Below are 57671 nucleotides of genomic sequence, written 5' to 3'. Positions count from 1 at the left end.
GCACCGACACCGATCGTGATGCGGGAGCGATCGTCTTCGACACGCTCGTCGGCCTGTGCATGGGCATTCGATGCCGAGAGAGCGCACCCGCCTAGCGCGGCCAGGCCGATCAGCCGAATTACCGTGCCTTTTTCGCCAACCACTCGCCTACTTTCCAAACCAAGTTCGTGGCTGGAAATCAGCCCGACTACATCCTATGATACGGAACGGTTTACATATCGCAAGGGCGAAGAGTGGCAGATCGCAGGGATTTGGAAGCAGACGCACCTGAGCATGACGATGAAGGAGCCGGGCGCGGCGATCGGCCAAAGAGCGATGACGGAGATCCGGCGAGCAAACCCGGTCTTCTCAAGCGATATCCGGTCATCCGTTACGTCCTGATCGTAGCGCTCGTGGCCGGCATTGTCGCAGGCGCCGCTTGGTATCTGAATTATCGTGAACGCGGGCAGTATCATCAATCGACGAACAATGCCTATGTGCGGGCCGATTTCGTGACGGTTTCTCCCAAGCTGGGCGGGTATGTCGAGCGGGTTTTCGTGCGTGACAACCAGCCCGTGAGACGCGGGCAACTCCTGGCCGTACTGGATCCGCGGGACTATCGTGCAAGTGTTGCACAGGCGCAGGCGCAGGTCGCCTCGGCCGTTGCCGGCATCCGGACGGCACGCAGCACGCTCGACGAGCAGCGCGCGGCCATCGCGCAGTCGGCGGCGCAAGTTTCCGCCGCCGAAGTCGCCGCCGAGGCCGCAGCCGCGGAGGTCCGGCGCTACGAGCCGCTCGCTCGGTCCGGGGCGGAATCGGGCGAGCGGCTGGCGGCCCTGGTGCTCGAGCGCGATCGCGCGGTCGCCAACCTGCGCGCCCAACGGGCCACCTATCTGGCGGCAAGGCGCGGGCTGGACACGCAGAATGCCCGCATCGGTCAGGCTCTGGCTCAAAGGGAAACCGCGCAAGCGCAACTCGACCGCGCCTCGACCGACCTCGGCGCTGTCGAGCTCCGCAGCAGCGTTGACGGCGTGGTTGCCGATAAAGCAGTGCGGGTGGGGCAGTACGTTCAGCCCGCGACCCGGCTCATGTCGATCGTGCCGGCGAACCAGATCTATATCGAGGCGAACTTCAAGGAGACCCAGGTCGCCCTCATGCGCGTCGGCCAGCCGGCGACCATCAAGGTCGATGCGCTGGACGGAGCCGAACTGCGCGGCCAGATCGAGAGCTTCGCACCCGGCACCGGTGCGCAATTCTCGGTGTTGCCGCCCGAGAACGCGACCGGCAACTTCACCAAGATCGTCCAGCGTGTGCCGGTGAGGATCAGCATAGAGGCCGGACCCGAAGCGCGCAAGGTTCTGCGGCCTGGTCTCTCGGTAGAGGTGACGATCGACACCATCGGTGCGAAGGGTAGCCGCAAGCGGATCGAGGAGGAAAGCGAGCGTCTTAGGCGCGGCGAGGCGCAGGTCCAGCGACGATGACCCGTGAACGCGCAAGCGCGCGGGACTGGCTTGCGGTCGCCGCGGGCACGATCGGGTCCTTCATGGCGCTGCTCGACATCTCGATCGTCAACGCGGCGCTCCCGACGATCCAGGGTGAGATCGGCGCCAGCGGGACCGAGGGGACCTGGGTGGCGACGGCATATCTCGTCGCCGAAATCGTCATGATTCCGCTCAGCCCCTTTCTGGTGCGCCTGCTGGGCCTCCGAAATTTCCTGCTCGCCGCCGCCGTTTCGTTCACCGGCTTCTCGGTGATCTGCGGCCTCTCGACGACCCTGCCCATGATGATCGCCGGTCGCGTCGGTCAGGGATTCACCGGCGGCGCGCTCATTCCGACCGCCATGACGATCATCGCCACGCGGCTGCCGCCCTCACAACAGCCGATCGGGACAGCGGCCTTCGGCGGGACAGCCATCCTCGGACCCGTGCTCGGCCCGATCATCGGCGGCTGGCTGACCGACAATTACAGCTGGCACTATGCGTTCTTCCTGAACGTGCCCGTGTGCGCCGGCCTGGCGGTTTTGCTGCTCTTCGGTCTCAGCCACGAGCGGCTGCGCCTCGACCAACTGCGGAACGCCGATTGGCTGGGCATCGCGGGGCTGGCGATCGGGCTCGGCTCGCTCACCGTCATGCTGGAAGAGGGGCAGCGGGAGATGTGGTTCGAATCGGCGATGATCATCAAGCTCGCCATCGCCACGGTTTTCGGGTTCACGCTCATCGCTATCGGCCAGGTGAGAGCGTCGCAGCCGGTCCTGAAGCTGTCGCTGATCTTCAGTCGCGCCTTTGGCAGCGTGTTCGTGCTGAGCCTCGTGATCGGCGTCGTGCTCTACGGAGTGACCTTCCTGATTCCCCAGTTCCTGGCGATGATGGCGGACTACAGTGCGCTGCAGTCGGGGCAGGTCGTGTTCGTGTCGGGCGTCCCCGCGCTGCTGCTGATGCCGGTCCTCCCGCTCGCCTTCAAATATCTCGATGTCCGCGTCGCCGTCATCATCGGCATGGTCGCCATCGGGATCAGTTGCGCGATGGATTGGAGCATGACGGCGGACACCGCTGGTGGCGACCTAGTCGGATCGCAGCTGGTCCGGGGGTTCGGCCAGATCTTCGCGATGATGTTCGTCAATCAGGCGGCGATCAGCGCCGTCGCGCCCGAGGACGCGGGCGATGCGTCCGCCCTCTTCAATGCGGGCCGCAACCTGGGCGGGTCCATCGGTCTCGCGATGATGGCAACCCTTCAGGATCGTCAAACCTTCCTGCACTTCAATCGGCTCGCCGAATCAGCGTCCGCGAACGCGGCGGCGACGCAGGAATGGTTCGGTCGCGCGATGGCGGGGGCGGCCGGCGAAGCCGGGGCGTATCGTCAGCTGGCGGGCCAGATGCTCCAGCAGGCGACCGTGATGGCCTATAACGACCTCTATGTCGTCCTCGCGATTGCTATCGCCGTCACGACCCCGCTGGCGCTGTTCCTTCGCCCCATCCCCTCCGGCACCCAGATGGCCATGCATTGATGATCCGCTTCCTGATCCCTGTACCGCTCCTGCTTGCCGGCTGCACGGTCGGACCCGACTATGCGGGGCCACGCCCCGTCGCGAGTGCCGAAAGAGCGGGTGCGACGTTCCGCCGCGCCGACGCTGTCCAGACGGTTGCCGAGCCCCCGCTGGCGAGGTGGTGGGAGGCGATGGCCGACCCGCGCCTCAACGCGCTCGTCGAGCGCGGGCTCGCCGCCAGTCCCGATGTCGCGATCGCAGAGGCAAGAGTGCGCAAGGCTCGCGCCGCCGCGCGTGAGCAACGGGCCAACCGGTCGCCCTCGATATCAGCCACTGGGACCGCCATCATTGCGGACCTCCCCGCCGGATCTCTCGCTCTCCCATCGCAGGGAGAGCAGGACGACCGGATCAAGGCCGAGTTCTATAACGCGGGCCTCGACGCCTCCTGGGAGATCGACCTGTTCGGCGGGCGCCGCCGCGCCGCGGAAGCCGCCTCCGCGCAGGCGGACGCCGCGCGTGCCAACGTGGCGGATGCGCAGGTTCGCCTCTCCGCCGAGATCGCCGATAATTACGTGACGTTGCGGGAACTTCAGCAGCGCCTGGTGCTGTCGCGCCAATCCGCCGAGTTGCTCGCACGGTCGCTTGCGCTTCTTGAGCAGCGCGAGCGGCGCGGCGCGTCGTCGCGCGACGACGTCGTCCGCCTGCGCACCGAACTCAACCGGACGCAAGGCGGCCTGTTGCCGCTCGAAGGCCAGATCGCGGTGACGCTCGACCAGCTTGCGCTGCTCACGGGCGACGAGCCCGGTGCCCATGATGCCACCCTCTCCTCCCCCGGGGCCATCCCCTCCGTCCCGGCGAGCGTCGCGATCGGCGATCCTGAGGCGATGCTGCGGCGCCGGCCCGACGTCCGGGCCGCCGAACGGCGACTGGCCGCTGGCACCGCGCAGATCGGCGTCGACGTGGCGCGCCAGTTCCCCTCGGTCAGCATCATGGGAATCATCGGACTTGGCGGCCCGAATATCGGCGACGTCCTGGATACCGACAATGTGTCGAGCCTGTTGTTGCCGCGGATCAACTGGAGCTTTCTCGACTTCGGCCGCAATCGCGCCCGGGTGGAGCAGTCCCGCGCCGGACGGGACGAGGCGGAGGCCCAGTATCGCAAGTCCGTTCTTGCCGCCCTGTCCGATGCCGAGACGAGCCTGTCGCGCTTCGGCACTCTGCGCGCGACCCTCCTGTCGAGCTACCGGAGCGCCGAGGGCGCCCGGCAGTCTTCTCGCTTCGCAGCCCAGCGGTTCGAGCGCGGAGCCGCACCGCTGACGTCGTCCATAGACGCAGAACGCGCGGCGCTGACGGCGGACATCTCCGCGGTGGAAGCGCAGGGACAGTTCGTTCGGGCGTTTGTGGGCCTTCATAAGGCGCTCGGGCTCGGCTGGGAGGGGCCCGAAGACCGCTAGCCCATGCCAGCCGTCAGTGTCCGCAGAAGGAGACGACTAGCGTCGCTGCCAACGATAATGCCTTGCGCGCGATTAAATCGCCAGCAATAGGAATCGCAAATCTGGCAGGAGAACCTATGGGCCATCTCTACACTACCAAGGTCACGGCTATCGGAGGACGCAGCGGGACCGTTCGCAGCGAAGACGGTATCCTCGATCTGCAACTGGCGATGCCAAAGGAACTTGGCGGCAAAGGCGGTGCCACCAACCCCGAACAGCTCTTCGCGGCCGGCTATGCCGCGTGCTTCGAGAATGCGGTCATTCATGTGACCCGTGTGCAGGCCGACAGGGTTCGCGACGAGGACGTCGAGGTGACCGGCGAAGTGGGGCTGCTCCCCGACGACCGGGGTGGCTTCAGGCTCGCCGTAACGCTTGGCATTGCGATCACGGGCGTCGATCAGGCGGCAGCCGAGAAGATCGTTCAGGCTGCTCATGCCGTCTGTCCCTATTCGAACGCGGTGAAAGGCAATATCGACGTTCAACTCGACGTGACCACGCGGTGAGCGACGCGCGGCTGACCTTGGGGTTGGAGGAAGATCCGCTCCTGCTCGACCGCCAAATCTGCTTCCCGCTCTATGCAGCGACCAATCTGTTGGGCCGCCTCTATGGCCCGGTGTTGAGGAAGTTGAATCTCACCTATCCACAATATCTCGTCATGCTGGTGTTGTGGGAACAGCAGCCGCAGACGATAGGGGCTCTGGGTGCACGACTCTATCTCGACAGCGGCACGCTGACCCCGCTGCTTAAGCGGATGGAGGGTGCGGGTTTGCTTTCCCGCGCCCGCGACCCGAACGATGAGCGGCGCGTTTTGGTCACGCTGACGGAACGGGGCGAGACGCTTCGGAGCCAAGCCTTGCACGTTCCTGAGACTATGGCGAACGGCTACAACGCTGAGGGCGTCGATGCGCTGCGCGAGAGCGTGCGCGATCTGGTTTCCATCCTGGCGCAGCATAGCACGCGTTCCCGAGGGTCAAAGGCCGCTTGAAAAACTCCTCGTTCCTTGTTGGAGAAGTCAGATGCTACGTTCCTTCCTTATCGGTCTGGTGGCGGGTCAGCGCGGCATGACCCCGCTGGCCGTGATTGCCACGGCCACCCGCCGGCAGGAGATCGCGCCCCACCTTCCGCTCCAGGAATTGATGCTGAACCCGATCATCGCCGCCGGCACTGCTGTCATGGCGGCAGCCGAGATGGCGGGCGACAAGATGAAGACAGCGCCCGATCGTACGGTGCCCATCGGTCTGGCCGTTCGCAGTGTCACCGCAGCCTACGCGGGTGCTGCGCTGGCGCCGCGCGACAAGGGGACCGGTGAGAGGATGGTCGAAAACGTACGCTAAGCGTTCTGGCTTTGCTGGTGAAGGCGAAGCGGCCTGAAACGCTCACGGGGTTTGTCGATTTCGCCCCAGAGATAGTCGCCGGTGAGACCGACATGCTCCCAGCCCAGCGGGGCGACGTGGGCGAGCATTTGGTCGGGCACGTCGATACCGTTTCCACGTAAATGCCGGACGGCGCGATCAAGATAGACGGTATTCCACAGCGTGACGGCCGCGGTGACCAAGGTCAGGCCCGAAGCGCGATGGCGCTGGTTCTCGAAAGTGCGGTCGCGCAGTTCGCCGAGCCGGTTGAAGAAGATGGCGCGGGCAAGCGCGTTGCGGGCCTCGCCCTTGTTGAGGATGCTGCCGGTGCGGCGTCGTTGCTCGGGATCGTCGAACCAGTTGAGCATGAACAAGGTGCGTTCAACCCGCCCGATCTCGCGTAAACTCCGGGCGACGGGGTTCTGGCGCGGGAAGCCCGCCAGCTTGCGCAGCATGACCGAGGCGCTGACGGTGCCAGCGCGGATCGAGGCTGCGAGGCGCAGCGTCTCGTCCCAGTTCTCCTCGATCGCGCGTACGTTGACTGGCCCGGCGACGAGCGGGCGCAGCGTTGGCCAGGAATCGAGCGGCAACAGACCGTATAGCCGGCGTTCGTTGAGGTCGCGGATGCGCGGCGCAAAGCGGAAGCCGAGCAGGTGGCACAGGCCGAAGACGTGATCGACCGCGCCAGCAGTGTCGGTCGCATGCTCGCGGATGACCAGTTCGCTCTCATGGTCGAGCAGGCCGTCAAGGACGTGCGCGGCCTCACCGGCATTGGCGGCGATGACCTTGGTGTGGAACGGGGTGAAGCGATCGGTGACATGGGTGTAGAACAGCACGCCGGGTTCGGTGCCGTAGCGGGCGTTGCGATCGGCGCGAGCCTCGCCCTGACCGCCGGCGCGGAAGAACTGCCCGTCCGACGACGATGTGTCGCCCGGTCCCCAGACCGCCGCAAGCGGATGCGCGGTGTGGCAGTCGACGATCGCCGCCAGCGCCGACAAATAGGTTTCGTCCCGGACATGCCATTCGGCAGTCCAGCGCAGGCGGGCCAGCGTCAATCCGCGCGAGCTCTCCGCCATACGCCCGAGGCCCAGGTTGGTCGCATCGGCGAGGATCGCACCCATCAGCGCCGATGGGTCGGAGGCGGGTGCGCCGCTGCGCGCATGGACGAAGCGATCGGTGAAGCCCGACCATGCGGCCACCTCGACCAGCAGGTCAGTGATGCGGACGCGCGGCAGCATCGCGTAGAGCCGCGCCTTCAGCGCCTCGGCATCGTCGGACGGGGATCGCCGGATCGGTGATATGAGCAACTGCCCGCGCTCGATCGTCACGTCGACCAGTTCGCCAGCTGCGGCTCCGCGTTCCACCTCGGTCATGCGCCGCGCCAGCAGGGTGCGATGTTCCTCGTACCATTCGGGAAAGTCGGTCGGTACAGCCAGGCGCAGATCGCCACTGGCGCGCATGGCCTCGAAGGCGGGCACCGGCAGCTGATAGTCGTCGAGCGTGCGATAGGCGCGGCTGCCGTCCACCCAGATACTGCCCGAGCCGAGCCGTTCGCGCAGGTGGACGATCACCGCGATCTCATAGGCGCGCCGGTCGATCGCTCCTTCCGTCGGTTGCACCACCTTGCGCCAGCGCGGCTTGATGAAGCTGGTCGGCACCCGCTTCGGCAGGACCGAACGTCCGTCGCGGTACATCGTTCGCAATACCTCGATTGCGCCGAGCAGCGGATCGCCCGATCGTGCGGTGCGGAAGGTAAAGGCGGCGAGGAAGGTCGGGGAGAACCGTCGCACGGCGGGATAGCGCTCGACCACTTCCTCCAGGCCATCATCTGCCGCGCGCGTCAGATCCTCGGCGAAGCGGATGCTGCGTTCTAGCTTATCCCAGCCCACCTGGGCGTCAATCGTGCGGAAGACATCGCGCCCACTCGCACGGGCATCGACCAGCAGGCGACCGAGCCGGGCATGGAAGCGCGCGGTGTCCTTCAACATCCGTGCCTGGCCGAGCAGCCGGTCGGACCGGGTGCGGTCGGCGCGGCGGAACAGCCCACCGACCATCTTCTCGACCATGACCAGCGCGGCGTCGGTTAGCGCTGCCTCCATCTCTATCATGGAAGCGATGAGCATCGCGAGCCGGCGCGGGCGTTCGAGACGCCGCAGGTGCTGTGCGGTGGCGATGCCGGCGGTTCGCGCGATGACGGCATAGCGGGCGGCATGGATGCGCCGTGCCCGATCGGCCACGATCCCGATGTCGCGCACCATGTCGAGCCGTTCGACGATCCCCTTCAGGTTGGCGGCCGATGGTGCTTCCGGCCACTCGCGTATCCACCCGAGTCGGGTACGGCCGCGGTCGTCGGAGCCGATCAGATGGTCGAGCGCGGCTTCCTGCTCGGCCGAACAGTCGCGGATCAGATTGGCATGGGCTGCCTTGCGCGCCCGTGTCCGCACAATGAGCGCGAGCCGTTCCAGCGTCGATGCCGCCGGCAGCACGATACGATCCGTCCGAAGGCGATCGACCATCCCGGTGACTATCGCTTCGCCCCTATCGGTCGAGGCCGCGATCTCCGATCCCAGCGCCAGCATAGCTCGCACTTCCACCCGCGCGAAGGCACGCAGACCGAGCAGGGCTTCGATCTCGGCACGGTGTTCGCGCAGCGTCGTGAGGCGCATGGCATAGCCGGTGAAGTCGTTCGCCTCGCATCCGATCTGGTCGGCGAGCAGCGCCAGCATGGTGTCGGGCACGTTCTCGCCCATTAGCAGCCCGCGCCCAGGATGGCGCAGGTAGCAGAGCTGCACCGCATAGCCGATCCGGTTGGCCCCGCGACGACGTCGCGCCACCTGCACCAGATCGTCGGGACCGAGCGTGTAGAGCCGTTCGATCGTCGCACGATCGAGAGGCGGATCGAAGATCGCCGCACGCTGTGCTGGCGACAGGATAGTCTTGGTCGGCATTGGTGTCCTGTTCGTCACGAAACAGGAAAGCAGACCTGTTCACGGAGCATAGACCAGAAGACGGGTTATGTGACACAATGTAGATCGATGACGAAGCGATCCCGCTCCGTCACGCGAACGGACGTATATGTGACAACACAGATCGGCTATGCACGAGTGTCTAAGGCAGACGGCAGCCAGGTCCATGACCTCCAGCGTGACGCACTGGTCGCGGCCGGCGTCGATCCCGACCACATCTATGAGGACGCCGCATCGGGCCGGCGTGACACGCGCCCCGGTCTCGATGCCTGCCTCAAGGCGCTGCGGCGCGGCGATACGCTGGTCGTGTGGAAGCTCGACCGGTTAGGGCGCGACCTGCGCCATCTCGTCAACCTGGTTGGCGAGCTGACGAAGCGACAGATCGGCCTCAAGGTGCTGGCGGGCGAAGGCGCGTCGATCGACACCACTACCGCCAACGGCCGGCTGATCTTCGCGATCTTCGCCGGCCTCGCCGAGTTCGAGCGCGAGTTGATCGTCGAGCGCACCCGCGCCGGACTCGCCTCCGCCCGCGCACGGGGTCGGCACGGCGGACGGCCTTTCAAAATGACGCCTGCCAAGCTGCGTCTCGCCCAAGCAGCCATGGGAAAGCCGGAAACCAAGGTCGCCGAACTATGCGCCGAACTCGGTATCACGAGGCAAACGCTTTATCGTCACGTCACACCAAAAGGGGAGATCAGGGCAGATGGGGAAAAGCTTCTCGCCCGCAAGGCGCGGTCAGTCACATAACCTATGACATTCTCGAAAAATCTGGCTTTTGTCTTTATCGGTGGAGAGCATCAGGTCTTGCACCTGGCGCCCGTGGCCGCTGCGATCAGCCTGCGTCATCCCAATATAGCCGTTGAATGCATTTGCGCCGATGAACGCACGGCCACCGCTTTGCTCAAGGTTGCCGAGACCATGGGCGCAGGCACGATGAAGGTAACGCAAATTACGTGGCCCTGGGCAAGCAGGATGGCGGCCCGATTGACGGGCATTCAATCGTCGGCGAAAGGCCCCTTGCTGGCGAAGATCCGATGGTTGCTCCGGAATTCACATGCAATCATCGTTCCGGAGCGCACCTCCGCGGCTTTGCGGTGTTTGGGATGGCGCCGCCCGCTCATACATTTTCGTCACGGGGCTGGCGATCGCGCGCCGTCTTCGGAAGTGAGGCTGCGCGCCTTCGACTTCATCTTTGTCGCCGGGCAGAAGGATATCGAGCGAGCGGTAGCGCAAGGCATCGACAGGAAAAAGCTTTCAGCAGTCGGCTACATAAAGATGGATTATTTGCGAACCATGCCTGCCGGATCGCGATTGTTCGATAATGATCGACCGATCGTCGTCTACAATCCCCATTTTGATCGCTCCATCTCGTCAATCAGTCTGGCTCGGGACGTCATCGCCCGCTTTCGCGAGCAGGAGCGATTTAATCTGATCTTTGCGCCTCACATCCGCGCTTTCGAGAACCTGGATGCGGTCTCCCGGGCGAAATGGCAGAAGCTTTCAGAGCCAGGACACATCATTGTGGATCTCGATTCACCCAGGCTCTTCGACATGACCTACACGCGGGCCGCCAGTATTTATCTGGGTGACATGTCGAGCCAGCTATACGAATTCCTTACAACGCCCCGGCCGGTGGCGTTCCTCAATGCACATGGTGCAAACTGGAAGGACGATTCACGCTACGCTGGTTGGCATCTGGGGGAGGTCGGGTCCGGAACTGACGATGTTCTCGATGTGATCGACCGGGCGTTCGCACGACATCCTGAAAGGGTCCAAAAGCAGTCGGAGGCGGTGGCGTTGGCCTTCGGTGACTACGAAGGTGCGATCACACGTGCTGCAGGGCAATTGCGGCAAGCCTTCAATCGTCGCGATCCGCTTAGCGTACGTTTTTGACCATCCTCTCACCGCCCCCCTATCAGAACGGGTTCGTCGAGAGCTTCAATGCGCGCCTGCGCGACGAGTTCTTGAACGAGACGATCTTCACCAGCCTCGCCCATGCCCGCCAGGAACTGGAAGCCTGGCGGCACGACTACAACCACTTCCGGCCCCACTCGAGCCTCGGGAACAGAACCCCGGCCGAGATCGGGGCCGGATCAAACGGCAAACCGTATTGGGGGCATGCCCCCAATACGGTTGTTGCCATCACGCCCAGTGAAGGGCATCAAAACGGCCCAAGGCTCTACTCGTAAATGGTAGAAACTACGGGCTCAGACCAAGTGCCGAGCCGATGAAGCCGGCGCCGCCGGTGACGAAGATGGGCATGCGGGGATCCTTCAGGCGAGCGGGGCGAGCGGGCGCCCGTCATAGGGGAAAAGGCTGTCGAAGTCGGCAAGGCGCGGCTGCACCTTGTCCTTGGCGCTCAGCTCCAGGGTGGTGCCGGCGGGGATCGGCCAGGCGATGCCGATTTCGGGATCGTCCCAGGCGATGCCGCCGTCATGGTCGGGCGCATAGGTGTCCGAGCATTTGTAGACGACCTCGCAATCCGGTTTGAGCGTGACGAAACCGTGCGCGAACCCGATGGGGATAAAGAGCTGGTGCCCATTTTCCGCGGAAAGCTCTGCGCCGACCCACTGGCCATAGGTGGGCGAGCCGCTGCGCACATCGACCGCGACGTCGAAGATGCGGCCGCGGATGCAGCGCACCAGCTTGTCCTGCCCGCGCGGCGGTGTCTGGAAATGGAGCCCGCGCAACGTGAAGGCCGGCACCGACAGCGAATGATTGTCCTGCACGAAGGTACAACTGACGCCGAGCCCCGCGAAGGTGTCGCGATTATAGGTCTCGGTGAACCAGCCCCGGGCGTCGCCATGGCGTTTGGGGGTCACGAGGAGCACGGGATTGGACATCATGCCGACTTATTCGGCGAACGATGTTTTGACCATGTCTGATCCGCAGGATCACGAACGGCCATAGGCCCCCCTGTATTCATGTGTCCGCTTATGGACGAAAGCGCTTCATTCTCGCCGCTCGGTAGCTGCAAAAGGTCAAAATAATCTTTGCCGATCTGATCCCAGGTGTAGCGGCGGCGTGCGATTTCTCCCATCGCAGCCCCGATTTCCGCACCGGCCTCGGGCGTCAGAGCACGGACTTCGGCGGCAAGTTCCGAAGATGTTTCGAAATAGCGGGCTTTGCCTTCGGTCGAGTGACGGTTGAACGCACAGCCATGGGCCAGCACCGGGATGGCGAAATGCATCATTTCGACCAGGGCCGGGTTGGTGCCGCCCGCCGAGTGTCCATGGATGTAGAGCGTCGCGCGATCCCGAGCGGCGCGAAGGGCAGGGGGGGCATAGACGGGGTCATGGATGGTGATGGTCGGATGGTCGCGATAGCGCGCCTTGAGCGCCCTGCCATAGTCGCTGCGATCCCAGTTGCCGAAGAAGACTAGCGGCATGTCGAGCTCTGCAAAAGCTTCGAGGATCATCGCGACATTGTTTTCCGGCTCGATCCGGCACAGTGCGATGGCGTATCGTTCGGGCAGCGTGGCGGTGGCGGTGAAGTCGCCATCGACGGCAAGCGCATGATCGCCGCCATAGGGGATTACCGTGCATGGGCGATCATATCGCTCGCGGACATAATCTGCGATGGCCTGGTTGTCGGCGATCACCCGGTGGGAGAAGCGGACTGCCGCCCATTCCGACCAGCGCAGGACAGCCCGGGCTAACCGGTTCCACTTGCCGCGGCGCCATTCGATCCCGTCAATATTGGTGACGATCGTGACCGAGGGAAACAGCCGGATCAGGGGGAGCGCCAGCGCCCCCGAAACCCCCAGTAGCAGGATACGGTTGTGGCCTTGCAGGACGGCGTCGATCAGCGACCAGATGTCGTAGGCAATGCTCGATACGCCATTGGCATTCAGCGGCAGAAAGCGCCGCCGCGCCGTGCCGAAGCATTCGGAATGATCGGTGAAGGCCGGGGCCGAGCAATAGACGGTCAGCATCGATTGCTGTCCGGCGCGCGCGTGATAGGCGACCAGATTCTCGGCTAGCGTCTCGAACCCGCCATAATTGCCCGGAACGCCGACCGTGCCGAGGATGGCGATCCGGTCTTTTGCCTGCCTATCGGCGCGGGATGATTTAGGCATTGTCTCTTCCTATCCGTGCTGGCCTGGCAAAGGAGAGATGCGCGGTAGGCAACCTCAGCGCCCGGGAGCCGCAGGCTCGCATATGGTCGTGTTCGATACTGTCGAGGCCGAGAAGCGAAACTCTAGGCCAGCAGCTCCCAGTTGAGTGCCGTTCCCCGCGCGATCGCGGTGCGGGCGCGGCGACCGAGAACCTGATCGCGGTAATGGGGCGCCAGGCCATAGCCCGGTCGGATCGAGCGCGTATTGGTCGCGGTCAGTTCCTCGCCAGGGGCGATATCCGCGACGGCATAGAGCGAGCGGCGAAAGGCGCGATTGGCTTTTTCGGCCGGCGCGATCTGATAGCTGACGCGACCCAGGGCGGTGAAGCAGGCACGGGTTTCGTCACACAGGCGCCGAAACTCATCGGGTTCGAGGCTGAAGGCCGAATCCGGGCCGCCATCGGCACGTGCCAGCGTGAAATGTTTTTCGATCACGCGCGCGCCAAGCGCCACGGCAGCAACCGAAACCGCGGTTCCCATCGTATGGTCGGACAGGCCGACAACAGTGTCGAACGCCTGCGCCAGATGCGGAATGGTGCGCAGGTTCGACTGGTCGTCGGGTGCTGGATAGCTGGAGATGCAGTGGAGCAGGACCAGTTCCTCGCATCCATTGTCGCGTGCGGTCGCCACGGCGCGCTCGATGTCGCCCAGCCCGGACAGGCCGGTCGAGATGATCATCGGTTTTCCCTTGCGGGCCACGTGCGCGATCAGCGCCAGATCGACAGCCTCGAACGATGCGATCTTGTAAGCAGGAGCGCCCAGGTCGGCAAGAAGGTCGGCGCCATATTCGTCGAAGGGGGTCGAAAAGATTGTCACGCCCCGATCGCGCGCGCGTGTGAACAGCGCTTCGTGCCAGTCGAATGGCGTGTGCGCCTCTTCGTAGAGGTCGTACAGCGTGCGTCCGTCCCATAGCCCGCCGGAAATGCGGAAATCGGGCTTGTCGCTGGCGATGGTCAGGCTGTCTGGTGAATAGGTCTGCAGCTTGATCGCATCGCATCCGGTATCGGCGGCGGCGTCGATCATCGCCAGCGCACGATCGAGCGATCCGTTATGGTTCCCCGACAATTCGCAGATGATGTACGGCGGTTCGTCGGGACCAATCTTGCGGCCGTCGATCATGACTTCGGGGTTCACTTTGCGCGCTCCTCGGATTGAGGGAATGGGTTTTGCGGATGCTCGTTTCCGGTGGCTTGCCATTCGTGGCGGAGGAGACCGAAACAAAGCACCGAATGATGAACGCCATCGATCCGATGTTGCTCGCGCAATAGTCCTTCCTGTTGGAAGCCGAGGCGCGCGTGCAGCCGGATCGAGGCTGTATTGAAGGCAATGGCACGCCCGCAGATTTTGTGCAATTGCAATGCACCAAAGCCATGGTCGAGTGCAGTGCGGCCAAGTATCCGGCCGCTCCCGCGGGGGGCTCCGGGCCGCGCGTAGAACCCCCAGTCAGAGACGCCGCCTGGTTCGACGCCGTCGAACTGGACGAAGCCCAATGGTTCATCTTCCCACGCGACGATCAGCAGGGCCCGCCGCACCGCGAGACTTGTCTGCTCGAACCAGGATTGGTGCTGAGTCCGTTCGATAATGTCAGGATTGAACATCATTGACCGGACGGAAGGGGCGTTCCGCCAGGCGAGAACCATGTCGAGATCGTCCGCGCGCATTCTGCGGATCGAGGCTGGGTTGCGTTCGCCCGTCATTCAAACCTTCCACAGGTCTTGGAGAGCCCCGACGATCCGGACGGTGCCGCGCCCATCGCAAACCTCTAGGGCACGATAGCGCATCGCTGCTCGCCGGCCGGGGTCAAGCGCGGCATCCAGGGCCGCGTCGAACCGCGTTTTCCACCCAGGCGCGCGGACGTCGCCGACCATGTCGCCCGCTCCCGCTTGGACCAGCGCCCTTGCCGCTTTGACCTGGTTGTCGGCCAGGATGAGCAACAGCGTCGGTAATCCCACGCAACAGCGTTCCCACGACATGCCGCCGGTCGCGCCGATGCACAGATCGGCGGTTGCGAAGACTTGGCTCATGTCGCCTACGCCGACCAGCAACTGCGTGGGAGCCGGCATGCGCGCGGCGCGTGCTCGGACCGCTGCGACATGCGGCGCGCTGGCGCCCAGGATGACGGTTATTGCAGTATCCCGCGGCAGCGGTGCCGCGTCGAGCCGGTCGAGCAGGCGTTCGCTGACATTGTCGGGATCGGTTCCGCTGACCGCGACCAGGATCCGGCGGAGCGCCGTTTGGGCCGGCGCGCTCGCGATCCGGTCATGGGCGGCAGCGAATTCGGGGCGAAGCGGCGCGTAACGCGGCCCGATCAGCAGCCGGGCACCGGGACTTGCAAATGGCGCATAATCCGCCGCTTGCGTGCCCAGATTCTGATCGAGCAGCACATCGGCGACAAACGGCCGATCGGCCAGGTCGTCGATCACCATCCAGCGCGCCGTGCGGTTGGTGAGACGCGCCTGCCAGCGCCGATCGAGCGCATAATGATCGAGCACCAGCAGATCGACAGGGGCACCGGCCAGGGCGGCGGAAGTCTGGGCGGCATCGGTGCGCCAGTCGGTGCCTAGCCATGCCGAATGCGGCAGCGCATCGTCGTTTTTGCCCTCGCCCGGCGGCAGCAATAGTGCCGAATGGCCTCGGGCCTGGACCAGCTCTGCCAGGTGGCCCGGATGCTCGCGCATCACGAAGCGGCAACTCGCGCCGGCCTCGCGCAATCCGTCCGCCAAAGTCAGGCATCGCATGACATGGCCGGTCCCGATCCGCACCGAGGCGTCGGCGCGAAAGGCGATGTTGCGTCCCGACAGGCTCATCGGCGGCTGCGCAGGTGCGCGTCGATTTTGCGATGCAAGGTCTCGGCCGCGCGCGCCCAGGCATATTCCTCGAGCATTCGCGTGCGTGCTGCGGCGGCCTGCGCGCGCGCCTGCTGCGGCGCATCGAGCATCCGGGCGATGACCTGCCCCAGCGCATCGGGCTGGGCGGGGTCGAAGAAGAAGGGTTCGAGGAAATCGAAGTCAGCCATCGCGGTGACTTTGGCGCAGGCGCAGGGCACGCCTTGCGCAATCGCTTCCAGCGGGGGCAGGCCAAATCCCTCCGCCAGGCTTGGATAGACCGCTACCTCGGCTCCGGCGATCAGCGCTGCCAGGTCTTGCGAAGACAGGCCCGACAGGAAACGGACGGCTGCGCGCGCGGCTTCCGGAGCCTGGGCCCAGGCAGCATCGAAGGCCGGGCTTTGCAATGTTCGCGCGCCGACGAAGACGAGCGAAATTCCCCGTTCCCACAATTGTTGGGCAACGAACGCCTCGAGTACTGCGGCCTGGTTCTTGCGAGGCTCGAACCGGCTGACGCAGATGAGATAGCGGCCGTCCGGCCGGCCTGCCGCAACCGCTTGTCCGGCAGCGGTATCAGCGGGCTCGACCCCATTGGGCGTGATTGCGATGCGCGATGGATCGATACCGTACCAATGCGCGATCCGATCGCGAGAATATCGCGATACTGTCGTCAATATATCGGCGCGCCGGGCGGATAGCGGAAACAATATATTGCGCATCCTCCGATAATTCTTGGGGAAGAATTCCGGAAAATCGTTGAACAGCACATCGTGGATGGTGACGATCCATGCGCATTGCTTAACGATCGGCGTAAAATATTGAAAATGAGCAAAATCGATCCGTTCTTCGCGCATGATCCGGGGAATATCCACCGCAAGCCGTGCGATGCGATTGTCGGTGCGATAGGGCGCCGCTCGGGCCTGTTCCGGATTTCCCAGCGCCGCCAGCGCCCGCTCGGGATGCAGCCCTCCCACCACGAGTGCGTAGCGATCGGGATGCGCGGCAAGCAACGCGCGATAAAGGCCGGCGATGAAGCTTCCCGAGCCCTCGAACCCATGATCGAACATATGGGCTTCGATGAAGATGTTGGTCGGCGCGGTCATGTCGGCGTCACGCCGAGAATTGCGGGGCGGGACGAGACGAGTGACCGAAACCCTGGCCAACGTGTGCGGTCACGGGCTGGGCCCGCCCCTGATAGACAGGGGCATACCGGGCTAGCTGGCGCATGCGCGGCGCGATCAGAGGGGCCGACAAGAAGAAGCAACTCGCAATAAACCAGAAAAGATGGGTGTTAAAATTGCAATTGAATAGAGCAATGAGAACGAGCGTTCTCGCTTGAAAAGAGAACCTGCCTTTGCAAATCAGCATAAGATATGTCACGACTAATATGGATGAAACCAATCCGAAATCGTATATGAATGAGGGTAAAAATCCTAGGTTAAGAGATGTTATGGTCCCTCCAGCAGTATATCCAAAAATATTTCCAAAATAGAATTCAGATACCCCGGCGCCATGCCCTAACCAGAACGGCATGCTCATAATTGGATTGTTGGATATCATTTCGTAAAATGGGCCAATTCGCATAAATGCACTATTGTCGGTAGTCTGAAGATTGTAGAGACTCATCGACGGAATTTGGGCAATAAGAAGCCCAAGCCGTGTGTCGGGCGGAACGAATGCGGGCAAAAAGGGCAGGGCAAGAAGTCCCAGCGCGAGAAAGCCGATCCGCTGAACCCGGGTCGTAAAACCTCCCAGCATGGTAGAGACCACGAGAAGGGCGACCAGCAGGCCGTAGATTGACTGCAATGCGAGCAGTGACATGAATAGCGCGGCCAGCACTATCCGCCTTCGGGTCTTGGTCGTTCCATCCTCCCCGGCAGCGATTCTGCATATGCCGAGCCAGGCCGCGCCCAGGATAAGCGCGGCATAAGAGGGTTCGGTTGTGGGGCCATAGAAACGCGGCAGAAACCCCCCAGCTCCTTCCGTCCTGCCCATGAACTCTGGAAGTGGCAATTCGTATACGTTAAGAACGGTTAATAAAAAACTTGCCAAAATAAAAGCAAAATATATTAAAATAATCCATTCAAGCGTGCGACGTAACTGGTGGGCTGTGATAAGCCACCGTATTGATATGATCCATCCCCAATATATGACCCAAGCAAGCGAAAACACAGCAGTTGAAAGTTCGCTATTAGCTCTATTTGCTAAAAACGAGGCCACCATCGAAATGGTCGATAATACAAAAATCAAAGAATATGGTGGGAGTCTATATTGTGGATTATATCGTAGATTCGACAATATCGCGACCAATAAAACTGGCCAGAATAGCATAAGACGAGAATCCTCACCAATCATCATAACCGACACATTGGTTAGGCTGAGCGCAATGATTGCGAGATAGATGGTTCTTCGCTTGCCGGAGTTCATTTCGGTCACGCGTTTCCGATATTGGATGAGGTGAGATGGTCGATCAGGGCATGCATTCCTGCCGTGATGGCGCGCACATTGGGTTCTTCGAGCACGGTCGGATCGCTGACCACATCGGTGAAGCGCCCGGGAAAGGAATGGGCCGCGATCGCGCGCAGTGCTGCGGTCGCCGCGTCGCCGTCATGCGGGGGCAGGGCGTCGATCAGCGCGGCGACGTCGCGCGCCTCTCGCAGATCCTCGATCGTCACGCGGCGGCAGCGGGGAAAGCGGTTGAAGAACATCGGCGCAAAGGTGAAGGCCGCCGTTCCCTTCATCGCAGCTTCATAGGCAACGGTTCCCGACACGGTGAAGACCGCGCGGGCATGATCGAGCAACGGCGCCATCGGCGTGGTTTCCTCCACCAGCTTCAGTCCCGGCCAGTGGCCGAGCTGACGGTAAAATCGCCGCGGTCGGTCACCGATGGCGTTGGTGTGTTCCTTCACCAGAAGGTTCCAGCCCGGCGGCAGACTGCGCCAGATCGCCCGAATCAGCGCCGCCTGATCTTCGTAATAGCGACCCAGAACGTCAATCGAGGATTCGGGCTGTTTGTGAAGCGCATATACGACGAACGGCGTTGCGAGAAGTGCGGCATCGACCGATGTACGCGCTACCGAGCGATAGCGCATCCGGTTGAATTCCTCGCCGCCCTTCACGAGCAGCGTGTGCCAGCGCGACTGGATATGGGTCGGGTCTTGGGGATCGATCCGTTCGCGGGTGAGGAACCGCCGAATGCGATCCGCCCGCGACGAAAATTTTCGCGCGTTGCGCAGCAGCTGGTCGTTGCGGGTAAGATAGGCGGGCGGGCCTGCGTTCAGAATATTTTCCGGGGTCGCGGCATCCGGCGTACCGATGCCGGCAACAGGCAATAGCCCGGCCTGATCGTCGCCTTCGAAAAACCCCCAGCGCCCTGACGGGTAGCGGATGGTGAAAGGAACCAGGAATTTGCGCCCGGTTCCAGCGCAAAGCGCGGCCGCCAGACGTTCATGCGCCCAGGTCGGTTCCGAAAATACCACGTCGACGGCCCGGCGCTCGAAAAAAGCCTGCAGCGCGCGTGCGGCGCCGTACAGATAGGCCAAGCCCCGTTCCGGCAGATGTCGCAGCGCCCGATCGGCAAGGACCAGGTCGTTGAACGCCACGGGGATGTCGAGAAAGACCGGCGCGTCGGCCTCAGGCTCGAACGGCAGGTATAAGATGGCTTCATCGCCCCATCCTGCGGCGCGAATGTCGCGCACCAGGCCGGCGTTCACGGCGACGAAGCTGCAGCGCACCCCGTTGCGTTCGAGCCGCCGGGCGACGGCGAGCTGCAGCGGCGTGAGATGATAGTTGGCGATAAAGCAAAAGGACGTCACATCAGCCCTTTTGCACGAGTTGCGAGGAAACATACAGCCCGGGTTCGATAATCGGGCGGTGGACCACCGATCCCGCCCCGACCGTGACCTCGGAACAGATCGACACATTGGGCAGCACCATGCAGCCCGCCCCGATGAACACCGTGTCGGCGACCCGGATCGCCCCCCGGATGCGATTGCGGTAGCAATCAAAGCCGTGGGTCCAGAATTGCGTGCCGACACCGCCCGCCACGACATCGGCGCCGAACGACACGCTGTCGTTCAAGTCGACAAAGGCGCGGAGCGTGAGTTGCGAACGCGGGCCGAGATCGAGGACTTCGTCGCCGGTCTGCAATGGTCCGCCCCATGTGCCGCCAATGAAGTTGGAATTCAGGATGAAGGCGTCTTCCGCCAGTCGCAGCGTTCGGATGCCCTGCGCCCGGTTCAGCATGCGGATTCGGGAACCCGCAGCCATGTCCAGCTGGTCGAGCACCAGCATGTTGAACATGCCGATCCGGGCACCACGCATCGTTACCTTGCGTGCCACCAGGACCGTGAAGGGCGCGATCCGTGACTCAGCGTCGATGTCGTATTTCAGAAGCGTTCGATAGAGGAGCCGGCGGATCGCGAAAAATGGCAGCATGGCCACCAGGATCGCAACGAGAAGCCGCCCACGCTGTGTTCGATGCATAGGTTGAAATCCGAGCCTACATCGCCACGCCGAACTGAACCTGCAAGATGATGCGTGGTCGCTCGGTCGGGGCTGTGCCCTTGTGGTAGATGATGGTGTCTTCGAAAAAGCAGCTGCCCGCCGGGCCCGTGATAACGCACGGTTCGCCAAATTGCCGGGCCGACCGGTCATCGAGCTGGCGATTGAAGAACCGGTACATGTGCCGCGATCGGTGGCTGGCCGGCAAGATGGCATGCGGTCCGGTGGCGGCATCGACATCGTTGAGATAACAGAAAAGTTTCAGAAACTTGAAATCGTCGACGTCATAGTGCCATCCGAAATCCTTGTTCCGTGCCGTGGCCGTGCCGGGAAAGGTGATCCAGACCTGACTGTTGAGGAACTTGCAGCAGGCCCCGAGATAGGCCCTGGCGACCGGCTCGATAGCGCTCGCGATCAGCGCCTGCAGCGCTGGTGAACGGGAATGCATCTCGAAATTGCTGTAGATCGTGCCGGTGCCGGTGCCGTCGGCGTCGAGGCGATCGAGGTCGAAAAGGCGTTGGTCCGAACGGTCGTGACGATTGACGAAGGAAACGCCGTCCAGATCGGCGCGAATCGCGCGCAGTTGCGCGTCCGGAAGAATGAACGTGCCGCTATACCCTTCGGCCTCGATCCGTCGGACGATCGCATTGACCGTGTCGCCAAACGCATCTAGGTGGCGGTCGCTTGCCTCCCAGTCGGGACCGTAGTTCCGCCGCGGCAGCGGAGTACGGGCCATGAGGCGCATCTTCTTGTAGTGCCAGTCGGTGCCGGAATTCAGCAGTTCGGTAAAGGGCTCGAGCTGTCGCATGATGTCACCTCCTCTGGCGGAAATCGAAGCGGATGTGCCCGGCGAAGACGCGCGCTCGTACCGCGCGGAATGACGGGGTCATTCCGCGGAATGAGCACGGGTGCCGTGCAGTCCCTGATGCCGAAACACAAGCAGCAGTAGCAATTGGCCCAGCGATGCCGCTGCCATTGCGAATGCAACCGTCAGCATTGTCGGAGCATGGACAAAGATCAGAAACAGGGCAAATCCCAGAGCAGGCACTCCGCTTGCTACCATGATGAGATGTACGCGCCCCCCCCGCGAGAGATCGAGCTCGGTCAGCGCTGCGAAGCACCAGGCGGTGACTTGCAGGCCGATCATTGCCGTAACCGCGAACCGGAGGTGCGGAATGTGCAGGCCGGCCCATTGGTTCGCCCAGGGGGCTGCAAGTGCGGCGAAGAAGCCAAGCGCGACGGCGGGGATCAGCATCTGCAGATATGCGCGAAGGATACCAGGCGAGAGACCGGTGCCATCGGATACGAAGATCCCGCGGCTGACCATGACGATCGCGGCGCGATGGGAGAGCTGCACGATCGAGAAGATGCGCATCCAGAAGGCAAAGGATGTCGCTTCGTCGGTGTCGAAGGTCGACAAGCCATAGATACGCGCGATTTGCGCGACCGCGATGCTGCTGGCGGCGGCTACCAGGATCGGCCAGCCCCAGCTTAGCGCCTGCATCGCGAAGGCCACGCCGTCGCGGCCCGGACGCAGCCGGGTGGTGCGCCACAGCAGCACCGGCACCGCGAGAACCACCAGGAACGTCGAGCAGAAGAAGGCCAGAACGCGCAGGTCGATCGCGGTGCCTGCCGGCAACAGAAGCGCGGTGCCCCCGATCAGCCACGAGCAGAGTGAAATGAGAATCCCGGCAAGCGGCCGTTCGTGAATGACGAGGAGCTGTGTCGCCACGCCGATGATGGCGAGCGCGATCCCGCGCAGCACGCCGAGGGGCAGGTCATTGTGCCCCGATCCCGACAGCCAGGCGGTCTGCGTCAGCGCGAGCGTCGCGGCGAACAAGACAAGCTGTACCGCGAGCACGACGAGGGTGGCGCGGGCGGTCAGCAAAGTCGTGGTCGCCGCGTCGCGTTCGCGGCCGAAGCGGTAGAGGATATAGCTTCTCAGCCCGCCGTCCGCGAAGGTGGCGACAATCACGCTGACCGAAATGATGTATTCGACGCGCACGAACACGTCCGGACCACCGCCGAATTGCAGCATCAGGAATGGCATTCCGAAGGCCGCCAATCGGTCGGCATAGGAAATGGCCAGTGCGGTGAGCATCGAACGCGACTTCATCGCCGGACGTCCTTTTTGATCGATCGGCGCGTGGTCACTGCACCTCCAGATCACGACCGATATAGGCCATGGCGGTGATCCAGTAGATTCGCGTCAGAAACGCCTCCTCGTCGGGTGCGAACTCGGTCATTGCGAGGAAACGGCTGACGAATGGCTGCGCGTTCAGCTGACGGATCACGGATTGCGCACCGCGCTGCAGGTCGCGTTCCAAGATCGTCCGGATCTTGCGTCCGACGACACCCGAATAAAGCAGGTGCAGCGTGTTAGAGACCGCTTTCGCACGCAACATCAGGGCCTCGGGGAGTTCGGCACGGAACGCCTCGCGCAGCAGGACCTTGTTCACCGGAGTCTTCTTGCGGTCAAACGTGCCCTGACCTTCGATATAGCGTGTCGCCTGCGCCATGGGCAGGCCCGACGACATGCGTGCGAGCGCGATGTCGTAAAAGGGAAGCGCGACATTCGTCCCGTTCAATCGGCCAACATCCTGCAGATACCGCATGTCGTCGGTGTATTGCGTGCGCCATTTGGCCGCGACAATCAGATTGTAGAGGTGGCGCTTATTCTTTGCTGCGGCGCTTTCCACCTCGACGCTCGCTGCGAAGCGCTGGGCGCTGGCATCGTCGACGCCCAGCGCGCGCCAACGCGCCTGGTCGACATGGAACAGGAAGCGTTGAAGATAGCGGTCGAGGTCGGGCGCCATTGCCGCGCGGCTCAGGCCGCGGCGCCAGCGCGGTGCGGCGTTATAATTTTTGGGTTGCGGAACGATCGCACTGAAAGCGGTGGTCAATGCCCGCGCCGCGCTGCGGGTGGCGACATTGTGCTGAAGCGGGAGCAGTGCGAATGCAAGCCGGTCGGCATTGTTCAGGTCCGGTGTGTGCAATCGCGTATCCTGCCCGGCAAAATAGACGCTGTCGGGTGAATGGCCCAGATTGCCGTAGATATATCGTCCAAGATAGGGGACGTTCATTGCGAGGAGATCGTCCTCAAAGCTCGCGAAATTATCCTCGTCATCAGGGTCGACTTCGATGATTTCCATCGGGACGCTGGTAGCCTTGGCCAACTGTGCGGCATAGCTGGTTTCGTCCTGTGTTGTGCCCTTCACTCTGCAGGACACTGCGCGCAGCCGCGCCGGTTCGACCAGTTCGCGAAGCGCGCACAGCATGACCGATGAATCGATGCCACCCGAAAGGAGCACGATGTTGTCCGGACCGGCGCGCCGTGCGTGCGCGGCAAGAATGGCCTCGCGTAGCCGACGCACATTGGTCGGTTGATCGTCGTCATTCTCTTGGGTGGCGAGCGCCAGGTCAAATTGACGCAAGAGCGTCGGCGCCCGCGCCGACTCGAACTGGAGGGCAGTGCCGATCGCGATTTCCGAAATGTCCGCGCGCAACGTGTCGCCATCAAGGAAGTGATCGAGGACGAGGATGGTTTGCGCGGCGCGGCGCGACAGTGTCCCCGGCGCGGCGCGGCGCTGGGCGACTTCGTTCTGTACCGTGCCGACCAACACCTGCGTAGCGTCGACGGTAAGATACAGCGTCTTTGCGCCGGGTACGTCGCGTAGTGCGAACGCCCGACCGGTCGAGCTGTGCAGCGCAAGCACGGCGAAATGTCCGCCGAACAACGATTCGTACAGGGCCCGGTCGAGCCGCGGTGCCCCGGTCTCCGCGAGCGTGTCGATAAGCCGCGCCGCGTCGCGTTCGATCGTATCGCGGTGCTGATGGCTGACCGTTGCGTCAATGGCGACCTGCCAGCCATCCCGTACGATCAGAATGTCGGTCGAGGCGGTTGCGACCAGCGTAGGAGCTTGGCCGGGGCTATGCGGAAGGGAAAGCAGCATCGGGCTCTCTTGCGGATAAGGGGTCAGGGGGAAGCATCAGCGCGACGGTTCGTGCAGCGCCCGGAACATGGCCTCGGCCGTGGCCCAGTCCTCAGGCGTATCGATGTCTTGAACGCGGGCGCGCGGCAGTGTCACCGCCGAGGCGGATGGACCCAGCAGCGGATTGCCCGAAAACCAGGCGTTCCGCGTACCCCAGTAGAACTGCCCGGCGTCGTGCCAGGCCGGTTCCAGATCCTGCGACCGCACCAGCATATTTTCCGCGACGATCATCTCCAGCCTCCCGTCGCGGTTGACGCGTAGCGCACGCTGGATAGGGGCGGGATAGCTGGCGACCGAGACGGCGAAATCGCTGCCGCTTTCCCGCAGCAGCGTCAGTCCGCGTTCTAGATCCGTGGCGCGCACAAAGGGCGCGGTGGCGTACAGGCAGCAGATCGCCCCCAGCGAACGGGCTCCCCCCGCCTGCGCTTCGAGCTGTTCGATCGCATGGCAAACCACGGGCACCGTTGGGGTGAAGTCGTCTGCCAAGGCCGGTGGGCGCAGGAACGGTATCTCGGCACCGGCTTCGCGCGCGACATCGGCGATTTCGGCATCATCGGTCGAAACGATCACCCGGTCGAAACAGCCGCTTTCGATCGCGGCTGCGATCGACCAAACAATCATCGGCCGACCGCAAAAGTCGAGCAGGTTCTTGCGCGGGATGCGCTTGCTGCCGCCACGTGCAGGGATTACCGCAACGTTCACGCAGCCAGCGCCTCGGCGAGTTGGGCGACTACGTAATCCTGCTCTTCCTCGGTCAGGTCGGGATACATTGGCAGCGATATGGCGCGGGCGTAATAGTCCTCGGCGTTGGCGAACACGCTGTCAGCATGGCCATGGGCACGATACCAGGGCTGGGTATGCACCGGGATATAATGAACGTTCACGCCGATCCCGGCCGCGCGAAGCGCCGCGAACACCGCGCTTCGGCGCGATGCGTCGTCGAGCTGCACGATGTAGAGATGCAGTCCCGAATAGTGATGGGTTGCCTGTGTCTGCAACCGAACCGGAAGCGATGCCAGCAACGCGTCGTAGCGCTTGGCAAGCGCGTGCCGTCGCGCAATGAACGGCTCGAGCCGCGCCATCTGCGATATGCCGAGTGCTGCCTGCACTTCGGTCATACGATAATTATACCCCAGCGCGATCTGCTGATAATACCAGGGCCCGTCCGACAGGCCCTCCATCTCTGCGGGCTCGCGGGTGACGCCATGCGAACGGAACAGTTCCATCGCCCGTGCCAAGGCCCGGTCGTTGGTGGTGGCAAGCCCCCCCTCGGCAGTAGTCACGATCTTGACCGGGTGGAAGCTGAAGACCGTGACGTCACTGTATTGGCAACTGCCGATCGGCGTATCGCGAAAGCTGCCGCCAATGGCATGCGACGCATCTTCGATCACGCGAATGCCGTGCGTTCGAGCCAACCCGGCGATCACGTCCATTTCGCACGAAAGTCCGCCCATGTGCACGGGGATGATCACCTTCGGGAGCCGCCCCGCCGCCTTTGCCTGCACGAGCTTGCGCTCAAGCGCCAACGGGCACAGGTTCAAGGTCGTCGGATCGATGTCGACAAAGTCGATATCGGCGCCGCAATAGGCCCCCGCATTCGCCGAAGCGACAAACGTGATCGGTGACGTCCAGAGCAGGTCGCCAGGCTTGACGCCCAGGGCGAGGCAGGCGATGTGCAGCGCTGAGGTGGCCGAATTGACTGCGACGGCATGCGCTGCGCCGACGCGGTCAGCCACGCACGTTTCGAAGCGCGGTACCATCGGCCCTTGCGTGAGAAAATCCGAACGAAGCACGTCCACGACCGCATCGACATCGGCTGTGGAGATGTTCTGCCGGCCATACGGGATCATCAGATCGCCCCGATCTTGCTACGATGGGTTTCAATCCACTGGGCGAGCTGCTCGTCGGTCATCCACTCGCTGTTGCTGTCGCTGATGTAGACGAAGCTTTCGTCGACCTTGCGTCCGTTTTGAATGCGCTTCTCGTCCGATGACCAGTCATTGATCGCGGGGAGAATCTTGAAATGCGCGTCATATTCATAGGTGAACGGAGCATCCTCGACGCCGATCATCTGTTCGTGCAGCTTCTCCCCGGGACGGATGCCGACCACATGCTGCTCGGCTTCGGGTGCGACCACACGCGCGATGTCGGTGACCTTCATCGACGGGATTTTCTTAACGTAGATTTCGCCGCCGACCATGTCGTCGAACGCGTGCCAGACAAGTTCGACACCTTGTTCGAGGCTGATCATGAAGCGAGTCATGCGCGGATCGGTGATCGGCAGGCGACCGCTGTCGCGGATCGACATGAAGAACGGAATTACCGATCCGCGTGATCCCATAACGTTGCCGTAGCGTACGACCGCGAAGCAGGTGCCATGTTCGCCGGAATAGGCATTGCCGGCAACGAACAGCTTGTCCGACGCCAGTTTCGATGCACCGTACAGGTTAACGGGACTGGATGCCTTGTCGGTGGACAAGGCCACGACTTTTTTGACGCCCTTGTCGATTGCGGCGTCGATGACGTTCATCGCGCCGTTAACGTTGGTCTTGATGCATTCGAACGGGTTGTATTCAGCAGTCGGGACGATCTTGGTGGCGGCCGCATGCACGACGTAATCGACGCCGTCGAGCGCCCGATATAGCCGTTCGCGATCGCGGACGTCGCCGATGAAGAAGCGGACGCGTGGATCATTCTCGAAACGCTTCGCCATTTCCCACTGTTTCATTTCGTCGCGGGAGAAAATGATGACCTTGTGAGGGTTGTAGCGCTCGAGTGTCATCGGAACGAAAGTGTTTCCGAACGATCCGGTGCCGCCAGTTACAAGTATCGTCGAGTTGGAATCCATGAAGTTCTCCGGAATTCTGCTTTCAAGATTTATATGCGACAATTAAGCTCTATCTTTATAAAGGTCGGTTTATCTTGATCCGAACCCAGTCAGCATCGTGTGAATTGTTCGCCCGACGATAATCAAGTCGATCCAAGGTGAAAAATTCTTGATATAATAAAAGTCGAAGTTCAGCTTTTCGCGAACCTGCTCGATGTCTGCGACATGTCCTTGGTGGACCTGCGCCCAGCCCGTGATCCCCGGACGCACAATGTGGCGATATCGATAAAACGGAATTTCATTTTCATACCAGCGCGACAGTATCTCGGCTTCGGGGCGGGGGCCGATCCAACTCATTTCGCCCTTAAGCACATTGAAGAGTTGCGGAAGCTCGTCAATGCGCGAGCGTCGCAGGAAACGACCGAGGCGGGTGACCCGATGGTCGGCGTCCTTGGTCATGGCGGCATCGCGTTGCGCGAACACATCGGTATCCTTGTCGCGCGCAATCGTCATGGTGCGAAATTTGAAAACCTTGAAGGGGCACCCCTGATATCCAAGGCGTGTCTGCCGAAAAAACGCCGGGCCGGGCGAGTCCAGTTTGATGAGGATGGCGATCAGGCAAAAAGCCGGCGCCATCGTGATCACCGTCAGCAAGGCAAGAACCCAGTCAAGGACCTGCTTGATCCCCATATACGTTTGCAGCGGCGTCAGTGTCCCGAAATTATTCTCCGACAGATGCTTTATTTCTACCTTTCCGGTGAGGGACTCCCGGAGGTGAAGTTCATGATATACCGGTATCCCCCGCAGGGCATAATTGGCGAGCTGTCGCTCCCATTCATCCGAGATGTCATAGGAAAGATCGACGCTGATCGCGTCGAAATCGTCTACCGGCGCGTTCGGATGGTCGAGTATTTTCCACTCAACACTGGGAACCTCGACCAGCTTGTAGTCGCCCTGTGGGATCAGGCCGATTTTGAGACGCGTCTGACGACGGGCGGAAATATAGAGCCCAAAATAAACAAATATATTGATCACGAACGTGCCGACCAACATGAGTCGGCTATACGGCAGCCTCGTCATGATCAGGGCAATCATGATAAACGAATAAGATATTAAAAAACAAGGAGCTATATAGTAAAATCTGTCTACACCAGGATATTTTCCGAGTGTGCTGACAAGGTATACCGCAGCTAGCGATGCTAATATGCAAAGGCATATTGTTACCAAGAACTTGTCGTTGCTGATTGCTCCCGGCGAGGCGAGCAGCGAGAATGTGTAGCTGTATAGAACGGTTACTGTAGCCAGTATCATCGATACATAGCGATTGTAACTCAATGCGCCTCGCCGCTTTACTGAATAAACTGCCATGGCTTCCTGGCCGATTGTGAATTGCTGCGCGTTTAGGAGAAATCAGGCAAGGCTGCCCATGTCGGTGACGCTCCTATATGGTCGATAGCGATTGACGTAAACACCTTCGTAGCAAGAACAGGATTTCGGTTGCCCGTGGTCGCGTCCGTCAACGTGGTGTAATTTCGGCGGTGGCCATGGGTCATCGTCTGGCGGCCTTGGCGGTGATGTGCAGGGGCTGATTTTCCTCCTCGATCATTGATTGGTTGAGTTCGGCCATGCCCTCGATCTGCATGTAGCGGTGCTGGAGTTGCCATTCGTCGTTCTGCTCGAGCAGGACGAGGCGGACGATGCTGTCTTCGTTGGGGAAGATGCCGACGACATCGGCGCGGCGCTTAACCTCCTTGTTCAGCCGCCCGAGGGGATTGGTCGAGTGTAACTTCGTGCGGTGCTGGATGGCTACAAGCTTGACGTCGACAGCGTCCGCGACCTTCTTCCAGTTCTGATCACTCGTCCAAGCTGGCAGGCCATCCCGCCTCGTCAGTGCGAGACAGAACCGATCGCCCAGGCTCAAGCCCGCTTGTGCTGTCGTGCCACGAAGCCGACCAGCGATTTGAGCGAGCGCCTTGTCCGCGGGGACGATGGTCATCGGGAGCGGATCCAGCATGGCGTCAACCTCTCGCTCCGGCATACCGGCATGGATGAAGTGCGTAACGACTTCAGCGTAGTTCACACTGCTAACCCGGGCCTCGGCAATGGCGGCTGCTACCTTGGCAGCGCCACGCTTGCCTCGAAGCATGGCGATTATGGCACTTGCGTCCAGTACGATGCTCACTCCCCGCTCTCCTCCCGGCGTCGCGCCAGGAATGCTTCCACCGACGCATCGGGATTGTCGCCGGTATACTGCCTGGCCAAGGCTCGAGCCACAGCCTGCTTGGCTGTCCGCAACACGACGCCATCTTCGGTCTCGTCCAGATACACCGCTCTGCCGCCTGTGAGCACTACAGATCAACATAACCGCAAATGGGCGCATGAGCCTGCCAGCTGACATTCGCAAGCGCCTGGGCGCCGGCATATTCGGATGGTACGAAGGGTGCACGCCCACGCCATGACCCGGTGACGATGCTAAAGGTGCAGATGCTTGCGGCGTAGAAAAATGTCAGCGACGCGCGGACGGAGTATCTGATCCGGGACCGCCTGAGTTGGCTGCGCTTCCTCGATGGCGACCTTGGCGCCGCAAAGTCCAATGCCAACCCGATCCGCACTCGAAAGCTATTCGCCGATTTCAACCGTCAGTGGGAGAAATGAGGCTACCTGAATAAATTTAGACTTCAGCTGTTCAAATCCCGCAGGCATCCTATGGCTAGACGCACGCGTTCGGATGCCTCGACATGAGCGGTTTCGAGGTCTTTGCGCGCGCTGACAATTTGCTTTTGCGATCGACCCTCTGCAGCGCGCTGACGGTAAAATGCCTGCACTTTTTCAAAAGCACGCATCTGAACGTCCGATAATGCGCCACTTTGCCGCAACTTATCCGACATGGTTTGCAGCGCGATATCGCAAAGCAGCGCTTGGTCTTGGGGAACGCCCCCCGCCTTGGCGCTAGTCTCGCCGATCGACAGCAGCTGAGCAATCCGCTTATCTTGCTCTCCATAGACGCGCCGCTTGTCTTGGTTCGCATGGTTGCCAGCTAGATCACCTTGGCCGGAACAGGCCGTAATCATCAGGATTGCCGGCAAGCATAAACGGGATGCAGAGTTCATGGACATGACCCCTATAGCAGTTTGAAAAGCGCGCCAAGACAACACGCTGCGATTAACACGTCTGCCGAGACGATCAGCTTTGCCGCGTGATATTCAGGATGAGAAAGGGGCAAGGGCGATGCCATCAGGTCATCGAAAACCCGCATATTATAAAGGCTTCGCCGCCGTTCAGGATGAGGCCGATAGGACGTCCTTGATTGCCCAGCGGGCGTGGATTGCGCATGCAAAGCCATCAGCAAGAGCGATCAAAATACTCGGCGGCGGGTAAGCCGATAATCATGCCTTTGTCGACAAAAGCCGTGATGATGCTTATTCGGCAACGCCATGTCGAATATTTCACCTATCCAACTGATCCGCCCCAAGCGTTACGGGGATGGTTTACCGAGGTCCATTCGGTTCCCGCCTTTGCTATGATGGGAATAGCCTGTGTCTTCGTGCAGGATAACCACTCCTATTCGGCGCCTGCTTTCACCCTGCGGGGACTACATTTCCAAACGCCCGACCGAGGACAGGACAAACTGGTCCGCTGCATCCACGGGCGGATTTATGATGTTGCGGTGGACGTGCGGCGCGGATCACCGACCTATGGCCAGTGGGTGGGGGGGGCGCTATCGGTAGAAAATGGCCTTCAGCTGTTTATCCCGATCGGTTTCGCGCATGGCTTCGTCACGCTCGAACCCGATTGTGAAGTAACCTACAAATGTTCGGACACCTACGCACCACAGCATGACGGTGGCATCCGTTGGGACAGCGTCGGCATCGACTGGCCAACCCCGGAAGGCATTACGCCTGAATTGAGCGAAAAGGACAAGGTTCAGCCGACGCTAGCCGAGTTTGATAGCCCTTTCGGCTACGACGGCGTTCCGTTAACCCCGCTTTCCTAAGGAACTACAGATGCGCATTTTCGTGACCGGCGGCGCCGGGTTTATCGGTTCGGCGCTGGTCCGACATCTTATCGAGACCACCTACCATAGCGTCTGCAATTTCGACAAGCTGACCTATGCGGGCACGCTTTCCACCGTGGAATCGGTAGCGGACAGCGATCGCTATTCCTTCGTGAAGGGCGATATCTGCGACGCGGCAGCGGTGCGCGGCGCGCTGAACGAGTTCAATCCCGACGTCATCACGCACTTAGCCGCAGAAAGCCATGTCGACCGCTCGATCGACGGGCCGGGCGCATTTATCGAAACCAATCTGGTCGGCACCTATACGATGCTGGCCGAGGCACGCGCCTATTGGAGCCAGCTCGATGGCGAGGCGAAGGCGCGGTTCCGCTTCCACCATATCTCGACCGATGAAGTCTATGGCTCGCTCGGCGAAACCGGTCTCTTCACCGAAGAGACTGCCTATGATCCGCGTTCGCCTTATTCGGCGTCGAAGGCGGGGTCCGACCATCTGGTTTCGGCCTGGGGCCATACCTTCGGCCTGCCGGTACTGATCACCAATTGTTCGAACAATTACGGGCCGTATCATTTCCCCGAAAAGCTGATCCCGCTGATGATCGTTAAGGCGCTCGCGGGCGAGGATCTGCCGGTATATGGCAAGGGCGATCAGGTGCGCGACTGGTTGTTCGTCGAGGATCATGTCCGCGCGCTTCACACTGTTTTCGAGCGCGGTGAGCCGGGGCGCAGCTATAATATCGGCGGCAATAACGAAAAACAGAATATCGAGGTGGTGCACGCTGTCTGCGCGATCCTCGACCGGCTCTCCCCGCGCGCCGACGGCAAGCCCTATTCGAGCCAAATCGCTTATGTCGCCGACCGGCCGGGGCATGACAAACGCTATGCGATCGATGCGAGCCGTATCCGCGACGAGCTTGGCTGGGAGCCCGCAGAGACGTTCGAAACCGGGATCGAAAAGACGGTGCGCTGGTATCTCGATAACAAGCCTTGGTGGCAGGCAATCGTTGCCGAGCGTAAGGCCGATCAACGCCGCGGACTGGCAGCGGCCTGATGCCTGCGATCCTCGTCACCGGCGCGAACGGACAGCTCGGCACCGAGCTGCAGCGCCGCCAATGGCCCGACGATATCGAGATCGTCGCGGTCGATCTGGCAGAGCTCGACCTGACCGATACCGACGCGATCGCCGCAATGGTGGCGTCGCGCCCCTTTGCCGCCGTCATTAACGGCGCTGCCTACACGGCGGTCGACAAGGCGGAGAGCGATCTGGTCACCGCATGGGCGGTCAATGCGCTCGCCCCGGCTGCTTTCGGCAAGGCTTGTGCCGAGGCGGGCATCCCGCTCGTTCAGGTCTCGACCGATTATGTGTTCGACGGCAGCAAGACAGGCGCATGGGAGGTGAACGACCCGGTCGCGCCGCTCGGCGTCTATGGTGCTTCGAAGCTGGGCGGCGAGCTTGCCGTACGCACGTCTGGCGCGCGCCATGTCATCGTGCGCACCGCATGGGTGGTGAGCGCGCATGGCAATAATTTCGTGAAGACGATGCTTCGCGTCGGTGCCGATCGCGACACGCTGAACGTGGTTGCCGATCAGCACGGGAGCCCGACGAGCGCCGCCGATCTTGCCGAAACGCTGAAGACGATCGTGCTGCGGCTAATCAGGGATGATACGGCGCCGACCGGCACCTTTCATTTCAGCAATGCGGGCGCGACGAGCTGGGCCGAATTCGCCGCCGAAATCTTCCGCCAGTCGGAACAGCGCGGCGGTCCCTCGGCACGCGTTGAACCGATCCCGACCAGCGAGTATCCGACGCCTGCGCGGCGTCCGGCCAACTCGCTGCTCAGCCATGATGCGATCCGTGCTGCTTATGGCATCGAGCCGCGCGACTGGCGTGAAGCGCTTAGCGACATACTCGACGAATTGATGAAAGAGGACGCATGAAGGGCATCATTCTGGCGGGCGGATCGGGCACCCGGCTTCACCCCGCGACGCTTGCGGTGAACAAGCAGCTGCTGCCCGTCTATGACAAGCCGATGATCTATTACCCGCTATCGGTGCTGATGCTGGCCGGTATCCGGGATATCCTCATCATCTCCAGCCCCGAATATATCGACAATTATCGCCGCCTGTTCGGCGACGGATCGGCATTCGGTCTGACCATGACCTACGCCGAACAGCCGCGCCCGGAAGGGCTTGCGCAGGCTTTTACTATCGCGGCCGATTGCGGGTTCCTGAGCGAAGGCGAAGGTGCCGCATTGGTGCTGGGCGACAACATCTTTTTCGGCGCGCATCTGACCGATCTGCTCGCCAGCGCCGTAGCGCGAAAGGCCGGCGCGACCGTATTCAGTACGCGCGTGGAAGACCCCGAACGCTATGGCGTGGTGGAACTGGGCGAAGGCAACCGGGCGCTCAGCCTGGAAGAAAAGCCGGAAAAGCCCAAATCCAATCACGCGGTGACGGGCCTCTATTTCTACGACGGTCGCGTGGTCGAATATGCGCGCGGGTTGAATCCCTCCCCGCGCGGCGAGCTGGAGATCACCGATCTCAACCGGCTCTATATGGAGGCAGGCGATCTGTATGTCGAACAGATGGGCCGCGGTTACGCCTGGCTCGACACCGGAACCCATGACAGCCTGCTGGAAGCCAGCGAGTTTGTTCGCACGCTGCAGCACCGACAGGGAATTCAGATCGCCTGTCTGGAGGAGATCGCGCTGGAAATGGGCTTCATCAGCGTTGAGCAGGCTCGGCAGCGTGGCGAGATGTTCGCCAAGACCGCCTATGGGCGCGCTATCCTGAGAAGCGTTGAAGAGCGGATATAGGCTTTTCAGCGCGGTATCGTAAGCCCGCTGCCCCTCCTTGCGCGGCAGTGGCAGTCCGCCTCGCAGAGTAAAATCCCGTCGAGCCGAAGGTGAGTAAGGCAGGGTTGTGGGACCACAACACACATCTTGCTATCTGACTGCATGCGAAAATATGCGACGCATCTCCGAGCGCCCTTCATTTTGAATTTAAACGCACGTTTTCGCAGATAATCGCAGATAATCGCAGATAATCGCAGATAATCGCAGATAATCGCAGATAATCGCAGATAATCGCAGATAATCGCAGATAATCGCATGAATTATCAGATTTTCCATAATAAATTTTAGAACGACCCATCATTTCCGATACCACGAACCCGGTACCGCCCGCAGCAGGCGCAATTGTCAGTATGCTCATATCGGTCTGATAGAAGCTGGATCCACATCAATCATGAAGATTCGGACCGTAGCGCGTTGCGGAAATCCGTGACGACAACTTCAGGACCGCAACGAAAATTTCGTTCAGCTTGAGCAGCGCCTTTGCTTCTTGGAAGCAGATTTTGGAGGCGTTGACCGGTTTCTCAAGCTTCTTTCGCGCCCCTTTCCGAGAAGTCTGGCCTGAGCGCGAGGGTGCACTGCTCCAGCAGCACCCCCCATTACAGCCTGTAATAGGATCAAATGACGGCGCCCACTAAGCAACTAAGCTACTAAGCTACTAAGCTATCTTATCCGCTTATCACCATAGTCGCTTAGTGCTATAACCGCTTAGTCGCTTACTCGTTTAACAGGGGAATCGAAATGCAGGTCTGGGCAGTCATTGCGCAAAAGGGGGGCCAGTCGAAAACCACCCTTTCCACCGGTTTTGCGGTCGAGGCCGCACAGGAAGGTGCCGCCGTGGTCATCCTCGATGCCGATGATCGTCAGGGCTCGGCGCTTTATTGGGCCGAGCGGCGCGAGGACGAAGACGTCATGGTGAAGGACAGCAGCGTTGCCGGCCTTCCCCTGCATGTGTCGCGCGGGCGCAAGAGCGGCAAGCTCGACCTCATCATCATCGACACGCCGGCAAATTCGAAGGACATCGCCATGCTCGCCGCCGAGCAGGCCGATTTCGTCATCATTCCCGTCGCGCCGCGCGGGCTTGATGTGCATTCGGTGCTGCAGACGGTCAAACAGGTGCAGCAGGCAGGCACCCCCTTCGCTGTGCTCCTCACCCAGGTTCCGCATCAGGGCAGCGAGGGCAAGGAAGCGGTCGAGGGCTTTGTCGCCAAGGGAGTGCAGGTCTTCGAAAGCCGCCTCCACTACCGCAAGGATTTCTACAAAGCGGTGCCGCTGGGCAAAACCGCAGTCGAAACCGAGCCTGACAGCAAGGCAGCCGCGGAATTGCGCGCTGCGTTCGAAGAGGCTAAGCGACTAAGCGATTATACGAATAAGCGACTAAGCGAGGTGGCATGATGGCGAAGAAACTGTCCGCGCTGGCGGGCGTTTTCGACGATGAGCCTGAGGCAGAGATGGTGCCCGAGGCGCCGCGATCCGCTCCCGAGCCCGCCCCCTCCCCGCCCCGCAAACGCTCCGCCGGCGCCGCTGCCGCCGCCCGGCCCGGCAAGAGCAGCCATCCCGGCAAGAAGCCGGTGCTGATCCATATCCCCGAAGATATGCACCGCACGCTTCGCCAGCTGAGCGTGGAGGAGGGCGGGGAGCCGCTCACCGTCGTGACCGAACGGATGCTGCGCCGCTATCTGGTCGAACGCGGCCATACAAAGTTCGCGCCATGAGCAAGCGGCGCGACCCCAATCCCGAATTCGATCTGTTCATTCCGGCGATCGGCGACCTGCCGCTCAAGGATATGCGCGAGGTTATGGAACGGCCCTTTTTCTCGCTCCAGAAACGCAAGCGCCTCAAACCGATCGAATATCAGAGCCCTGATGGGGAGGCTTGGGTGCGGGTGCAGGCGATTCCCGATTATGGCATGGCGACGATCTGGGATGCCGACATCCTCATCTGGGCCGCCTCGGCGCTGTCGCGGATGAAGAAGCAGGGCGTAAACGATCTTCCGCGCACGCTCACCACCACGCCCTATGACCTGCTGCGTGCGATCAAGCGCAATACCGGGGGCAGGGACTATCAGGAGCTGCAATCGGCGCTGCTGCGGCTGCAGACCACGTCGATCACCACCTCGATCCGCGCGACCAAGCGGCGGCAGAAAGCGGGTTTCAACTGGCTCGACAGCTGGACGTTCGACACCGATGCCGACACCGATCAGCCGCGCGGCATGACGCTGACGCTGTCCGACTGGGTGTATGACGGGATCGTCAACGAAAAGTCGCTGCTGACGATGCATCCCGATTACTTCCTGCTGACCGGGGGGCTCGAGCGAGCGCTCTATCGGATTGCACGCAAACATGCCGGATCGCAACGCGGCGGATGGCTGTGCCGGGTCGAAGTGCTGCGCGACAAAACCGGGAGCGATGCCAAGCCCAAGGAGTTCAACCGCATGCTCCGCCGTGCGGTGGAGGCCGACCAGCTGCCCGAATATGCGATGGAGATGGCGGAGACGAGCGAGGGCGCGCTTGCGGTGCAGTTTCGTCGCCGCGGCGAGGCCGAGATGATCGCGCTGGCGGAAAAGCGCCAAGCGGAAGAAGAGCGACAGGCGCGCGTGGCAGCCGATCAGCGGCACGCGCGAAAGGTCGATGCGCTGATGGAAAGGCTGTCCTCGGGCAGCTGACTATCGGGGTATCACCCACCCGTCGCGCGACTATCGGGGTTTCATCCACCGCACTCCGGAATATTTCCGGATGTGAGGGCAGGGGGAGAGCGATCCTGTCCGCCCTGCGCCTGTGGATAACGCGCCTCGCGACCCCCAATTTCGATCCGAAACTATCGGGGTATCACCCACTATCGCGTCGGGGTATCACCCACCGCACTATCGGGGTATCACCCACCGAATCACGGGGTATCACCCACCGGGGGTCTTCTTAACATCCTGAATGTACGAAGTTTTTTGGCCCTGTTTCGGGCCTTAACTTATTTAACCTTTCTCTTTTTAACAGAATCCTTAACCCGTCAGCCCTGTGGCAAGCCGAACCGGCCCTGACCGCTCACACGATAGGTTCAGCCATTCTGCGTGAAGGCAGCGCTGGTGTGTGCGCGCAGCAAAGCCATGCACGATCGATGGTGATGGCAATTGCACCAGCGACTACGGCCTGTGCTTCATCTCCCTACACCCCTTCGCGGAAATGACCTGCGGGGCGGGTGGGGCGGGGAAGGCGCTTGCTTTCACAATGCCGCTCGGTGCCACCAAGGCAGATCTGACAGCCGCGACTTGCCGCAACGCCGTTCGCCAGCTGCGCGAACAATCGCAGCGCTTCGGGGCTGGTCAGCGCATCGTGCAGCGTGTCGAAGTCATCGAGCGCGCCGAAGGTCGCGGTGCTGTTGAGGTCGAGACAGCATATGCCGAGCCGACCGGTCGCGAAGATCGCCAGCGACGGCGTTGCCGTAAATCCGCAGCTATTGTCGGTCACGAGCCTGCGCTCGACGGCCCAGCGCGGATCATATTCGAGGAGTAGATTGGCATAGGTGCCGACCGGGCGCGCTGACATGAAAGCGTGCTGCTCCATGCCGTCAGCATCGACCCAGATCAGGATCGGCAGGTGGTTGCGGTCGCCATGGCTCGCCTCGGTAAAGGCGCGATGGATCGCATCGTCGCTGTTCGTCACGGCGCGGGCCCGCGCTTCGCGCGGTGCGGATGCCGCGATTTCTGCCGCGATCGCTTCCCATTTGCGGACATGCTTCGCCATACGACCGGCCGTATCGGGAAACGCGCTGCGCGTCAGTTCATCGACCCGCTGGTCCTCCGCCCCGTTCGACACCATCTGGTACAGCCGCAAATGCGACGGGGCGCGTTCAAAGGCCATTTGCCGCATCAGCGCGGACACGCGAGCGACCAGCGTTTCATAATCGCCGATCTTGTGGCTGCGCGTTGCCTCATAGGATTGCTGGCTGTCATTGTGCAGCGAAATGGCGATCCCCGCCGGATAGTTGCCCGAAAGCTGTTGCAGCTTTTTGTCGACCAGCGTCATCCCGTGCGACGTGAAAAAGGTGGGGAAGGGCAGCTTGCGCTCGCGGATATATGCGAGGATTTCGGCGATATTGGGATGCAGCAACGGCTCGCCATAGGCGTTGAGCTGCATCGATCCGACACTGATCGTATCGGCGAGCTGATCGATCAGATTTTTGACCTTCTCCAGCGGCAGCCAGGTGCGCGCATCTTCGCGGAACATGTCGGGGCAGAAGGTACATTTCTGATTGCAGTGATTGGTGATTTCCAGCCAGACGATATCGACATGCGGCTTTCCATCGCGCATCGGATAGCCGGTGATAACCGGCACTTTTGCAGGCGCGACGAAGCTGCGCAGCAGCGTCGCTGCACGTTCGGCCTCGGCCGTGTCGAGGAACGGCAGGCCGGATTCGCCCATGCGCCATTCGATCGCCTGCGCGGCCGCCGTCGCGATCCCGGGCGATACCCCGAATGCCCAGCGCAGCCGATCCGCCTCGATGCCCGCCAGATCGCCCGAAGCGGCATGCACTGCCACCAGAAGCGCGAGATCGGGCACCAGCACCATCTTGTCGCTGTCGCCCACGGGCAGCGAGAGCGCAGCACCCGCAAAGCCGTCCGCCGCCTCAAGATCGTCGGCTTCAAGTGCGAAGCGGATACGCCCGCGATGGGCGACAAGGTCTAGCGGCGCTGTATCGACGCGCGCCTGTGCCGCACCCGCGTCTGCGAAATCCACAGCAGCGGGTTCCAGATGATCGGCAAAGGCGGCTGAACATCCGGCCCAGCGACACCGTGCGACCCAACCCGCTTTGGTCAGCGCGGGATTGCCGCTACGATGTTCGCGCGCCTGTGCCAGCAACAGCGCGGCCTGTTCATGCGCTCCCGCCGAAGAGAGCAGCCCGACCAGTGTCAGCAGACCGATCTGGTTGATCGCCCGCACATCGCGCTCGCCGTTGCCGAACACGCCCTCCAGTGTCAGATCGAACATCTGCGATGCCAGCGATGCCGGGGTCGCGGCCATCGCGCGATAGGCTTCGGGCGCAAGCGGATCTGATCGGAACGCGTCGAGCAGCAGGCTGACGCTACGGGCAAGGATTTTGGTGAGCCCCGGCGTTTCGATCGGTGCCGTCTCGACCAGCGCAAGTGCCGCGCCGATCCCGGCAACGCCTTCGGTTTCCAGCAATAACCGCGCCTGTTCGAACGCCGTTTCGAAAGGAGAGAGATTACTCCCGGATATAATCCCGGTTTCGAGCATGAACTGACCTTCAGGGGATCAGGGTGAGAACGCCCCATGCCGTCCTGACCGGGCCCGGCGCCCCCGCTGAACCTTCAGCGCTTATAGATGCATCCGCGATGGCCCGGTCGCGAAATGGTTAATCGGAATACCTTTTGCCTGTCCCGGCCCGCTTACTAGGCAAAATTTTCCCACCCCTCCGTCAAACGAGGCTCCCGCTTTCTATAATGCCCCTGACGATGTCGCTGATTCCGGGCGGCATCGTGCCTTGTAACCACGCGAGCTGGGGCAATCGGTGCGCATACTCTTCTACCTGCCGGTCATCACGCCATGGTGGTTCGACGCCATCGTTGCGCCGATGGTCGAACGGCTCGCCGAGAGGCATGAAGTGCATATCCTTGCCCCGGTGCCGTGGAGCGGAACGGGTATCGGTCCCGATCAGCTCGCGCGTTGTGCGCACCTTGCCCAAGTGCAATGGCATATTGTCGACGGCCCGGATCATCCGACGATGCGCTACGCGCCTGCGGACCGGGCGGGGATCATCGCATTCGTTCGGGCGCTGGCGCCCGATTATGTGCTCTGCCGCTCGGCCGATTGCGAAACGGTGAACGCCTTTCCCGGAACTGTCCGTCATATCATGGAGGGCGGGGCGGCGCCGCTTTCCATCCCGCCCGAATGGGTGATCTTTCAGGAAGCGCCCTTCGATCACGGCCTGTTGCCCGACCTCTCCGAAGCGGAAGCCGCGCGGCTCGATGCGCTGTTCGCGCCCGAATGGGAGCCGCTTTCCGCCGAGCGCGGGGCAAGCCGCCAGATGCGTAAAGCGGTTCGCGAATGGGCGGAACTTCCCAACGATCGTCCGATCCTCGCAATCCCGCTTGAATATGAGCATGAAGAGAATTTCTTCGCGATGCACCGGATCGGCGCGCGCCCCAATGCGGCGCTGGTCGAGGAACTGGCGGAGCAGATCGACGATCGCTTCTTCCTGGCCTTTACCAACCATCCGCTGAACGAACAGCATGTCGATAACGGCGCGGTCATTGCCGCCATCGCCGCGCATCCTGAGAGGATGCGCCTGCTGCCCGGTATCGATCCCGACGGCGCAAGCACTACCGCTACGCTCGCCCGCGATGCCGATGGTATGATCATCGGCGATTCCAAAGCATTCGCGCTTGCTGCATTCCACGGCACGCCGATGCTGCGCCGGACGCATTTTCGTACTGCCGACTGGCTGAACGCATATGGCGATATCGACGCATTTCTGACTTCAATCGCCGCAGGCGAAGCGAACGGGCCGGACGCGGAAGCCGCGCGCCGCTGGTTCGCCTTTCACGCCGCCAACAATGTACTCGACCCGAATGATCCGGACCTGACCGGCGAGGATATTCTCGCCCGGCTCAACACCCCCACCGATCCGGCGCGCTGGGAAAACGGTGTCGCCCGCTATCGCGCGGCAGCGTTGGAGACAGTCGCATGAACGCCTTTACCGCCATCACCCCGGCAGCGCCCGACCTTGCCACGGCATGGTTTCGCGACGTGATTGCGGCGGAGCGCGACGCGCTATCGGCATTTCTGCACGGATCGCTCGACAGCGTGCCCGAAGCGGTCGCGCTGCTCGCCCGGCAGGAACGCCCGATCATTTTGATCGGTGTCGGCAAATCGGGTCATGTCGCGGCAAAGCTCGCCGCCACCTTTTCCAGCCTCGGCACGCCCGCTCTGTTCGTCAATGCGGGCGAGGCGGCGCATGGCGATCTGGGCGCGATCACGCCGGGTAGCGCCGTGCTTCTCCTGTCGAACAGCGGCGCTACCGAGGAAATCGTCCGTATCCTGCCGCTGCTCAAAGCGCGCGGCTGCACGCTGATCGGCATTATCGGTCGGGCGGACTCCCCGCTCGCCCGCGCGGTCGATCATCTCATTCTGGCCGAGGTTGAGCGCGAGGCCGATCATATCGGCATGGCGCCGACCGCAAGCACCACGCTGCACCTCACCATCGGCGATGCGCTTGCCGTCGCGGTCAGCCGTAGCCGCGGCTTCACCCGCGCCGACTTTTTGCGCCACCATCCCGCGGGACTGCTCGGGCGGCAGATGATCCCGGTGGCCAGCATCATGCATCAGGGCGACGATCTGCCGCGCGTCGAACCGGCGACGCCGCTGGTCGATGTGCTCACCATCATGTCGCGAAAGCGGCTCGGCGCTGCGTGCGTGGTCGATGGCGAAGATCGGCTGCTCGGCTTGATCGTCGACGGCGATGTCCGCCGCTATCTTCAGGCGCATGGCGCCGACAATGCCAGCGCCGCCGCGATGATGCGCCGCGATCCGCAGGTGGTGGCGGCAGGCGCGACCATCGGCGATGTCCTGCTGATGCGCAATGCAAAGGGCGGGGCGTGGCTGGTGCTTCCGGTGGTCGACGATGCCGGGCACCTGCTCGGCATGCTGCACACCAATGATCTCATTCAGGGCTGAACATTTTGAAAATCGTCGCTTTCGTACCGGCCAAGGGGCATAGCGAGCGGGTTCCGGGGAAGAATCTCGCCGTGCTCGACGGGGAATATCTGTTCAAGCGCAAGCTGCGTCAGGCGCTCGATTGCCCGGCGGTGAGCGAAGTGTGTCTCGACACCGAAAGCGCGGAAATCGCCGCGCTGGCGAGCGACCTTCCGGTCGCGCATCTCGCCCGGCCGCAGACGCTCGCCAGCAATGCAACCGACGGGCATGAGATGTTCGCATGGGAATGCAGCCAGCGGCCCGATGCGGATATCTGGGTGCAGCTGCTGTGCACCGCGCCCTTCGTATCGGCGCAGACGATCGGTCGCGCGATCGACGCGCTGCTTGCCGACCCTGACGCCGACAGCCTGATCGGGGTCAGCCGCGCCAAGCAATATTGCTGGGACGGTCAGACACCGGCCTATGGCACGGCACGCATTCCCAACAGCGTGGACCTGCCCGAAACGGTGATCGAGGCGATGAGCCTCTATATCGTCCGCCGCCCGGCATCGGGCGAGGTGCCGACGCGCCGCTTCGGCACGCGGCCGATCCTGTTCGATCTCGACCCGATCGAGCAGATCGATATCAATCGCGGTTCCGATCTGGTCATCGCCGAAACCGTTGCTGCCGGGCAGCGCGCCGCCGAAGTCACCCGGTTCCGCGCGATGATCTCGCATCTGTCCTCGACCGTGCTTGCTGATATCTGCAAGGAAAAGGGGATATCGGCCGTCCTGCCGCCCGCGCTCCGCCCGACCAGCGGCGGCAAGCTGTTGGGGCGCGCCAAGACGCTGGAGCTGGGAGCGCTTCGCGCCGACGATCCGCCCGATGCGTGGAAGGGGATTTACGACGCGCTGCAATCCTATCGCTTCGTTCGCCCCGGCGATGTCATCATGGTCGCAACCGATGTGCCCGACCGCGCCTATTTCGGCGATCTCAACGCCAATCTGGCGATCCGGTCGGGCGCGGTCGGTGCAGTGATCGACGGTACCACCCGCGATACCGCCGATGTCCGTGCGCTTGGCTTCCCGGTCTATGCGCGGGTCAGCCATTGCAACGACATCAAATTCGACGGCACGATGCGCGCGATGAACCGGCCCGTCTGTATGGGCGGCGTCACCGTGTGCAATGACGATGTCGTCTTTGCCGATGAAGACGGGGTGATCGTCGTCCCGCGCGCGCGCTGGGCAGAGGTGGAAGCCGCTGCGTGGGAGGTGATGGGCAATGAAGCGCGCATTCGCATGTTCGCCGCGCGCGGGCGCGACGTTTCCGAAATCCTCTCCGAATGCGGCGCGTTCTAAAAGGCTATGGCTATGAAAACCCTTTCGATCGGCTCGCTGGAAATCGGCAATGACAAGCCCTTCGTGCTGATCGCCGGTCCCTGCGCGATGGAAAGCCGCGACCATGCGATCGAGATGGCGGCGGCGCTCACCGACATGTGCGGATCGCTCGGGATCGGGCTGATCTACAAATCCTCCTACGACAAGGGCAATCGCACCTCGATCGACGCGCCGCGCGGGATCGGGATGGCAAAGGCGCTGGAGGTCTTCGCCGAAATTCGCGAACGCTTCGGCTGTCCGGTCATCACCGATGTGCATGACGCAGGGCAGTGTGCGCCGGTCGCCGAAGTCGCCGATGTCCTGCAAATTCCTGCCTTTCTGTGCCGCCAGACCGACCTTCTGGTCGCAGCCGCGCAGACCGGCCGCGCGATCAACGTCAAAAAGGGCCAGTTTCTCGCCCCCTGGGACATGAAGAATGTCGCGGCAAAGCTGGTGGCGAGCGGCAATGACCGGGTGATGCTGTGCGAACGCGGGGCGAGCTTCGGCTATAACACGCTGGTCAGCGATATGCGTTCGATCCCGATCATGGCCGAAACCGGCTTTCCGATCGTGTTCGACGCCACCCATTCGGTGCAGCAGCCCGGCGGTCAGGGCGACCGGTCGGGCGGGCAGCGCGAATTCGTGCCGGTCCTTGCCCGCGCCGCGATGGCGGTGGGCATCGCCGCGCTGTTCGTCGAAACGCATGAAAATCCCGACCGCGCGCCGAGCGATGGGCCCAATATGGTCCCGCTGCGCGATATGCCCGCGCTGCTCGCCCGGCTTCAGGCGTTCGACCGGCTCGCCAAGGACTAAACCCTATCCGGCGAGGGTAGCCGGATGCATCGCTATCGGGTTCGATCCGTACGCAATGGCTGCATATTCCGGATGTGGATCCGCCTTGCGAAAGGCGGCGCATCAATCGGTGTGCATGTCCCGCATACGCGCCAGTTCGCGGTAGACAGTGGAGCGGCCCAGCCCGAGTTGCTTGGCCACTTGCGCCGGGCGAACGCCTGCCTCGACCAGTTTGAGCGCCGATGCGCGGGTCTCCGCATCCAGCGGCGGCCGTCCCGGCACCTTGCCGCGGGCACGTGCCGCCGCGATGCCGTCCTGCGTCCGCTCGACGATCAGCCGGCGCTCAAAATGTGCGATCGCACCGAAGACATGGAAAACCAGCTCGCCCGCCGCCGATCCGGTGTCGAGCCCCTCCTCAAGCGACCGAAACCCCAGACCGCGCGATTTGAACAGGTCGATCGTTTCGAGCAGCTCCTTGAGCGAGCGGCCGAGGCGATCGAGCCGGACGACGCAGATCGTATCCCCGGCCCGGCTGAATTCGAGCAACCCGGCCAGTCCGGGCCGATCGAAGCATTTGCCGGAGATGGTGTCCTCGAACACCCGGATCGCTCCGCCCTCCTGCACAAGCCGCCGCCGCTGCGCTTCCAGATCCTGATCGCGGGTCGATACCCGGGCATAGCCAAGCATGTCGGGCATCGATGGTCTCCGTCCATAATCCGTTCGGTTTATGGACGAACCGGGATCGAGCGTCAAAATTGCAGGACACCTGTCCATAAATAGTGTCCACAAATCATGCGCGTCCCAATATGCCTTGTAACATTTTCTGGACGAATTCCGGGTCGCAACGGGTCATCCATCGCATCGACAGATCCACGACCCTGGCGGTCGCGCGTCAAGGATACGCTGCGCGACAAGAAGCCCAAGCTGTCGAAGCGTCGGCAATCGTCAGGGCGAGCAGCGAAGTCGACTATACGCCGGGACATGCGACGAGCAGCGCTGCGATGAGCCATTATCGATAGGGGCGTGTCAGCATCGACCTTGCCCGGCGACGGAGACTGCCTCCAGCGGCGAACGCAAACCTACGGTCAGGCGAGCGCGATGAGCGGATGCCGGTCGGATGGCGCCGCATCCGTTGTACCGGGCGTTTGGGAACCGACCGCAGCGTGAACTTCCGCCAGCCTGGGCAGTGCGAAGAGGCTCAACGCATAGCCGATGATAGCACTGCCGCCATAACCGACGATCGGTGTCGGATAGTTACCGAACGCAGCGGCCATGATCGAGGCGAACCAGACTGCGCCGAACGCGGCAGAGGTCGCGCGGTTTTCGGCGTCGCGGCACAAACCGACGATGGCCGGTACCAGGAGGAGTGCCAGGCCCCCTGACACTGCCAGACCGACACCGGCGTGAATTTCGAAGGACGAGTAGAGGATCTGGTCGACATAGGGAGCCGCCGGCAGCGAATCGGCACGCACCAGCGTTGCCGCAAAGCCGATGACACCGGCGGCGAGCGTCACGACCACATGCCTGTCGCGACGTGTGACCAGCAGCACAGCGAGGCATAGTAGCAGCATCCCGGCCATCGCCCGGTCGGGTTGCACCGCCATAGCGGCAGCCGCAGCGACGATCCCGGCAGTTGCCTGCACGCTACGGGTACGCGAAAAGACGACGAGCATCACCGGCAACAGGATCAGGCTCGGTTGGATGGTCAGTCCGCCGAGGCTTACCCAGCGCGCCGCACCTTCGACCTCGGAGCCGAGAATAGCGGTCGCGAGCAGCGCGCCTGCCATCACGATGATCGCACCGCCCGCCCATCGTTGATCCGCCGCTGCTGTGCGGCCAAGCAGCGCCAGCATCGTCATGCCGATCACCAAGGCGCCGACGTTGATCCCCAGATAGCGCATCGGCGCACCGGCGATTGCCATATAGGCAAGGCCGAGCACCACAGCGCCAATCGCGCAGGCAATCCCGAGCGCGCGCGGGCGTCGCATCATGGCATCAAAGATGAGCATAATAGTCGATCCTTCGGAAAACGGCGCGTCGTTGCCGGTCAGTGCGGCAAAGAGGCGCAGCAGATGAGCGGCAAAAGCGCGGGGCATAAGCCCGCAGACGCTGCTGAGCGCGAACAGGAGCGCTCTGGTATCGTCCGGGATTCCGGCCGTTTCGCAGCGGACTGCCCATCCCCAGGAATGTAGCGCGGGGGGCAACGTCGCCTGAAGCGCACGGCATGCGAGATCGGCCAGACCGCGACGAAGACCGCCGCTCATATGGTAGCCTCCCGGCGTCGGTCGGCGGGCGGAACGGCATGGCCGGGGGGATTCGCGCGGGCGAGTTGCACGCCGCTTGCCGTGAGCCGATAGGCGTGCCGCGGCGGTCGCCCTCCTTCAACGGGCTGCTGCCATTCCGCTTCGAGATAGCCTTGCGCTTCCAGACGGATCAGAAGCGGATAGAGCGTGCCGGACTTCACATCGGAAAGCCGTGCCAGTTCATAGCCATGGGACCATCGGCCACCGGCATCAAGCAGGGCGGCAAGGACCATCCGGGCATGGGGTGAAAGTGCACGTGTTCGGGACATACACGTTAAATCTACCTAGATAGATTTAACGTCAAGCGATGATTTGCCGGACCGTCACATAAAAGCGATGGAAAATCGCATATATTGACGCTATATACCGTCATTATCGATGGAGTCGAAACAATGACGGTATCGGCCTATGCAGAACAGGGCCTGTTCGCACCGCGAAAGATGATGGCTGCATTGCGCACCACCAGCGAGGAGCTGGCGCGCTCGCTTGGGCTCGGCAAGGACGCGATCCAGCGCAAGGACCGGATCGCATCGGATCGTACGCAGCGCCGCCTGCGACAAATGGCCGAGGTGCTGAACAAGGTGGAGCCGCGTTTCGGCTCAGCATTGCTTGCCTATGCCTGGTATCGCTCTGAACCGCTTCCCGGTTTTTCGGGACAGACCGCGATGCAGCTCGTTCAGGCCAATCGCGCCGATGATGTGCTGACCTATATCGATGCGATCGATGCCGGGATCCACGCCTGATCGATGCGCTTTACGGGGCTGCTATATCGGGCGCTGAACCCGGTTTATGCGCGCGATCCGCTGTCGGGCGAGGGCGCGGCGCGGTTTGGTGGTCGCTTCAACCGGATCGGTCGGCCGGCGCTGTACACGTCGCTCGATGCGGACACTGCGCTGCGCGAAGCAAATCAGGTCGGCACGCTGCAGCCGACAACGCTGGTCGCATATCGGGCGGATGTGGGGCCACTTCTCAACGGACGCGACCCCGAAGCTCTGAAACCATTCGCAATGACGCCTGCCGCTCTCGCCGATTCCAGCTGGCGCGATCAGATGCTCGCGCGCGCAACCGTTCCGACGCAGGAGCTCAGCGAAAAGGTGGTCGCCAAGGGGTTTGCAGGTATTATCGTCCCCAGCTTTGCACGTGGTGCTTCGGCGGATTCGCTGAACCTCGTGCTCTGGCAGTGGGAGGGTAAGCTCATGGTGATCGACGACGACAACCGGCTAGGATTGCGGCCATCCTGACCGGGTATCGCCATCGGGTGAAGTCGAGCGCGCCTGACGCCGATATCAGAAGCGCTTCGTGGTATCAGTGACCAGCGCAGATTTCGACGTACAGGCATTCCTCGCACAGGTGATTTGTGAAATCCGTGACCGCCTCGCCCGACCGGGGATAACGCTCCATTTCACGAAATGAGATTCGTGGTTTTAGTGACCGGCAGGTCCCTTTGATCAGACCAGTCATTACCATAGTTGGGGATCGCGAGGCGCGGCTTGCCATGCTCGACAATGCGATCGTGCAGAGCCTGCAAAGTGACGGAACTGTTCGACCGGCTCAAAGCGAAACATCGTGCGATTGCCGGGCAGTGGCCGTGCTCAATAACCGGCGTTCCGAATGATCGTTACGATTACCGACAAAGCCGCAGCGGATAGGAATCCATCAGCGATGGTGTCGCGCAGCTGCCATGTTCGCCAGCTCCGACCAGAAGCAAAAACGCGTTTCCATATCGGATCGCTAAGGGGTGAACCCCTTGGCTGGCAAAGCGGCTTGCCCGATTTCGTCACAGGTCCCGCAGGGCGCATCATTGTATGAGTGCTCATACAATGTATAAGTGCGCCCTTAGGCAGGGAGGCGAAGAAAAATCATGGAGCCATTGGACCCGAAACATCTGCGGACTGCGCATTCGCGTCCGGCACAGGTTCGACAAGCGAGCGCGAAATATGCGGAACGACGACAGCGAGAGGGATGGCGCCGGATCGCTGTCTGGGTGCCTGAGGCCGATGTCGAACGCGTGAAGAAATTCGCTGCCCAGTGCGGGGAAATCAGCGGCCGGGAGAAGCAGAAATGACCAGGGATGTGCTGACTCCTGCTGAACGGAAGCTCGATACGCGCATCAGAAACCGGGACAGTATTCGAAAGACCAACGACAGCCTGACTCACTCATTCGATAGACTGGAACGAAAAATACGGCTGAACAGGATCCTGCTCATCATCTGTGGAGTGCTCGCGACGATCGGCGCGGTGGCTAAGGTGATGCTTGGCATCGCCTAACCGGAAACGCGATCCGCAGCACCTCAGTCGAGCGTTTGTGTCACACCGGCTTGCGACAAGCGCCGGATGACGTTGCCTGAGATAGTTCAATCAGCTTGACTGGGAATGTCTGCACACCCATTGGAAATTTGCTCCCTGCCTAAGGGCGCACTTACACATTGCTTCGCAACGTCGCGCGGCGGGGACGCCCTACACGCCAGCCCTTAGCGATCCGCGGCCCGTTGAGGTTCAAAAGACGGCGCATATCGGCGCAGAGGAAATTCTTTGATGAGCGAACCTACACAGATCGTCCCGGTCATTTTGTCTGGGGGGTCGGGAGCGCGTTTATGGCCAATGTCGCGGCCGGAAAGTCCGAAGCAATTGCTGGCGCTCACCGCTGACGAAACGATGCTCCAGCTGACCGCACGGCGAACGGCGAACGACCTCCGCTATGCTGCTCCGATCATCGTCGCGAATGGTGCGCATGCTGGGGAGATCGAAGCCCAGCTTGATCATATCGATTGTCGGGCAAGCGCCCTGATCCTGGAACCGCTCGCGCGAAACACTGCTCCGGCAATCGCACTTGCAGCGATTGCTGCGGGCGGTGGGAACGCGCCGATTCTGGTGATGCCGTCGGATCATGTAATCAAAAATGTCGCTGCGTTGCACGATGCTGTTGCGGCAGCACTGCCGCTTGTGCGCGAGGGTTGGCTCGCCACGTTCGGTATCAGTCCTGACGCCCCGGAAACCGGCTATGGCTGGATTGAAGGCGGCGAAGAGATCGCTCCCGGGGTGCAACGGGTTGCGCGTTTCGTCGAAAAGCCGCCCCGTGAAAAGGCCGAGGCAATGCTGGCGGCCGGCGATCATTATTGGAATGGGGGCATTTTTCTGTTTCGCGCAGATGCGTTTCTGGATGCACTCGGCACGTACGAACCCGATATGCTTACAGCCGCACAAGCGTCGATGAAGGCTGCTCGGCTTGAGGAAAACCGGATATATCCCAGTCGCGATGCCTTCGCGCGCGGACCGGCGAATTCAATCGATTATGCGGTAATGGAACGCGCTCAGCGGGTGGTAGTCGCGCCTGTGGATATGGGATGGAGCGATGTCGGCAGCTGGGATGCACTGCATAGCCTCAGCGAGCTTGATGCGCATGGAAATGTCCATCGTGGGAACGTGCTGACTATTGAGAGCCGGAATTGTCTGGTGCGTTCCGACGGGCCGCGCATCGCAATGGTCGGGGTCGATGACCTGATCGTGGTCGCAAGCGGCGATGATATTCTGATCGTACCGCGCGGATCCAGTCAGGACGTCAAAAAGCTGATCGAGGCCATGAAGCCATAGTAGCGATGGGAACGCGGCTGCTCCGTCAGCGCGCTGCGGAGCCGGTACGTTATCCACAGGGTCAGGTGTTATTTCGGGTTAAATATCTGTGTTACGGTTGAGCGGGCATCCTTTAAACCGCTGGTAACATTGCGATAAAATCAGTTTTTCCGGCATCTTTGTTCCTGAAACCCCGAATCAACGTTCCTAAAACCCCGAACTTTCGTTCCTGAAACCCCGAATTGTGGCGGGCTGTTCCTAAAACCCCGAATCTATCCCGACTGTTCCTGATACCCCGAATCTTGACAAAATGTTCCTGAAACCCCGAAGAGATGTTTCTATGGAAAGTGAAGCCTCTTCTCGTCCACCTGCGCTCATTCCGGAGCGCCATCCTCAGCATGATCTCTTCATCTGTGATGTCGCGGACGCGGTTCTCAAGGATGTGATGCCGCAAATGGAGCATCCCTTCTATTCGCTTTCAAAAAAGCCTGAGACATGTGTCAGACGCTATGAGCATAATGGTAACTGGCTTGAGGTAACGCCCAGCATTAAAGGGCTTGCGACCATTTATGATAAAGACATTCTGATATACTGTATTTCGCAGATCATGGCGAAACTGAAGCTGGGTGAACCGGTATCGCAACGCGTTCGGATCAGCAGTCGGGAATTACTGATCTTCACCAATCGCGGTACTGCCGGAAAAGATTATAAGGCGCTGATCGAAGCGCTGGACCGGCTTGAGGGAACGCGGATCCGCACCAATATCATCACTGGCGATGAGGAACAGATTGACGGCTTCGGCCTGATCGATGCGTCATCCATTCGCCGCTCGCACGGCCTGGATGGTCGCCTGATTCACTGCGAGATCAAGCTGTCGGACTGGGTGTTCAATGCAATCCGCCACAATGAAGTGCTGACCCTGCACCGCGACTATTTCCGCCTCAGAAAACCGATTGAGCGGCGTATCTACGAACTGGCGCGCAAGCATTGCGGGCAGCAGGCGAGCTGGAAGGTTTCGCTCGACATACTGTTCAGGAAATCGGGTTCGCAAGGGACCGAGCGACGCTTTCGGTTCGCTCTCAAGGAACTGGCTGCCAGCGATCATCTGCCCGATTACAGGGTTATTTTTGATCAGGAGGCGGACATGGTGACGTTCACCAACCGCGGAACGATGAAGGCGTCGCTGGCGGTTGCCGCCGCCGAACCCTGGGCCGGCGCGCTCGATGGCGACATTTACGGCGATGCCCGCAATGTCGCCCCAGGATGGGATATATATGCGCTCGAACGCGAATGGCGAAACTGGCTTGGCGAGAACGAAATCGCGCCGAAACATCCCGAACGCCACTTCCTTAAATTTTGCCAGAGCTGGTTCGAGAAACGGGGTCAACCGGGCTGATCTGCGCCGTGAAGCCAAAGTGGATGAGCCTCTTACGGTCCTGCTTTGACTGCCCGAAACATTTGTCTAGAGAGCGGTGATGCAGATGAGCGCCCGTTCCCGCCCCGATTTCGCTGCCCTTCTATCCTTCTGGATGCTGGCCGGCTTTCTCGTCATATTGTGGATCGCAGGCGGCGCGTCGCGTGCCGATGTCAGCGGGCAGGTCGTGACACGGTTTTTCGCATGGCTGTTACTGATTGCCTATGTCGTGCTGTCGCCGCGCTTCGACTGGCGCCGGGTGCTGCCGGTCGCGATCTTTGTCGGCCTCGCAATTCTGGTGACGGCGATCCAGTTGATCCCGCTTCCGCCCGCAATCTGGACCAGCCTGCCCGGTCGCTCGCTGTTCGTACAGGCCGCCGAAATAGCGGGACAGCCACAGCCCTGGCGCCCGATTTCGATCTCGCCGAGTGCAACCGTTAATGCGCTGGGATCGCTGATCGTGCCGGTAACGGTTCTTGTCCTTGCTGCGAATTTGAACCGGGAACAGCACCGGCGGATCGCAGGCTTTTTGCTGATACTGGTTGTTGCGGGTTGTCTGCTCGGCCTTTTGAAGTTTTCCGGCGCGCGGTTCGATAATCCGTTTATCAACGAAAGCTTGGACATGGTCAGCGGCAATTTCGCTAATCGTAACCATTTCGCGCTGTTCATAGCAATTGGCTGTCTTCTTGCACCAGTCTGGGGTTTTCGTGGCAAAAAGGTGGTGCGTTGGAAGGCAATCGCTGCGGTGGCTGTACTGCCGTTTTTTGCGCTTTTAATCCTCGCAACCGGATCACGTATGGGCCTCTTGGTTGGCGCTATCGGAATAGCTGCAGGATTTCTCGTTATGCACCGTGCGGTTTTACGCGAATTGCGTGCTTTGCCTCGTTCGGTCGCGATCGGTCTGGTTGCAGGTGCAGTCGTGGCTTTTGTGGCGCTGGTTGCGCTTTCAGTCACGCTTGATCGCGCTGTCTCTATCACTCGCGCTATTGACCTAAATGCCAGCGAAGATTTGCGCCGTCGCGCGTTGCCCGTGGTGCTCGATATGATTGGTAGATATTTTCCGATCGGGTCAGGACTGGGAGCGTTCGATCCGGTATATCGCATTACCGAACCCGATCGACTTCTAAAATATACCTATTTCAACCATGCGCATGATGACTGGATCGAGCTTGTTCTGGACGGAGGAATTGTGGTCGCCTTGTTGCTTGCCGGTGCGGTGCTCTGGTGGATTGCAGCGGGGATTCGGGCATGGAAGCGGCCGGAGACAGACAAATTCCTCCCACGCACCGCTTTTGCCATGATATTGCTGATCATGCTCGCCAGCATCGTCGACTATCCGGCGCGCACACCGATGATGATGGCGATCCTGACATTAGCGGGTATCTGGCTGGGCAATGCTTCTCCCGAAAGGTCGCAACAGGGTATCGCTTTACCTGCATAGTGTCTCAATCTATACGCCGCTTTTCCTTCAGGATTGACTGGATCACATCTCTTTCATGCGAAGAATCTTTGTTCTTGCCCTGGCATCTCTCGCACTTGCATCTTGTGCCGGTCGGCCTCCTATCCAGTCGAATGCTCGACTGACCGTTGTCGAGGGGGAAACTACGCTCCCCGCACCTGATCGTAGTGATATTGTGGCTGGTGATCGCCTTGCTTTGGTGGGACCACTGGACACGATTGAGGTATCCATTTTCGCCGTGCCCGAACTGAGCCGCAAGATGCAGGTCGATGCCAGCGGGCGGATTGCGATGCCACTGATTGGCACGGTTGATGCCAATGGCAAGACGCCTGCTGAACTTGCGAAAGATATCGAAAAAGCCCTTGGCGGGCGTTATGTCCGCAATCCCGACGTAACGGTCAATATTATCAGTTCGGTCAGTCAGGTGGTCACGGTAGACGGTCAGGTAACCGAGCCGGGCCTTTATCCCGTTACCAATCAGATGACGCTATTGCGTGCGGTCGCATCTGCGAAAGGTCTTACGGAATTTGCCAAAGAGGATGATGTCGTGATTCTTCGCACGGTTAACGGCCAGAAGATGGCTGGCCTATACAATATTACGGCAATTCGGCGAGGCATCTATGCTGACCCCGAAATTTATGCCGACGATGTCATTGTTGTGGGCGACAGCCCGACGCGTAGCTTGTTCCGTGATTTCGTCAGCTTGGCGCCGTTGCTTGCGGCACCGCTGGTCGCGATCCTGCGATAGAATCGATCCATCTCATGAATATTGTAACATCCTATCGGGATAATCAGGCGGCAATTCGTAACCCAGTCGGTTCCGAGGCGGTCGGGGGAACAGAAGGCCCTTCTGTCCTCGAGCAATATCTGCGCATTGCCCGGCGCTGGCGCTGGGTGATCGCAGGTGCGATCGCGGGTTGTTTTCTGATCGGTTTGGTCATTACCTTGTTGACGACGCCGCAATATACCGCTGATGCAACGATCGAGATTTCGCGTGAATCCGATCAAGTCACCAATTTTAAGGGTGTCGAACGCGAGGCGAGTGTAACCGATCAGGAGTTTTATCAGACCCAATATGGCCTGTTGAAGTCGCGAACGCTGGCCGAGCGTGTGGCGACCGAGCTACGGCTTGTTGACGATCCAAAATTCTTCGAGATGTTCGGCGTCGCAGACCAAGACGTGCCGGCCTACAAGATTTCGAACGGACATTATCCGGCTCAGGGGCGAGCACAGCGACAGCGTGACGCCGGGCAGATATTGCTGGATCGTGTCGGTATAGACCCAACACGGCTTTCGCGGCTCGTCGATATCCGATTTACCAGCCCTGATGCCGGATTTTCAGCAAAAGTCGTTAATGCTTGGGCCGAAAATTTCATTAAAACTAATCTTGAAAGAAAGATTCAGGCGACTTCCTATGGTCGAAACGTCCTCCAGCGCCAGCTGGCGGAATATAAGAATCGACTTGATGAATCGCAGCGGCAAATGGTTGCCTATGCTTCTAAAGAGCAGATCATCGATCTGCCGACGCAGACCAACGCCAATGGTTCGACAACCGGCGACCGGTCGATTGTCGTGGATAATCTCGCTGCGCTCAACACGGCTCTGAACCAGGCAACAACTGAGCGGATCGCAGCGGAATCGCGTTATCGGCGTGCTGGCGGCGATGGCGCATCACCCGAAGCGCTCGGCAACACAGCAATCAACAATTTGCGGCAACGTCGCGCCGAGCTCGCGGCACAATATCAGCAGTTGATGGTACGCTTCGAACCGGAATATCCGCAGGCAAAAGCAATCAAGTCGCAGATTGATGCGTTGGATCGTTCGATCACACGCGAGGAAAGTCGTGTCTCCGGATCGCTGCAATCGGATTACCGTCAGGCACTGATGCGCGAGCAGGAACTGGAAAACCGGGTCAAGGCGCTTAAGGGGGATTATCTTGATCTGCGCCGGCGTTCGATTCAGTATAATATCTATAAGCAGGAAGTAGATACCAACCGTGCGCTGTACGATGGTCTTCTTCAGCGTTTTAAGGAGATTGGCGTTGCCGCCGGGGTAGGGGTTAACAATGTTTCCATCGTTGACACAGCGGATATCCCGGAAAAACCTTCGAGCCCGCGTCTGTTGCTCAATCTGCTAATATCAATCGTTGTTGGTATAGCACTTGGCTCAGGTGCTGCCCTTGCGCTTGAACAGCTTGATGAGGCCATTGCAGATCCGGCAGAAGTTGAGCGACGTCTTGGTCTGCCTCTGCTCGGTTCGGTGCCCAGAACGTCCAATGATCAGACACCGCGTCAGGCACTGCTCGACCGCAAATCCGAACTGGTTGATGCCTATATCGCCATCCAGACCAATCTCCGCTTTACGACCGAACATGGCGTGCCGCGGTCCTTCTCGGTCACATCGACCCGTCCTGCGGAAGGCAAATCGACAACCTCGATCGCGCTTGCCACAGTGCTGGCGCGTGCCGGTAAGCGTGTGATCCTGATCGACGGCGATATGCGCTCGCCCTCCGTTCATCACTGGGGCGGCGTTGGACATGAGCGCGGCGTCAGCAACTTCCTCGCGGGCGAAGAGGACATCTCGAAGCTCACCTTCGAGATTGCCGATCTGGGGCTGACGGCGATGACGGCAGGACCGATCCCGCCCAACGCGGCAGAACTGCTAACGGGCAATCGTCTCAGCATCCTTATTGAGCGTCTGCTCGAAACCTATGACCATGTCATCGTCGACTCTCCGCCTGTGATGGGGCTGGCGGACGCTCCGCTTATCGCTAGCCGGGTCGAAGGTGTCGTGTATGCTGTGGAATCCCACGGTATTCGTTCGAGCCAAGTCAAGACCGCGCTCAACCGTCTGGCGGCGGCGAATGTGCATATCTTCGGCGGCGTCCTGACCAAGTTCGAGGCGCGTAAGGCGCACTACGGCTATGGCTATGAATACGGCTATGGTTATGGGCGCGACGATCGGGACGCAAAGTCCGCCTGATGTCGCGCCGGCGCCGCCAGAGCCCTTTTGCCAAGCGGACACCGGTCGATTGGGGGGGCCGCATTGTGTTGGCGCTGGGACTGGTGGTCGGCGGATATCTGGGGCTCACGGCCAGCGCCGCCAATGTTGTGGTTAAGGTTGACCCGGCCCGCGCACATCTCCTCGCGCCTGGTAACGGCGTTATTACTGCCGACTATGCACAAACCCTGTTTACCCAGAACCCCACCGCCGACGATGACGCGCCGTCTGTCCGGCTCGCGCGCAAAGCGTTGAGGCAAGACCCGACCACGGTCGAAGCTCTGACTGTCTTAGGCTTGCACGCCCAATTGCAAAACGATGCGGCGCGTACGGGCCGAATATTCACTTATTCGAACCTGCTTTCCCGTCGCGAACTGCGACCGAAGATTTGGGCGATTGAGGACGCTGTAACGCGAGGGGATATCGCAGAGGCCTTGCGGCAGTATGATCTTGCGCTGAGAACCTCTCCTGACGCCCAGAGTTTGCTGTTCCCAACACTGACCGCTGCGCTTGTCGAACCTCAAATTCGCGCGCGCCTGCTTCGTATATTGGCGACAAGACCTATTTGGGAAGAAAGCTTCATTCGCTATGCCGCATCCAGCAGGATCAATCCTGAGGGCGTCTTGAAATTTTTTGCCGAAGGACGGCAGGCGGGCGTGGTCGTACCATCGGATCAGCGTGCCGCTCTGATTAACGCCCTGTTCGCTGCGGGCAAGACGGATCTGGCCTGGAAAGCCTATGCCCGTCTTCGTCCCAACGCCAGGCGTGATCGTTCTCGCGATCCGAATTTCGCCCTTGCGGCAGATGTGCGCACTATCTTCGATTGGCAGGCGGGATACGACCCGAGCATGTCTGCGGCCATCCTGAAAACGGGTGACGGAAAGGGACTACTGGATTTTGCAGTCCCTCCCAGCACCGGCGGTGTCTTGGTTCATCAGACCGAACTGCTAGCGCCGGGAGCTTATCGTCTGACCGGGCAAAGTGTGGGGATCGATCAGCCCGAACAATCGCAACCCTATTGGGTATTAACCTGCCAGATGAACGGTCGCGAACTGGGACGAATTCGGGTCTCTAATTCGGCGTTGAACAATGGCCGTTTCGCCGGGCATTTCAGCGTGCCGGAGAACTGTACGGTCCAGACTCTGTCGCTAGTAGCAGTGCCATCGGACGATATTTCGGGCGTGTCAGGACAGATCGTGCGCGCAGAACTCGTGCCGACGGAGTGAGCAGATGGAAAACCACAAGTGGATCGGAGGAGTGAGTGCAGCATTGGCGTTAATATTGACGGCCGGCTCTGCAATGGCGCAAGCTACCGGCAGCCAAAGTTTCCCAATCGATCCCTATGCCTCAACGACGGATCAGACCTTTACGGATCCCTATCAGGTCAATCCCTACGATGGGGAAACAGCCGACGGCTTTTCAAGCGATCCGTTTGAAAGCAATGCGGATCAGGCGCAAAATGGCGACGGAGCGCAGGACCAGAACCAAGGCCTGCATGACATCGGAACCACAGCCGAAACCGGTATAGGCGAAGTAGGGCAGCGTCAAACCGCCGCTGCCGTATCTGGGCAAAATCCGCGCAACAGGATCAGTAACCGCGTCCAGAACCGGGTTCAAAATCGTTTTCGTAATCGCATTGATCGTCATTACGATGCGACTGCAAACGCCACTTCCCCTTTCAAGGATGCCAGCCAGCGTATTGAGGATGCCAGGGGACAACGCTGATCTCGACAATGTGTTGATCAGCCAGCTACTTTTCTAAATCCATCCGCTGGTTTCAGGCGATCTGGTTCATGTGTTGAAGTCGCGGATACAGCCTATGGCGAGACGAACCCGTTCCGCAATATCGGGATGTGCAGCTTCGAGATCATGCCGTGCGGTAGTGGTCTGCGCGGCGGAACGACCCGCTGTAGCGCGTTGACGATATAGCGTCTGCATTTGCGTAAAAGCAGTAAGCGTGGTCTGAACGCCGCAGTTCAAGCGGCTTGCGCGATTGGCTCGTTGTCAGCGGGTCGCCAGTTCCATGTGAACCGCCCCGGGGTCATCGCAAAATCTCTTTCTGAGCGTATATCTGTGCCCGTTTTATGTGACGCCCCCGATCAGGTGACGGATCAGTGTGGTCTGAGCCCCTAGATTTCCTCCATTGATAGGTAGAGTCCGGCCTTCGACAAGGAGACGGACGAATGAAGCGATCGAGGTTCAGCGAGGAGC

54 protein-coding genes and 2 pseudogenes (1 of these 56 running past the window's edge) are annotated in these 57671 nt (G+C 61.2%); 30 read left to right on the top strand and 26 right to left on the bottom strand.

All coding sequences use genetic code 11. The features are described 5' to 3' along the window. Nucleotides 1-143 carry the start of a MipA/OmpV family protein gene (locus EV664_RS14970; RefSeq protein WP_052076596.1) on the bottom strand. 721 nt of this gene lie to the left of the window's left edge, so the window shows 143 of its 864 coding nt (coding positions 1-143); the start codon lies at nucleotides 141-143; its stop codon lies off the left edge, out of view. 90 nt (nucleotides 144-233) lie between these two features. Between EV664_RS14970 and EV664_RS14965 the strand changes: the two genes are divergently transcribed. The 6 genes from EV664_RS14965 to EV664_RS14940 all read left to right on the top strand — a co-directional run bounded on the left by EV664_RS14965 (nucleotide 234) and on the right by EV664_RS14940 (nucleotide 5789). Then, a complete protein-coding gene (locus EV664_RS14965; RefSeq protein WP_133496533.1) occupies nucleotides 234-1460 on the top strand; it encodes an HlyD family secretion protein in 1227 nt (408 codons plus the stop codon). After that, nucleotides 1457-2983, top strand: coding sequence for a DHA2 family efflux MFS transporter permease subunit (locus tag EV664_RS14960; protein WP_133496532.1), 1527 nt, complete (start codon nucleotides 1457-1459; stop codon nucleotides 2981-2983). The genes EV664_RS14965 and EV664_RS14960 overlap by 4 nt, the downstream gene beginning before the upstream one ends. Next, nucleotides 2983-4416 carry an efflux transporter outer membrane subunit gene (locus EV664_RS14955; RefSeq protein ID WP_133496531.1) on the top strand — a complete coding sequence of 478 codons (1434 nt, stop codon included), beginning with the start codon at nucleotides 2983-2985 and terminating at the stop codon, nucleotides 4414-4416. The genes EV664_RS14960 and EV664_RS14955 overlap by 1 nt, the downstream gene beginning before the upstream one ends. 116 nt (nucleotides 4417-4532) lie before the next feature. Beyond that, nucleotides 4533-4958 (top strand): organic hydroperoxide resistance protein, encoded by a 426-nt coding sequence (locus EV664_RS14950; protein ID WP_037508618.1) that lies wholly within the window; start codon nucleotides 4533-4535, stop codon nucleotides 4956-4958. Then, nucleotides 4955-5440: a MarR family winged helix-turn-helix transcriptional regulator gene (locus tag EV664_RS14945; RefSeq protein WP_080727000.1), complete on the top strand. Its 486-nt coding sequence runs from the start codon at nucleotides 4955-4957 to the stop codon at nucleotides 5438-5440. Before EV664_RS14950 ends, EV664_RS14945 begins: the two co-directional genes overlap by 4 nt. Nucleotides 5441-5471: 31 nt before the next feature. Then, complete coding sequence (locus tag EV664_RS14940; RefSeq protein ID WP_133496530.1) at nucleotides 5472-5789, top strand: hypothetical protein; 318 nt, start codon at nucleotides 5472-5474, stop codon at nucleotides 5787-5789. On the opposite strand, the gene EV664_RS14935 is transcribed toward EV664_RS14940, so the two are convergent. After that, nucleotides 5786-8755, bottom strand: a complete 2970-nt coding sequence (locus tag EV664_RS14935; RefSeq protein WP_133496529.1) for a Tn3 family transposase — start codon at nucleotides 8753-8755, stop codon at nucleotides 5786-5788. The genes EV664_RS14940 and EV664_RS14935 overlap by 4 nt on opposite strands. Before the next feature lie 87 nt (nucleotides 8756-8842). On the opposite strand from EV664_RS14935, the gene EV664_RS14930 reads away from it, so the two are divergent. The 3 genes and pseudogenes from EV664_RS14930 to EV664_RS19550 all read left to right on the top strand — a co-directional run. Next, nucleotides 8843-9520, top strand: coding sequence for a recombinase family protein (locus tag EV664_RS14930; protein WP_162848873.1), 678 nt, complete (start codon nucleotides 8843-8845; stop codon nucleotides 9518-9520). Nucleotides 9521-9523: 3 nt separating this feature from the next. Next, nucleotides 9524-10666: a hypothetical protein gene (locus EV664_RS14925; RefSeq protein ID WP_133496527.1), complete on the top strand. Its 1143-nt coding sequence runs from the start codon at nucleotides 9524-9526 to the stop codon at nucleotides 10664-10666. Nucleotides 10667-10683: 17 nt separating this feature from the next. Next, nucleotides 10684-10962 (top strand): annotated as a pseudogene (locus EV664_RS19550) (integrase core domain-containing protein); the annotation flags it as partial. Between the two features lie 84 nt (nucleotides 10963-11046). On the opposite strand, the gene rfbC (EV664_RS14915) reads toward EV664_RS19550, so the two are convergent. From rfbC (EV664_RS14915) to EV664_RS14825, 19 genes and pseudogenes are all read right to left on the bottom strand, one after another. Then, the gene (gene rfbC, locus EV664_RS14915) at nucleotides 11047-11619 is read right to left on the bottom strand and encodes a dTDP-4-dehydrorhamnose 3,5-epimerase (protein WP_229668373.1); all 573 of its coding nucleotides are present in this window, start codon (nucleotides 11617-11619) and stop codon (nucleotides 11047-11049) included. Further along, entirely contained in the window at nucleotides 11616-12851 is a 1236-nt protein-coding gene (locus tag EV664_RS14910) for a DUF1972 domain-containing protein (RefSeq protein ID WP_133496526.1), read from the bottom strand. The genes rfbC (EV664_RS14915) and EV664_RS14910 overlap by 4 nt, the downstream gene beginning before the upstream one ends. Nucleotides 12852-12973: 122 nt before the next feature. Next, nucleotides 12974-14023, bottom strand: coding sequence for a pseudaminic acid synthase (pseI, locus tag EV664_RS14905; protein WP_229668372.1), 1050 nt, complete (start codon nucleotides 14021-14023; stop codon nucleotides 12974-12976). Continuing rightward, nucleotides 14020-14586, bottom strand: coding sequence for a GNAT family N-acetyltransferase (locus EV664_RS14900; RefSeq protein ID WP_211338518.1), 567 nt, complete (start codon nucleotides 14584-14586; stop codon nucleotides 14020-14022). The genes pseI and EV664_RS14900 overlap by 4 nt, the downstream gene beginning before the upstream one ends. Beyond that, a complete protein-coding gene (gene pseG, locus EV664_RS14895; RefSeq protein ID WP_133496524.1) occupies nucleotides 14587-15696 on the bottom strand; it encodes a UDP-2,4-diacetamido-2,4,6-trideoxy-beta-L-altropyranose hydrolase in 1110 nt (369 codons plus the stop codon). Next, nucleotides 15693-16817, bottom strand: coding sequence for a glycosyltransferase family 4 protein (locus EV664_RS14890; protein WP_133496523.1), 1125 nt, complete (start codon nucleotides 16815-16817; stop codon nucleotides 15693-15695). Before EV664_RS14890 ends, pseG begins: the two co-directional genes overlap by 4 nt. A gap of 7 nt (nucleotides 16818-16824) precedes the next feature. Beyond that, on the bottom strand, nucleotides 16825-18150 hold the full coding sequence (locus EV664_RS14885; protein WP_133496522.1) for a hypothetical protein: 1326 nt from the start codon (nucleotides 18148-18150) through the stop codon (nucleotides 16825-16827). Beyond that, nucleotides 18147-19529 (bottom strand): hypothetical protein, encoded by a 1383-nt coding sequence (locus tag EV664_RS14880; protein ID WP_133496521.1) that lies wholly within the window; start codon nucleotides 19527-19529, stop codon nucleotides 18147-18149. Before EV664_RS14880 ends, EV664_RS14885 begins: the two co-directional genes overlap by 4 nt. A 1-nt stretch (nucleotide 19530) precedes the next feature. Continuing rightward, nucleotides 19531-20151, bottom strand: a complete 621-nt coding sequence (locus tag EV664_RS14875; protein WP_229668375.1) for an acyltransferase — start codon at nucleotides 20149-20151, stop codon at nucleotides 19531-19533. Nucleotides 20152-20215: 64 nt separating this feature from the next. Further along, on the bottom strand, nucleotides 20216-21025 hold the full coding sequence (locus tag EV664_RS19305) for a phytanoyl-CoA dioxygenase family protein (RefSeq protein ID WP_162848871.1): 810 nt from the start codon (nucleotides 21023-21025) through the stop codon (nucleotides 20216-20218). A gap of 78 nt (nucleotides 21026-21103) precedes the next feature. Continuing rightward, nucleotides 21104-22333: a hypothetical protein gene (locus EV664_RS14870; protein ID WP_133496519.1), complete on the bottom strand. Its 1230-nt coding sequence runs from the start codon at nucleotides 22331-22333 to the stop codon at nucleotides 21104-21106. 34 nt (nucleotides 22334-22367) lie between these two features. Next, complete coding sequence (locus tag EV664_RS14865; RefSeq protein WP_133496518.1) at nucleotides 22368-24170, bottom strand: asparagine synthase-related protein; 1803 nt, start codon at nucleotides 24168-24170, stop codon at nucleotides 22368-22370. Nucleotides 24171-24206: 36 nt separating this feature from the next. After that, entirely contained in the window at nucleotides 24207-24911 is a 705-nt protein-coding gene (gene pseF, locus EV664_RS14860) for a pseudaminic acid cytidylyltransferase (RefSeq protein ID WP_133496517.1), read from the bottom strand. Continuing rightward, complete coding sequence (pseC, locus tag EV664_RS14855; protein ID WP_133496516.1) at nucleotides 24908-26059, bottom strand: UDP-4-amino-4,6-dideoxy-N-acetyl-beta-L-altrosamine transaminase; 1152 nt, start codon at nucleotides 26057-26059, stop codon at nucleotides 24908-24910. The genes pseF and pseC overlap by 4 nt, the downstream gene beginning before the upstream one ends. Further along, nucleotides 26059-27057, bottom strand: coding sequence for a UDP-N-acetylglucosamine 4,6-dehydratase (inverting) (gene pseB / locus EV664_RS14850; protein ID WP_133496515.1), 999 nt, complete (start codon nucleotides 27055-27057; stop codon nucleotides 26059-26061). The genes pseC and pseB overlap by 1 nt, the downstream gene beginning before the upstream one ends. Before the next feature lie 69 nt (nucleotides 27058-27126). Beyond that, complete coding sequence (locus EV664_RS14845) at nucleotides 27127-28131, bottom strand: sugar transferase (RefSeq protein ID WP_162848870.1); 1005 nt, start codon at nucleotides 28129-28131, stop codon at nucleotides 27127-27129. Nucleotides 28132-28585: 454 nt separating this feature from the next. Next, nucleotides 28586-29218, bottom strand: a complete 633-nt coding sequence (locus EV664_RS19800) for a type II toxin-antitoxin system VapC family toxin (RefSeq protein WP_133496513.1) — start codon at nucleotides 29216-29218, stop codon at nucleotides 28586-28588. Next, nucleotides 29215-29382: pseudogene (locus EV664_RS19730) on the bottom strand (AbrB family transcriptional regulator); the annotation flags it as partial. The pseudogene EV664_RS19730 and the gene EV664_RS19800, both read right to left, overlap by 4 nt. A 332-nt stretch (nucleotides 29383-29714) precedes the next feature. Then, nucleotides 29715-30146 carry a hypothetical protein gene (locus EV664_RS14825; protein ID WP_133496511.1) on the bottom strand — a complete coding sequence of 144 codons (432 nt, stop codon included), beginning with the start codon at nucleotides 30144-30146 and terminating at the stop codon, nucleotides 29715-29717. A gap of 221 nt (nucleotides 30147-30367) precedes the next feature. On the opposite strand from EV664_RS14825, the gene rfbC (EV664_RS14820) reads away from it, so the two are divergent. Genes rfbC (EV664_RS14820) through rfbA form a run of 4 tightly spaced genes read left to right on the top strand, consistent with a single transcriptional unit; the run spans nucleotide 30368 to nucleotide 33864 of the window. Next, nucleotides 30368-31030 (top strand): dTDP-4-dehydrorhamnose 3,5-epimerase, encoded by a 663-nt coding sequence (rfbC, locus tag EV664_RS14820; protein ID WP_229668371.1) that lies wholly within the window; start codon nucleotides 30368-30370, stop codon nucleotides 31028-31030. A gap of 10 nt (nucleotides 31031-31040) precedes the next feature. After that, nucleotides 31041-32099, top strand: coding sequence for a dTDP-glucose 4,6-dehydratase (gene rfbB / locus EV664_RS14815; protein ID WP_133496510.1), 1059 nt, complete (start codon nucleotides 31041-31043; stop codon nucleotides 32097-32099). Next, complete coding sequence (gene rfbD / locus EV664_RS14810; RefSeq protein WP_133496509.1) at nucleotides 32099-32986, top strand: dTDP-4-dehydrorhamnose reductase; 888 nt, start codon at nucleotides 32099-32101, stop codon at nucleotides 32984-32986. The genes rfbB and rfbD overlap by 1 nt, the downstream gene beginning before the upstream one ends. Then, complete coding sequence (gene rfbA, locus EV664_RS14805; RefSeq protein WP_133496508.1) at nucleotides 32983-33864, top strand: glucose-1-phosphate thymidylyltransferase RfbA; 882 nt, start codon at nucleotides 32983-32985, stop codon at nucleotides 33862-33864. Before rfbD ends, rfbA begins: the two co-directional genes overlap by 4 nt. A gap of 175 nt (nucleotides 33865-34039) precedes the next feature. Here rfbA and EV664_RS14800 read toward each other — a convergent pair whose 3' ends face one another. Then, complete coding sequence (locus EV664_RS14800) at nucleotides 34040-34261, bottom strand: hypothetical protein (RefSeq protein WP_133496507.1); 222 nt, start codon at nucleotides 34259-34261, stop codon at nucleotides 34040-34042. Between the two features lie 380 nt (nucleotides 34262-34641). Between EV664_RS14800 and EV664_RS14795 the strand changes: the two genes are divergently transcribed. From EV664_RS14795 to EV664_RS14785, 3 genes are read left to right on the top strand one after another with little or no spacing between them, the layout of a single operon-like run. Then, entirely contained in the window at nucleotides 34642-35295 is a 654-nt protein-coding gene (locus EV664_RS14795) for a ParA family protein (protein ID WP_133496506.1), read from the top strand. Then, entirely contained in the window at nucleotides 35292-35615 is a 324-nt protein-coding gene (locus EV664_RS14790; RefSeq protein WP_229668370.1) for a hypothetical protein, read from the top strand. The genes EV664_RS14795 and EV664_RS14790 overlap by 4 nt, the downstream gene beginning before the upstream one ends. Further along, nucleotides 35612-36565: a replication initiator protein A gene (locus tag EV664_RS14785; RefSeq protein ID WP_133496505.1), complete on the top strand. Its 954-nt coding sequence runs from the start codon at nucleotides 35612-35614 to the stop codon at nucleotides 36563-36565. The genes EV664_RS14790 and EV664_RS14785 overlap by 4 nt, the downstream gene beginning before the upstream one ends. Before the next feature lie 493 nt (nucleotides 36566-37058). On the opposite strand, the gene EV664_RS14780 is transcribed toward EV664_RS14785, so the two are convergent. Continuing rightward, nucleotides 37059-39077, bottom strand: a complete 2019-nt coding sequence (locus tag EV664_RS14780) for a radical SAM/SPASM domain-containing protein (protein WP_162848869.1) — start codon at nucleotides 39075-39077, stop codon at nucleotides 37059-37061. A gap of 346 nt (nucleotides 39078-39423) precedes the next feature. Between EV664_RS14780 and EV664_RS14775 the strand changes: the two genes are divergently transcribed. Genes EV664_RS14775 through kdsA form a run of 4 tightly spaced genes read left to right on the top strand, consistent with a single transcriptional unit; the run spans nucleotide 39424 to nucleotide 43735 of the window. Continuing rightward, entirely contained in the window at nucleotides 39424-40602 is a 1179-nt protein-coding gene (locus tag EV664_RS14775) for a hypothetical protein (protein ID WP_133496503.1), read from the top strand. Continuing rightward, nucleotides 40599-41588, top strand: a complete 990-nt coding sequence (locus tag EV664_RS14770) for a KpsF/GutQ family sugar-phosphate isomerase (protein WP_133496502.1) — start codon at nucleotides 40599-40601, stop codon at nucleotides 41586-41588. The genes EV664_RS14775 and EV664_RS14770 overlap by 4 nt, the downstream gene beginning before the upstream one ends. 5 nt (nucleotides 41589-41593) lie before the next feature. Beyond that, nucleotides 41594-42904 carry an RraA family protein gene (locus tag EV664_RS14765; RefSeq protein ID WP_229668369.1) on the top strand — a complete coding sequence of 437 codons (1311 nt, stop codon included), beginning with the start codon at nucleotides 41594-41596 and terminating at the stop codon, nucleotides 42902-42904. 12 nt (nucleotides 42905-42916) lie between these two features. Beyond that, on the top strand, nucleotides 42917-43735 hold the full coding sequence (gene kdsA / locus EV664_RS14760; RefSeq protein ID WP_211338517.1) for a 3-deoxy-8-phosphooctulonate synthase: 819 nt from the start codon (nucleotides 42917-42919) through the stop codon (nucleotides 43733-43735). A 102-nt stretch (nucleotides 43736-43837) separates the two neighbouring features. On the opposite strand, the gene EV664_RS14755 is transcribed toward kdsA, so the two are convergent. The 3 genes from EV664_RS14755 to EV664_RS14745 form a co-directional block, all read right to left on the bottom strand. Then, nucleotides 43838-44410, bottom strand: coding sequence for a recombinase family protein (locus EV664_RS14755; protein WP_133496499.1), 573 nt, complete (start codon nucleotides 44408-44410; stop codon nucleotides 43838-43840). Nucleotides 44411-44799: 389 nt separating this feature from the next. Then, the gene (locus tag EV664_RS14750; protein ID WP_229668368.1) at nucleotides 44800-45978 is read right to left on the bottom strand and encodes a hypothetical protein; all 1179 of its coding nucleotides are present in this window, start codon (nucleotides 45976-45978) and stop codon (nucleotides 44800-44802) included. Beyond that, on the bottom strand, nucleotides 45975-46286 hold the full coding sequence (locus tag EV664_RS14745; protein ID WP_133496498.1) for a PadR family transcriptional regulator: 312 nt from the start codon (nucleotides 46284-46286) through the stop codon (nucleotides 45975-45977). Before EV664_RS14745 ends, EV664_RS14750 begins: the two co-directional genes overlap by 4 nt. A gap of 84 nt (nucleotides 46287-46370) precedes the next feature. Between EV664_RS14745 and EV664_RS14740 the strand changes: the two genes are divergently transcribed. The 10 genes from EV664_RS14740 to EV664_RS14695 all read left to right on the top strand — a co-directional run bounded on the left by EV664_RS14740 (nucleotide 46371) and on the right by EV664_RS14695 (nucleotide 57185). Further along, a complete protein-coding gene (locus EV664_RS14740) occupies nucleotides 46371-46760 on the top strand; it encodes an antitoxin Xre/MbcA/ParS toxin-binding domain-containing protein (RefSeq protein WP_229668367.1) in 390 nt (129 codons plus the stop codon). Nucleotides 46761-46763: 3 nt separating this feature from the next. Beyond that, a complete protein-coding gene (locus EV664_RS14735; RefSeq protein ID WP_133496497.1) occupies nucleotides 46764-47258 on the top strand; it encodes an RES family NAD+ phosphorylase in 495 nt (164 codons plus the stop codon). Between the two features lie 820 nt (nucleotides 47259-48078). Continuing rightward, complete coding sequence (locus EV664_RS14730) at nucleotides 48079-48285, top strand: hypothetical protein (RefSeq protein ID WP_133496496.1); 207 nt, start codon at nucleotides 48079-48081, stop codon at nucleotides 48283-48285. Between the two features lie 267 nt (nucleotides 48286-48552). Further along, a complete protein-coding gene (locus tag EV664_RS14725; RefSeq protein WP_133496495.1) occupies nucleotides 48553-49608 on the top strand; it encodes a mannose-1-phosphate guanylyltransferase/mannose-6-phosphate isomerase in 1056 nt (351 codons plus the stop codon). Nucleotides 49609-49897: 289 nt separating this feature from the next. Next, the gene (locus tag EV664_RS14720; protein WP_229668366.1) at nucleotides 49898-50983 is read left to right on the top strand and encodes a replication initiator protein A; all 1086 of its coding nucleotides are present in this window, start codon (nucleotides 49898-49900) and stop codon (nucleotides 50981-50983) included. Nucleotides 50984-51116: 133 nt separating this feature from the next. Continuing rightward, nucleotides 51117-52442: an O-antigen ligase family protein gene (locus EV664_RS14715; protein ID WP_162848868.1), complete on the top strand. Its 1326-nt coding sequence runs from the start codon at nucleotides 51117-51119 to the stop codon at nucleotides 52440-52442. A gap of 193 nt (nucleotides 52443-52635) precedes the next feature. Further along, a complete protein-coding gene (locus EV664_RS14710; protein ID WP_229668365.1) occupies nucleotides 52636-53208 on the top strand; it encodes a polysaccharide biosynthesis/export family protein in 573 nt (190 codons plus the stop codon). A 14-nt stretch (nucleotides 53209-53222) separates the two neighbouring features. Continuing rightward, nucleotides 53223-55442 carry a GumC family protein gene (locus EV664_RS14705; protein WP_133496492.1) on the top strand — a complete coding sequence of 740 codons (2220 nt, stop codon included), beginning with the start codon at nucleotides 53223-53225 and terminating at the stop codon, nucleotides 55440-55442. Between the two features lie 68 nt (nucleotides 55443-55510). After that, nucleotides 55511-56686, top strand: a complete 1176-nt coding sequence (locus EV664_RS14700) for a tetratricopeptide repeat protein (protein ID WP_133496491.1) — start codon at nucleotides 55511-55513, stop codon at nucleotides 56684-56686. A 4-nt stretch (nucleotides 56687-56690) separates the two neighbouring features. Then, entirely contained in the window at nucleotides 56691-57185 is a 495-nt protein-coding gene (locus EV664_RS14695) for a hypothetical protein (RefSeq protein WP_133496490.1), read from the top strand. Nucleotides 57186-57671 lie beyond the last annotated feature (486 nt).

Source organism: Stakelama pacifica, assembly GCF_004361835.1.
Lineage (GTDB): Bacteria > Pseudomonadota > Alphaproteobacteria > Sphingomonadales > Sphingomonadaceae > Sphingomonas > Sphingomonas pacifica.
Note: the sequence above shows the minus strand (reverse complement) of the source record. Positions and strands in the feature narration are given on the sequence as shown.

Excerpts from the sequence above, each read along its gene's own strand:
- rfbA (WP_133496508.1), top strand. The coding sequence starts at position 32,983 with ATGAAGGGCATCATTCTGGCGGGCGGATCGGGCACCCGGCTTCACCCC.
- EV664_RS14695 (WP_133496490.1), top strand. The coding sequence starts at position 56,691 with ATGGAAAACCACAAGTGGATCGGAGGAGTGAGTGCAGCATTGGCGTTA.
- EV664_RS14790 (WP_229668370.1), top strand. The coding sequence starts at position 35,292 with ATGATGGCGAAGAAACTGTCCGCGCTGGCGGGCGTTTTCGACGATGAG.
- EV664_RS14940 (WP_133496530.1), top strand. The coding sequence starts at position 5,472 with ATGCTACGTTCCTTCCTTATCGGTCTGGTGGCGGGTCAGCGCGGCATG.
- EV664_RS14755 (WP_133496499.1), bottom strand. The coding sequence starts at position 44,410 with ATGCCCGACATGCTTGGCTATGCCCGGGTATCGACCCGCGATCAGGAT.
- EV664_RS14870 (WP_133496519.1), bottom strand. The coding sequence starts at position 22,333 with ATGAAGTCGCGTTCGATGCTCACCGCACTGGCCATTTCCTATGCCGAC.
- kdsA (WP_211338517.1), top strand. The coding sequence starts at position 42,917 with ATGAAAACCCTTTCGATCGGCTCGCTGGAAATCGGCAATGACAAGCCC.
- pseB (WP_133496515.1), bottom strand. The coding sequence starts at position 27,057 with ATGGATTCCAACTCGACGATACTTGTAACTGGCGGCACCGGATCGTTC.
- EV664_RS14705 (WP_133496492.1), top strand. The coding sequence starts at position 53,223 with ATGAATATTGTAACATCCTATCGGGATAATCAGGCGGCAATTCGTAAC.
- rfbD (WP_133496509.1), top strand. The coding sequence starts at position 32,099 with ATGCCTGCGATCCTCGTCACCGGCGCGAACGGACAGCTCGGCACCGAG.
- pseG (WP_133496524.1), bottom strand. The coding sequence starts at position 15,696 with ATGAGCCTGTCGGGACGCAACATCGCCTTTCGCGCCGACGCCTCGGTG.
- EV664_RS14825 (WP_133496511.1), bottom strand. The coding sequence starts at position 30,146 with ATGAACTCTGCATCCCGTTTATGCTTGCCGGCAATCCTGATGATTACG.
- EV664_RS14910 (WP_133496526.1), bottom strand. The coding sequence starts at position 12,851 with ATGCCTAAATCATCCCGCGCCGATAGGCAGGCAAAAGACCGGATCGCC.
- EV664_RS14890 (WP_133496523.1), bottom strand. The coding sequence starts at position 16,817 with ATGACCGCGCCGACCAACATCTTCATCGAAGCCCATATGTTCGATCAT.
- EV664_RS14925 (WP_133496527.1), top strand. The coding sequence starts at position 9,524 with ATGACATTCTCGAAAAATCTGGCTTTTGTCTTTATCGGTGGAGAGCAT.
- EV664_RS14845 (WP_162848870.1), bottom strand. The coding sequence starts at position 28,131 with ATGATTGCCCTGATCATGACGAGGCTGCCGTATAGCCGACTCATGTTG.
- EV664_RS14960 (WP_133496532.1), top strand. The coding sequence starts at position 1,457 with ATGACCCGTGAACGCGCAAGCGCGCGGGACTGGCTTGCGGTCGCCGCG.
- EV664_RS14800 (WP_133496507.1), bottom strand. The coding sequence starts at position 34,261 with ATGAGCATACTGACAATTGCGCCTGCTGCGGGCGGTACCGGGTTCGTG.
- EV664_RS14935 (WP_133496529.1), bottom strand. The coding sequence starts at position 8,755 with ATGCCGACCAAGACTATCCTGTCGCCAGCACAGCGTGCGGCGATCTTC.
- EV664_RS14735 (WP_133496497.1), top strand. The coding sequence starts at position 46,764 with ATGCGCTTTACGGGGCTGCTATATCGGGCGCTGAACCCGGTTTATGCG.
- EV664_RS14900 (WP_211338518.1), bottom strand. The coding sequence starts at position 14,586 with ATGACGGGCGAACGCAACCCAGCCTCGATCCGCAGAATGCGCGCGGAC.
- rfbC (WP_229668373.1), bottom strand. The coding sequence starts at position 11,619 with ATGATGTCCAATCCCGTGCTCCTCGTGACCCCCAAACGCCATGGCGAC.
- EV664_RS14745 (WP_133496498.1), bottom strand. The coding sequence starts at position 46,286 with ATGTCCCGAACACGTGCACTTTCACCCCATGCCCGGATGGTCCTTGCC.
- EV664_RS14725 (WP_133496495.1), top strand. The coding sequence starts at position 48,553 with ATGAGCGAACCTACACAGATCGTCCCGGTCATTTTGTCTGGGGGGTCG.
- EV664_RS14785 (WP_133496505.1), top strand. The coding sequence starts at position 35,612 with ATGAGCAAGCGGCGCGACCCCAATCCCGAATTCGATCTGTTCATTCCG.
- EV664_RS14720 (WP_229668366.1), top strand. The coding sequence starts at position 49,898 with ATGTTCCTGAAACCCCGAAGAGATGTTTCTATGGAAAGTGAAGCCTCT.
- EV664_RS14715 (WP_162848868.1), top strand. The coding sequence starts at position 51,117 with ATGCTGGCCGGCTTTCTCGTCATATTGTGGATCGCAGGCGGCGCGTCG.
- EV664_RS14875 (WP_229668375.1), bottom strand. The coding sequence starts at position 20,151 with ATGCTGCCATTTTTCGCGATCCGCCGGCTCCTCTATCGAACGCTTCTG.
- EV664_RS19305 (WP_162848871.1), bottom strand. The coding sequence starts at position 21,025 with ATGCGACAGCTCGAGCCCTTTACCGAACTGCTGAATTCCGGCACCGAC.
- EV664_RS14930 (WP_162848873.1), top strand. The coding sequence starts at position 8,843 with ATGACGAAGCGATCCCGCTCCGTCACGCGAACGGACGTATATGTGACA.
- EV664_RS14795 (WP_133496506.1), top strand. The coding sequence starts at position 34,642 with ATGCAGGTCTGGGCAGTCATTGCGCAAAAGGGGGGCCAGTCGAAAACC.
- rfbC (WP_229668371.1), top strand. The coding sequence starts at position 30,368 with ATGCAAAGCCATCAGCAAGAGCGATCAAAATACTCGGCGGCGGGTAAG.
- EV664_RS14865 (WP_133496518.1), bottom strand. The coding sequence starts at position 24,170 with ATGCTGCTTTCCCTTCCGCATAGCCCCGGCCAAGCTCCTACGCTGGTC.
- EV664_RS14750 (WP_229668368.1), bottom strand. The coding sequence starts at position 45,978 with ATGAGCGGCGGTCTTCGTCGCGGTCTGGCCGATCTCGCATGCCGTGCG.
- EV664_RS14770 (WP_133496502.1), top strand. The coding sequence starts at position 40,599 with ATGAACGCCTTTACCGCCATCACCCCGGCAGCGCCCGACCTTGCCACG.
- pseC (WP_133496516.1), bottom strand. The coding sequence starts at position 26,059 with ATGATCCCGTATGGCCGGCAGAACATCTCCACAGCCGATGTCGATGCG.
- rfbB (WP_133496510.1), top strand. The coding sequence starts at position 31,041 with ATGCGCATTTTCGTGACCGGCGGCGCCGGGTTTATCGGTTCGGCGCTG.
- EV664_RS14950 (WP_037508618.1), top strand. The coding sequence starts at position 4,533 with ATGGGCCATCTCTACACTACCAAGGTCACGGCTATCGGAGGACGCAGC.
- EV664_RS14730 (WP_133496496.1), top strand. The coding sequence starts at position 48,079 with ATGACCAGGGATGTGCTGACTCCTGCTGAACGGAAGCTCGATACGCGC.
- EV664_RS14955 (WP_133496531.1), top strand. The coding sequence starts at position 2,983 with ATGATCCGCTTCCTGATCCCTGTACCGCTCCTGCTTGCCGGCTGCACG.